This is a genomic window from Woronichinia naegeliana WA131, assembly GCA_025370055.1.
Lineage (GTDB): Bacteria > Cyanobacteriota > Cyanobacteriia > Cyanobacteriales > Microcystaceae > Woronichinia > Woronichinia naegeliana.
Window position 1 is genome coordinate 5536460 of record CP073041.1, and the last position, 56768, is coordinate 5593227.

Here is a 56768-nt window from a genome sequence, read left to right on the forward strand (position 1 = left end):
ACTTTATTTGCCTATTAACATTGTTCGTCTAGATGAGCGCACGGGAAATATCTTTTTCCTTGCAGGAGAGGAAAACATCATTGAAATCTATCCAAACGGAAACTGGAGGTACATTGCATGAGTCAACCTAAATTTCAAGAAATGAGTCAAAAAGAACTGCAAGATTATATGCTTTCTCACAGAGATGATCAGCAAGCCTTCTATGCTTATATAGACAGATTACATCAAGAAGGAAATTGGATGGAAATGCCTTCAGTAGATTCAGTTGAAGATTTAGCAAAATATCCTGAGTTTACAGCGCGTTTCCGCCAAAACTCTCAACCTTAAATATCCGTTATAAACGCGATCGCCGATCTTATACTGAGATCGGCATTTTTTTGTGGATTAAACTTTAAAATCGCGATCATTTTGGCTGTTGAAAGGGCGATCATTTTGGCTGTTGACAGTGCGATCACTGTGGCCATTGAAAGTGCGATCGCCTTGGTTGTTGAAAGTACAATCCTTGTTGATTAAACTTTGGCTGTTGAAAGTGCGATCGCCGATCTTGTAAGGTGCGTTAATAAGAGGTAACTCACCTTTTGAATTAAGAGAAACTCCTACCGCTTTCAAGTCAGCTATAATGTCGGTTAGACAATGCTCTTATGAGGCATTTAAGCATCGGATATACATTCATGAGCATATTTTTCAACCAGTAATTCGATTATTTTCTCATAAGGAATTTGCTTTCGATCAGCTTGGGCTTTAAAGAAGCTTACACTTTCTTCTGTTAATTCTAATGTTACTTGATTGGTTTTGGTTTTACCTTTAGGAACTAACTGGTCTGGAGACGGTAAAAAATCTTTAACGACTTGTCCCATTTCCATTAGTTCATTAGTATAAGTTATTTTGCTGTTCATATCGTTTACGTCCTTTTCGCCAATAACCAGCTCCAAAAATTCTAACTTTTCCGTCTCGGTAAGTAAAGCGTACTGTGATAATTCCTTCATTAACTTGCCCCATACAGTAAAATCGATTTTCTTCTTGACTGTGAGCCAGATCTTGTACGATAACTCTGTCGGGGTCAAAAAATGCGTATTGGGCTAATTCAAAAGAAACATCGTGTTTCTGTTGGTTCAAACGATTTTTATCTTCATCCCATTCAAAGCTTTCATCCATAAGCGGAGTTTATAAACCTGAACACTTTAATTGTAACCTAATTTGGGATTGCAGCAATGAGAAACTCAACCAAAATTACGTTAGTGCGATCGCCGTTATCTTGTTGATTAAACTTTAAAACTGTGATCGCTTTGACTTTTGAAAGTGCGATCGCTTTGGCTGTTGAAAGTGCGATCACCGTCATCTTGTTGATTAAACTTTAAAACTGCGATCATGTATAATCCAAAATATTATTAACTAGATAGGGTTTGCCGAATAAAGGCAGAACCTTTATCAGATAAGCTTTTCAGCCATTTTGAACACGATTAGGTGCAAGCTTATGGCATTTGAAGGCTCAAAATCCATGCACTTTGCTAGAAAATTGTGGGTTAAAATCGGAAACTGATTTCTGAAGTCACCATTTTTCGCGCCCTGTGGCATCTAGGTTCGATTTGCAGACTTATTCAGCAAGCCCTAGATACAAAATCTCGATAAAATGGAGATAGAATGGGACAATAATAAAGCTGCTTCAAACTTGATCAAACATAAAATTGATTTTGAAGACGCAAAAAATATTTTTCTAGACCCCAACCGTCTAGAAAGAGAAGATAAACGTGATTATAATGAAACTAGAATTCAAGTAATCGGTATCGTTAATCAAGTAGTTTTATTTATCGTCTATACCAAAAGAAACGGCAAAAATCGTATCATTTCAGCAAGGAGGGCCAATAAGAATGAACGACGACAATATTACCAGAGTTAAACTTGATCCCAAAAATGTTAGTCATGGCAACACAGATTGGGAAAAAGTTGAAGCAATGACGGAGGAGGACATTAATAAAGCAGCCGAAGCCGATTCGGACTGTCTCCCCCTATCTCAACAAGAATTAAATGAATTTCGTCGTATATCAATACAAGTGCCTATCTTGTAGTGCGGTCTGCTTCGCAGTGCCTTCGGCAACGCTGTTGTCTTGTTGATTAAACTTTAAAATTGCGATCATTTTTGCTTTTGAAAGTGTGATTTTTGCTTTTGAAAGTGCGATCTTGTAGGTTGGATTGACCTTCATAAAACTCAATAATTCCACACAAACAATATTCTCCTTCCTTACTTGTCCGTTGTAATTATGTTAACATCAGAGAATGTTTGAATGGGACGAACAAAAAGCAGAGCGTAATCAAGCTAAACACTCAGTTAGTTTTGAGTTCGCAACAAGGGCATTCGACGATGAAAATCGAGTAACAGTCATTGATAATCGCCGTGACTACGGGGAAACTCGCTATATTACGCTAGCCAAGATTGATAACCGCTTGTATGTAGTCGCTTTTACCTTACGCTCATCTATCATTCGTCTAATCTCAGCCCGAAAAGCCAATAATAAAGAGGCGAAACGCTATGAAAACAATTAAATATACCCCCGTGCCAAACAAGAAACCTCAACTAAGCGAAGCACAAGAAGCTCGGTTAGCCAGCTTGTCAGATGAAGATATTGATTATTCAGATATAGAGGAGCTAAATGATGAGTTTTGGGAAAAGGCGGAAATAGTGTCACCTGACTTAACTCAGCCAATTACCTTGAGAGTGCGATCGCCGTTATCTTGTTGATTAAATTTTAAAATTGCGATCGTTTTGGGAGATTCAATCTTTCGGGAATGGTGATCGTTTTTTGTGATGATGAGATTTGGAAAGGCGATCGCTATGGCCCAGCCATTTTTGTTAGAATACCTCTATCTAACTCTAACTTTTAACCGCTCAAAAACCGATGAGACAAGTCATTACCTATAAAGATGAAGATGGCTACTGGATTGCTGAATGTCCAAGCCTGAAAGGATGCGTTAGCCAAGGAAAAACCAAGGAAATAGCACTCACTAATATTAAGGAAGCCATTTCGGGCTACATTGCAGCCTTAGAAGAGGATGGTTTACCGATTCCAGAAGAAACTTTTGAAACTTTTCTGGTTCTTGTATGAGTAAACTTCCCAGTATTTCAGGTAAAAACTGTGTAAAAGCTCTACAAAAAGTTGGCTTTTATCTTAAACGAAGAGAAAGTAGTCACGTCATTTTAAGGAGAGATAACCCCTTTGCTCAGGTCGTTGTACCAGATCATCCAGAATTGGCGAAAGGAACCCTACGCGCTATCCTTCGAGAGGTTGATTTAAGTGTAGAAGAATTTATCCGATTACTATAGGGTGATCGCCTTTTATCTTTTTATTCAAGGGTAAGGGGTGATCGTGTATTTCCGTCTTCATAGTGCGATCACGGTTATCTTGTTAATTCATGTTTAAAAACGTGATCGCTTTGTTTGTTGAAAGTGTGATCACTTTGGTCTTTGAAAGTGCGATCGCTTTTTATGCAAGTGCGATCGCTTACAATGGAGAGCAGACTTTTAGAAGGCAACCTTGATTGCGATTCTTACTCATGCCAACCCTATCAAGCTTCTATGGAATAAAAATCACAATGAACTATAACGATCACAATCCGCCTCATATCCATGCCGAGTATCAAGATTGTGAAGCGGTTATAATGATTCAAACAGGTGAAGTTTATGGTCAAATGCCCAAAAGAGGACTAAATTTAATATGGGAGTGGCTTGATCTACACTAATCTGAACTATTAGAGAACTGGGAAAATGCACGTCAAAGAAAACTTCTTAACAGAATCGATCCCCTTGCCTAAAAAGGGTCTATTTCTTCATGTTATCTGTGTGGAATATCTGGATAACTATCAATTAAAGCTAACCTTTAATAATGGAATAGAAGGGATTGTAGATTTAGAACAAGAATTGTATGGAGAAATCTTTGAACCCTTGAAAGATAAAAATTTATTTCAAAAGGTATTTGTAACTAGTCGGACTATAGAATGGCCAAATGGAGCAGACTTTGCTCCTGAATTTTTATTTGAAATTGCTCTCGACAAGCAACTTGTTAGTCAGTCCGATCCCTAATCCAGTGCGGTCTGCTTCGCACTGCCTTCGGCAACGCCGTTTTCTTGTTGATTAAAGTTTAAAACTGCGATTGTTTTGGGAGAGTCAATCTTTCGGAAATGACGATCGCCAGGCTAAAATGAGAGGGCGATCGCTTCTGAATGTTGAACTTAAAGCGTGATCGCTGCTTTTAAAAATCTTAGGGTTAAGTGTTGTACAATTTGGATAATCTATTAGAATTTAGCATTAACCTTGATTTTTCCCACGTCCTATGAGCAACGAATCCACGATTAAATTGGCGATCGCTTTTAATGATCCAGACCTGGAGCCTGAAGAACGGGACGAACAGGCCCAACGATTATTGGCAGAACTGAAACAAGTAAATGAGGTTGAGTCGGTAGAGCGTATGCTTGATCCCAATCCTCCTGAAGGCAATAAGTCGTTAGGCGGTTTTTTGGTGGGAATGTTACTAGCTGAAGTTAATCCCGCTAATGGTAAAAAATTATTAGGGTTTCTGGGCGATCGCCTGGGGGGTAAACCGATAGAATTGTCGGTAGAGGCTAATGGTCGCAAGTTGACGGTCAAGGCTCACAGTAGAGAAGAACTGGAAGCAGCGATTAAAGCGGCTCAGGATTTTATTTCGGGTTAGGGAAAGTATCATGGCAAAAATTGCTTTGTTGATTGGGGTTAGTGAGTATAAACTAGGCTTAAATCCTTTACCTGCGGCGGTGAGGGATGTTGAGGCTTTGCAAAAAGTGTTATTAAATCCTGCGATCGGCGGCTTTGCGGAGTCGGATGTTGTCGTGCTTAAAAATCCTGATCGTCAAACGATGGAAGAGGCGATCGAAACGCTTTTCACGGGGCGAAGTAGGGATGATTTAGTGTTGTTATTTTTCTCTGGTCACGGTATCAAAGATGATGCGGGCAAACTTTTCTTGGCAACTTGTGGAACTCGTAAAACACCCCAAGGAGAATTAATTCGTGCAACGGCGGTTCAATCCAGTTTCATTCAAGACAGCATGAGTCGCAGTCGTTCTAAACGGCAGGTTGTGATTTTAGACAGTTGTTTTAGTGGAGCTTTTGCAAATGGATTACCAGCAAAGGATGGCGGAACAATTGATATTCGTAGCCAATTAGGGGGAGAAGGTCGGGCAGTTTTAACGTCTTCTAGTTCGACTCAATATTCCTTTGAGGATAAGGGATCGGAATTATCGCTTTATACTCGTTTTTTGATTGAAGGTCTTGAAACAGGAGCCGCCGATACAAATAAAGATGAGGCGGTTTCCGTTCATGAATTACATGAGTATGTTAGCGGTAAAGTTAAGGAAATTAAGCCAGAACTTAGACCTGAATTTTTTGTTATTCGGGAGGGCTTTACAATTCGCTTAACTAAAGTTCCAGCGATTGATCCCCAACAAAGATATCGTCGAAAAGTAACAGAATTCATTAACTATCGAGGTGAAATTTCTTCTATTAATCGTAGAAGCCTTAATATCATCAAAAATGATTTGCAATTAGATGAAATAGATACTCAAGCAATCGAGCATGAGATTTTAGAACCTATTCGACTTCAGTTCACAAACAATCTTCACGAATATGAACTGGCTTTTGGCGATGTTATTCAAAATAACGAAAATCCCAGTGATTTGGAGCGAGAAGATTTGGGAAAACTTCAGCAAACTTTAGTACTTCGTAATGAGGATACGAGAGCGATTGAGTTAAAAGTTCAAGCTCACTTACAGGCTTATCGGCAACATTTACAGGAGTATGAGGAAGTTTTTCGGCAAGCATTAAAGCTAGAATATCCTCTCAGTGATTCTAAGGGAGTTGAACTGCAACAGGTTCGGCAAAAGTTGGCGTTGAAAGAAGCTGATATTGAGTCTATTGAAGCTAAAGTTACAGCCGAAATGGAGGCTTATTATCGTCATTTAGAACAGTATAAGCAGATTTTTATTGAAGCAATACACCAAGAGTATCCGCTTAGTGATGCGAAACGCCATGAGCTTTTGCAGCAACAAGAAAATTTGGATTTATCAGATTTAGATGTTTCAAGTATTGAGGCTGAAATTACAACGGAAATTGAAACCTATCAACAAAAATTAGGGCAATATCAACAGGCTTTTTTGAGTACAACTCAAGCGAAATATTTACCAACAGGCCCAATTCGTAAACAGTTACAGCAAACCTGGCAAACGTTAGGGTTAACTGAGGCTGATGTAAAAGCGATCGAGTCTCCTATTATTGCTCAAATTAATTTATATCAGCAAAATTTAGAGCAGTATGAAAAAGAGTTTGATAGTGCTGTTCAAAAACAGTACCCTCTAAGTGAGGCAGAGCGTAATGAATTAACTCAATTAAAGTTAACGTTAAATTTGGGGGACGATGATGTTACTGCGATTGAATCTCCGATTAAAGCGGCGATCGAAAAGCATTTACATAAGTTACAACAATATGAGGAAGCATTTTTAGAAGCGTTTCAACATGAATTTCCTTTAACAGAAGAAAATAGTCAGGATTTAGAGCGATTGCAACAAGTTTTGGAAATTAGCAAAGAGGATGCTGCGAAGATTAAGGAAAGAGTGATAAATATAAATAATGTTCCTCCCGATGTTCCTCCCGATGTTCCTCCCGATGTTCCTCCCGATGTTCTGATCCGTCCAAATTCTCGATTTTCCCCTATACCCTTAAATCAAATGATTACTAAACTTCAGTTGCTATTTTCTTCTATTAATACTTTAATCTCCAGAAATCCCAAGCTAATTTTGGGGATTATTGGTATGGGAATAGCATCAATAGCAGTGGTACGCATTCTACCGATCTTACATCAGTGTCCCAAGCAAACAGGTGACTTTATTAGCGAAGGAGAAGACATTCTTGATTATTCCAAACCATCTGCCAAAATTCAAGGGGCAGAATATTTTGCACAGTGTAATTATCAAAAAGCCCTGTCAAGATTTAAGGACGCATGGCAATCAGACAAACTAGATCCAGAAACATTAATTTACTTAAATAATGCTTTACTAGAAGCGAAACAAGCAGAGTATTATACCATTGCTGTTGCCGTTAGTATTCCTCATCAGAATATCTCTGTTGATGATAGTCGAGCGAAAGAAATGTTGCGAGGGGTAGCACAATTACAAACAGAAATTAATTTGGGGCTTTTTGATGTAAAGGATCAATTCGTCAAGGACTTTCCAGGTCAAGGTGTTCTGAATGGAAAAACGATTAATGGTAAGGGATTAAAAGTTATAATTACTAATGATGAGAATGACAAATCAAAAGCTAAACAGAGAGCAGAAGCCCTTTCTAAACTTCCTGAAATTTTAGGAGTTGTTGGTCATTATCCCAGTGAAATGACTGTGGCAACGGTAGATATTTATGATCGAGAGAATTTAGTCTTGATTTCTCCTGGATCAACAACGCAAGAACTTACCGAATATCCTCGAAAAAATTTCTTGCGGACTGTTTTTTCTGTTGAACAACAATCTCCTGCCATTGCAAAATTTTTGCAAGAAAAGTCTATTAAAAAAGCAGTAAGTTTTTATAGCGAAGGAAGCCCATTCAGTGACTCTTTTTATAAAAGTTTCAGAAATTTTTTTAAACAATCTCCATTCTACGGAACTGTAGCAAAAGTAAATGAATTTAATCTGAGGAAACCTAACTTTGATGAAAAAAAAGCTATTCAAGAATTACGAAGACAAGAAGAAATAACGGCAACAGAAATAGGACTTTTACTATTTCCTGATACCATTGGCAACGCCCAAAACAATGCAATTAAACTTATAAAACTTAATGATGGTCAAAATTGGGTGATCGGATCATGGGGACTTCGTAGCCCTAATACCTTAAAACAAGTTGACAACTTACAACCTTTTCAAAAGTTTTTAATACCTGTACCTTGGGATTCTTTAACCAGTCCTAATCAGGATTTTCTTAAGGATGTTAAAAATTTATGGGGTACGGCTTCTGTGAATGCAATTACAGCCTTATCTTATGATGCGACTCTTGCTCTAACAAAAGCTCTAGAAAAAGAAAATAATCCAACACGAATTAACATTATTGAGCAATTGAAAGCTCCTAATTTTAGTGTTGATGGAGGAGCGACTGGCACAATTGAGTTCAACCCTGACAATGGCGATCGCAAAAATCCCTCTGTAGAATTTGTTCATATTGTGGAGTGTCGAAAGGAAAACTTTGATTTTGCTTTTGTTCCAATCAAGTATTCCACTGCTAAAGATGCAGGTTTAACTTGTTTAAACTCAACCAAAAAGCCTCCTAGCCCATAGCTACTTTCCATCAAAAAAAGTAGAATTCGTTGGTTGTCAGTCTAAATTTTCAGTTCCCAAATCCAGAAATATTGGACTTAGAAACTAAGCCCCTACCTTAAACAAAAATAATTTAAAATCTCTATTCTTAAATAGTTTAAATTCTAAACCATCAAAAATAAATGCCTGCCAAAGATATTTTCCATGACTGTGTAAAACACGCCTTAATCAAAGATGGCTGGATAGTTACCGATGATCCATTAAGCCTTAAAATTGGCAAAAAAGACTTGTTTATTGATCTAGCGGCTGAAAAGATGCTGATTGCCGAAAAAGGAACAGAAAGAATAGCTGTTGAAATCAAAAGCTTTGTCGGAACATCTGAGGTTGAAGACTTAAAGAATGCGCTAGGCCAATATATTCTTTATGAAAAAATTATCAAACGCCAGCTTTTAGATAGAACTCTTTATCTTGCTATTCGAGAGACTACCTATAATAACTTATTTAGTCAAGAAATTGGCCAAATACTACTTGAAGAAAAAACACTAAAACTCATTATCTTTAATCCCGAAACTGAGGTAATCACCAAATGGATAAACTAAATCATTACCGCCAAATTATTCATCAGGTTCTTTCCCCCTATAGCCAAATTATTTATAACAATGCGGACATTAAAAATCGTCTGGCTCTCGATGCCCAGAATAACCAATATCTCGTCATTTCGGAAGGTTGGCAAAATAGTCAACGTTACCATGATTGTCTAATTCATTTAGAAATTATTAATGGAAAAATTTGGGTACAATGTGACAATACAGAAGATGGCATCACCAAAGAACTTCTGGCCGCAGGTATTCCCAAAGACGATATTGTTTTAGGCTTCCATGAACCTAAAATACGTCAATATACAGGCTTTGCTGTAGCTTAACGTTCAAATATGATGGACAATTCCCTAGACCGCGATCGCTGAAAGCCTCTAAAAATTTAACCTTTTATCTAGATAGGGCTTGCTGAATAAGTATAGAACCCTTGCCAGATAATGCTTTCAAGCATTTTAAAAACGATCAGGTGCAAGGTTATGGCCTTTGGAGGCTCAAAGCCCATGCACGTCGTTGGAAAACTGGGGGTTGAAATTGGAAACAACTCTCTGAAGTCACCATTTTTCGCCTCCTGTGGCATTTAGGTTCGTTTTGTGGACTTTTTCAGCAGACCCTAAATAGATTTTAAATATCTAAAAGCCTTGTCCAGTAAGGCTTTCAAAAAAATATTTAGATCGTCGAAATACATGCGGAATATGGGTTATAGACCTGTGGATCGCATTTTTAGAAAGCAGTCCGTCCGCCCATTGCGATTAGTCTTATCCACAGATTAAGAGCAATACCTAAGCTTCTTGGGTTTTCTCCCTTGTCACCGTCAGGATTTGGGTAATCACCTCCTTAATAGTCAAATGGTCGGTCTGAATCTCGATCGCATCCTCCGCTTTTTTGAGGGGGGCCCGGTTGCGGCTACTATCGAGTTGATCCCGTTGGGCAATTTCCTGGACAAGTTCTTGTAAATCAATCTCGGTTTGGCCTTGATGGTGAAAATCCGCTAATCGTCGTCTGGCTCTTTCCAGAACAGAAGCCGTTAGAAAAATTTTAACTTCCGCATCGGGAAAGACATTGGTGCCAATATCCCGACCTTCGGCCACTAAGCCCCCTTGTTTGCCGTAGGTTTGCTGGGTTTTGACCAATACCTCTCGCACGGCTGCCTGGGCGGCGATCGCTGATACCAAAGCCGTAACTTCAGGAGTCCGAATCGCGTCACTAATGTCAAGACCATTGACTTTCACTCCCGTTAGTTGGGGAGCCGGTCGAGAAATTAATTCAATCTGAGCTTGACTAACTAATTCGGCAATAGCTGCTTCCTCTTCGGGATTAAGGCCCGCTTGTAAAACCAGCCAGGCGATCGCTCGATACATGGCTCCTGTGTCTAAATAGATGAACCCCAGGGCATCAGCAACCCGACGGGTAACGGTAGATTTTCCGGATCCCGCAGGGCCATCAATGGCGATAATAGCCTGACGATTCCGCAATAGTAAATTGTCAATCAGACGGGTTTTTCCCGCATAGACAGCGATCGCCAGCAATCCGGCTTCGGTAATCGTATCCAGGGACTGGAGACTAGTCGGATCAACTAAATCGAGATATTGCAATTGCAAATTAGGCGTTAGGGCTAACTGTTTTTGAACACTGGTTAATAAAGCATCGCGCTCTCGTTTCCCTTGCTGAAAAACCTGGTGGGCCATCTGCAAACTCCGGTAAATATTGGCCGCTTCTTCTTTTTCTGTCTGACTCAAATATTGATTACGGGAACTAAGGGCTAAACCCGATGCTTCTCTGACAATTGGGCAGCCTTGAATGACCACAGGAAAATTCAAATCGTTAACCAAACGCCGAATAATCGCTAACTGTTGAGCATCTTTTTCACCGAAATAGGCCACCGTCGGTTGTACGATCTGGAAAAGCTGGCTGACAATAGTGGCTACGCCTGGAAAATGTCCTGGACGATAAGCTCCACAAAGGCAATTGAGCAGGGAACTGGGCGGCATCACCAGACTCTTTTCGGTTAAACTTCCCATTTCCTCGGCGGTAGGTGCGAAAACGACCGTTGCTCCCCAACTAGCCGCTAACTGACAATCCTGTTCAAAGGAGCGAGGATATTGGCTGAAATCTTCCTGGGGGCCAAACTGCAAAGGATTGACAAAAATACTAACGACCACCAAATCTGTTTCTAGGGCAGCCCGTTGAATTAAGCTACCGTGGCCCCGATGCAAAGCTCCCATCGTTGGCACCAAACCAATCTTTTTCTGTTGTCCCTCTTGTTCTAAATAGCTTCGTAAATAGGTTCGTAGCCCCGCAATGGTTTTAAAACAGCGCACCTCAAATCTCCTTAATCAATATGTCTCAGTTTAGTGATAACGACCAGAGCCGCTAGAAATTAGTGTTCAACTGGGTTGACATCCTCACCGCGCTGAAGCGACGGCGATTCCCATCTACCTAAATTAAAGTCAATTGAATAGGTAATAGGCGGGTTGACACTTCATCGGAAGCAACTAGCAAGCTAGATTTACGCCGTCCTCCATGTCCGTTTTCAGTCTCGGAAAGCCCTCCCGCGACCTTGATATTCTTGGCGGCATTTACGTCTCTATCGTGGATGTCCCCACAGAAAAGACAAGTCCATTCCCTAACAGAAAGTTCTTTTTTTTCGCCAATTTGTCCACAACTTGAACAGCTTTGTGAAGTCGGTTCCCAACGAGAAATTACCCTAAAATCACGCCCATACATTTTCGACTTGGCTTCTAACATAGCCCTAAAACTACGCCAACCTAGATCGGAAATAGCACGAGACAACTTGCAATTTTTAAGCATTCCCGATGTATTCAAATCTTCTAGCACAATCGTTTGGTTTTCACGAATGAGCCGAGTAGATAGTTTATGCAAAAAGTCAGTGCGAGTGTCCTTGATTTTTGCGTGAATTTTAGCAACTTTTACTCGTGCTTTTTCACGCCGTTTACTCCCTTTTTGCTTGCGAGACAAGCTGCGTTGAGCCTTTCTTAATTTCTTAAGTCTCTTTTTAAGAGGTTTAGGAGCCTTGATTTTTTCTCCATTATCTAACGTAGCAAAATCGGTTATCCCTAGATCAATCCCTACAGACTTACCGTTATCAGATAACTTTTCAGGATTAATCTCTACAACAAAGCTAAGAAAGTACCGACCTGCCGCATCTTTAATTACAGTGACACTAGATAGTTCGGAAGGTAGGGGGCGGCTCCACACTACATCTAAGTAGCCTATTTTCGCCAAATAAACCTTTTCTCCTTTGATCGAGAAACCTGCATTAGTGAAAGTAGCAGACTGCTTTGATTTCCGACTCTTGAATCTTGGCGGATTAATCTTTTTCCCTTTCCTCTTTCCATTAATTGAGTTAAAGAAGCTCTGGTAGGCCATATTTAGATTCCTAACCGATTGCTGTAGGGGCACCGCCGATACTTCCGTTAACCAAGTCCTTTCTTCTGTCTGTTTAGATTGGGTTAGCAAACTAGAAAGTTGATTGTAAGATGGTAGTTTTTCAGAACCCTTGCAAATCGCTAAAGCATCATTCCAGACTACACGAATGCAACCAAACAGTCGGGCTAACCCTTGTTTCTGTTGGCCAGTCGGGTAGAATCTGAATTGATACCTTGCTTTCATTTACCGTGCTAGAATTGGTCTGTAAATTTATTTTAGTTGGTCTGCGTAAAAATGACAACCCAGTTACGAAGGGAACGTCACAGTATTTCTAGTCTCAAGACTCACTTGGTCTGCGTAACTAAATATCGTAGAGCCATTTTGACATCAGAAAGTCTTGCTGTTATAGAAAAATCCTTTGGAGAGGTTGCCAAGAAAATGGATTTTCAAATTCTTGAATTTAATGGAGGATCTGACCACGTTCACGCGCTTATTGAATTTCCGCCCAAACTCTCCATTTCTCAGATGGTAAATGCACTTAAAGGTGTTTCTAGTCGTCGCTACGGTCAATCTGGATTCCAAAAACCTTATGGCAAAGAGGCTCTATGGAGTCCTTCCTATTTTGTTTCAAGTGTTGGTGGTGCCCCTCTTGAGATTCTTAAGCAGTACATTCAAGACCAATAGACATCTCCATAATACTATAAAATCGACAAATATGCTATAATCATAGAAATTTAGACAGGAGTAACTATGCCTGAATACATCTATATGTGGGCTTATATTCAAAAACAGCCTCAAGAAACAAAGAGGTTGTTAGGAATAGAGTACCCAAAATTATTAGAGCTTATAACCTATGGCAAATTACTTAAAAAAGAATTTGAAGAAAGCAAAACCACACTGATTAAAGCAGGTGGTGGAAATAAACCGAAATTATCAGAGGAGGAGCAAATAGTTTTAATGCTAGTTTACTTAAGGCATTATCCGACCTTTCAGCTACTAGGAATAATGTTTGAAATAAGTGAATCGTCTGCCCATAATATATTCAATTATTGGCAGTCACTATTCGGAGAAAATTTACCAGCAAGTCTATTTGAACAACTAAAAAAGTTGCCAGAAGAAATAGAAAAAGTTAAAGAGGAGCTAATCCAACATGAACTAATAGTGGATGCGACAGAACAACCAGTAGAAAGACCTTTAGGGCAGGAGGCACAAAAACCATACTACTCAGGTAAACAAAAAAGGCATACCTCAAAAAGCCAAATAATCATTTGCCCAAAAATCAAGGAGATTGTGGATGTTGTGATAGGAGAAATAGGTTCAAAGAGCGATGTACAAATATTACGTCAAAGATTGGCTAAATTCCATCAAGAACAAGGCTTTCTAGGTGATAAAGCCTACGAGGGAGAATTCCAATTAACAACACCAAAAAAGAAACCAAAGGGGCGAGAATTAAGCAAAGAAGAAAAAGAAAGAAATAGTTGGTTATCGTCTCGACGAGTAGTGGTTGAACATATGATTCGATTGCTCAAAGTATTCAAAGTGATGCAAGAAAAATTTAGACTAAGAAAGGGAAGATATAAGTCATTAATCTCAACAGTATGTGGATTGGTGAGACTAAGGATAAATGCGCTGATATTAAGCATTATAAAATGTAGCGAATCAGGGCAGGTAATTGAGGTAAAGATGAGTCATTGTTTTTTGCCAGAATTGAATTTGGAGGTCTGAAAGCCCTGTAAACTCGTCTATGTACCAAGAAGTCTACTGAGTCTAGATTTAGCTACACTGCTTGCTAGACTAGGCTTTCCAGTTTTTGGAGATGTCTAATTAAAGCCGTCGTAGAACGACAGGGTTTTAAACCCATTTTTTTGATAACCTAATCTTAAAAGATTGTATCAAGTGTCACCAACTCCGCCCTCACGGTACGAAACTTGCCCCAACCCATTTAAGCAACATGACCATTACTCCCGAATCCATTCAACCCCTGCTTGCCTCCGAAGATTTTAGCGATCGCCTTCGAGGTCTTAATTTACTCCGACAGTTACCTCCCCATCTGGCTTTTCCCCTGCTTAAACCCCTAACCAGCGATCGCAATGTCCGCATCCGTTATGCGGCGGTCAGTCAACTGGATACCCTGGGCAATGAAAATCGGAGTGAAACCCTGGCTATTTTACGTGATTGTCTCCTAAATGATCCTGAAGTAGATGTCCAAGCCGCCGCCGCCGATATTTTAGGTGCGTTAAAATTTACCGAAGCCCTGGACGATCTCCAACTGGTCTATGAGCAAACCCCAGAATGGGTTTTAAAAATGAGCATTGTGGCAACCCTAGGAGAAATGGGGGATATTCGCGGCTTTGATTTGCTCAAACTCGCCCTTACTTCTGACAATGGACTGATCAAAACGGCTGCTCTAAGTGCCCTCGGTGATCTGGGTTTACCCGAAGTCCTACCCCTAATTTTGCCCTTCCTAGAGGATGAAGATTGGCAAGTGCGTTTTCGTTTGGCGATCGCCCTGAGTAAATTCCCCCAACCCGAAGCCCAGGCTGCCCTCAGTCAATTAGCGCAAGATCCCTTTGAACAAGTCGCTGAAACGGCAAAAAGTTTAATCCAAACCCCTTCCCTCTGACCTTAGCCGTGATTTCTGCTAAAAACCTGAGTAAAAGCTACCCCGTCACCGTTAAGTCTCCTGGACTCAAAGGAACCTTAACCCATTTTTTTCACCGTACCTATCGAGAAATCAAGGCTGTACAAAATGTCTCTTTTACCATCGAAGCAGGGGAAGTAGTCGGCTTTCTTGGCCCCAATGGCGCAGGCAAAACCACCACCCTAAAAATGTTAACGGGATTAATCCATCCCTCTGGCGGAATCGTACAGGTGGCAGGCTTTGATCCCTTTCGTCGTCAGACCCAATTTCTCGAAAAAGCCAGTTTGGTGATGGGACAGAAACAGCAATTAATTTGGGATTTACCGACAATGGATTCCCTGCGAATTAACGCGGCCATCTATCGTATTCCAGAGGCAATTTTTAAACAACGTTTGGGAGAACTCACAGAAATGCTCTCCCTCCAAAATCAACTCAAACAACCCGTTCGCAAACTATCTTTAGGGGAAAGGATGAAGGCCGAATTACTCGCTGCTTTAATTCATCATCCCCAGGTTTTATTTTTAGATGAACCCACTTTAGGATTAGATGTCAATGCCCAGGTAGCCGTGCGGGATTTTTTACGGGAATATAATCACCGTTATCAAGCAACTATTTTATTGACCAGTCATTACATGGCCGATATTACCGCTTTGTGTAAACGGGTTTTACTGATTCATCAAGGGCAATTAATGTATGATGGCGACTTAGCAGAACTGTTAGAAAAGTTTGCCCCCTGCCGACAAGTTAAAGTTGAACTAGCCCAAAGCGTTTCTAAAACTGCGTTAGAGAAATATGGTGAAATTGAAAGCATTGATGGCCAAGCAGTTCGCTTTTTTGTACAACGGGAGCAACTCACATCGGCGATCGCTCGTATTTTATCGGAGTTAGAAGTGCTAGATTTAAGTGTCACCGACCCACCGATTGAAGAAGTTATTGGTCGTCTTTTTCAGCAAGGAACGGTTAATTAGTTGATAGTTAATAGTTGATAATCAATTAGTTAATGCTTTAACTGGTATTTACCTGTATTTATTAAACGAGCAATTATGAATATTTTCTTTAAAAAAATCTTACCTACCTTAACCCCCTACCTTTTTCTCCTCCCCGCCCTGATTATTTTAGGGATTGCCGTTTTTTATCCCGCTTTTCAAGCTTTTTCTCTCAGTTTTACTCAGTATGATCTTGATCTTACCCAAGCTCCCCAGTGGGTCGGATTAAAAAATTTCCAACGCTTGGCCCAGGATCAAGTCTTTTGGCAAACTTTAACCAATAGTTTTTGTTACTTAATCGGTGTTGTTCCCGTTTTAGTAATGGCTCCTTTAGCTTTAGCAATTTTAGTCAATCAAAAATTACGGGGCATGGCCTTTTTTCGGATGGCCTACTATACGCCCGTTATTATTTCAATGGTGGTGGCGGGCATTGCCTGGAAGGCTCTCTATGCTAATGATGGAATTTTAAATCAATTACTGAAAATGATCGGTTTTTCCGAAGGTATTCCCTGGTTAACTAGTCCCCAATTAGCCCTCTGGAGTGTGATGGTGGTGACGATTTGGAAAGGTTTAGGTTATTATATGGTGATCTACTTAGCCGGTCTTCAGGGGATTCCCGCAGAATTGTACGAAGCGGCGGCGATCGATGGTTCCGATGGCTGGCAAAAACATTGGGATATTACACTACCTTTAATGCGACCCTATTTATTGTTAGTAGCAGTGATTTCTTCGATTTCGGCTATGAAGGTATTTGAAGAAGTTTATATCATGACCCAGGGCGGCCCCTTAAATCATTCTAAAACGGTGGTTTATTACGTTTATGAGAGAGCTTTTCAGGATTTGGAAATTAACTATGCCTCTGCTATTGGCTTAGTTCTCTTTATTTTCATCTTGATTTTATCCTTAATTAATCTACGCATTTCTCGCAATACGCCCACATTTTAATTAGCCTAAACCATGAGTTTCCAAGACGAGTTTGAACTGCTCCTCCGCGCTTGTTATCCTCTTCTCTATATTCCCACCACCGAAGAAGAACGGGTTGAAACGGCGATCGCCGACTGTGGCCAACGGTTAGGCAAACGGGCCATCTATATTTGGGATTTTGTGGAAGGCTATCAAGATAATCCCAATAATGAAAATATCGGCAAGCGGAATCCCCTACAGGCGTTGGAATTTGTTGAAAAATTACCGGATCAAGTGGGTGGAATTTTTATTCTGCGAGACTTTCACCGCTTTCTCGAAGACGTATCCATTGCTAGAAAATTAAGAAACCTCGCTCGTCGCCTCAAATCCCAACCCAAGAATGTGGTTATCCTCTCACCCCAACTCCAAATTCCCACCGACCTGGCAGAAGTCCTAACCGTCGTTGACTTTCCACTTCCCACTAACCCAGAAATTAAAACGGAAATTCAACGCTTATTAGCAACCACCGGGCAATCTCTGAATCCGAAACTTTTAGATGATCTCGCTCGTGCCGCCCAGGGGCTTTCTCTGGAAAGAATTCGCCGTGTCCTCACCCGTTGTTTAGCCAGCCATAGTCAAATTGAAGCCGATGACGTGGAATTAATGTTAGCGGAAAAACGTCAATCCATCCGCCAGACCCAAATCCTCGACTTTTATCCTGCCACCGAACAAATTAACGATATTGGTGGCCTCGACAACCTCAAAGATTGGCTACTCCGCCGAGGGGGAGCCTTTAGTGAACGAGCCAGATCCTACGGTTTACCCTATCCCAGAGGTCTATTACTGGTCGGCATCCAAGGCACGGGTAAATCCCTGACGGCTAAAGCCATTTCCCATCACTGGCACTTGCCCCTTTTACGTTTAGATGTGGGTCGATTATTTGGGGGCTTGGTTGGAGAATCGGAATCTCGTACCCGTCAGATGATTAGCCTCGCGGAAGCTCTTGCTCCCTGTGTATTGTGGATCGATGAAATTGATAAAGCCTTTTCTGGTGTAGATAGTCGCGGCGATGGCGGAACCAGTAGTCGGGTCTTTGGCACGTTTATCACCTGGTTAGCAGAAAAAAGTTCTCCTGTCTTTGTCGTGGCCACCGCCAATAATATTCAAACCCTTCCCCCCGAAATGTTAAGGAAAGGACGTTTCGATGAAATTTTCTTTGTGGGCTTACCGGCCCAGGTGGAACGAGAAGCTATTTTTAACGTCCATTTATCCCATCTACGGCCCCATCATCTCAAAGAGTACGATATTAAACGTCTTGCCTACGAAACCCCAGATTTTTCGGGGGCTGAAATAGAACAAACTTTAATTGAAGCCATGCACATTGGTTTTAGCCAGAATCGCGACTTCACCACAGATGATATCTTAGAAGCAGCCAGCCAGATCATTCCTTTAGCTAGGACTGCCCAGGAGCAAATCCAATTTTTGCAAGATTGGGCCGCGGCCGGTAAAGCGCGATTGGCGAATCGTGAATATCGCTTTGGCGGTTTGTAAAACCCGCTTAATTAAAACCACTAAATAAACCCCGTCTAACTCGAAACCCATAGTTTTTAATCGCTCAAGTCGATCCCCTGAAATACATTTCAAAAAATGACCGTTCCCAAAATAGACATGGTTTAATACTTTATTTCCTAACGATTACAGTATTGATAATCTTTCACCAACCCCGCCCTAAAAGGGACGGGGATTGATCTAACCAATTGGATCGACGTAAGCGGTGAATAGCCCTGATTAGCCTAACAATCTTACAGACCTCCGAATACTTCCCTAGTTCGGATTCCCTCTAAGCCTTATTGGTAAGGCGTTGTAAGACAAGACATGGTTTGTTAGGTGGGCGAAGGGACTTTAACTTTACTCTTAAGGATTATCTCCATGCCAAGAGTTCCTGTTATCTCAAAAGACGGAAAACCGTTAATGCCAACTAAACCTAGTCGGGCTAGACGGTGGCTCAAAGAAGGAAAAGCTATTGGTAGATTTAATGACTTGGATATTTTCTATGTCCAGCTAACTACCGAATCTTCTAGCGATAAAACTCAACCCATTGCCATCGGTATTGACCCAGGTAAATTATTTTCTGGCATCGGTGTTCAATCATCTCTTTTCACTCTCGGTCAAGCTCATTTAGAACTTCCCTTTAAACGAGTAAGGGAACGGATGGACAATCGGAGATTAATGCGACGAGGAAGAAGAGGACGACGGCTCGACCGTAAACTCTCCTTTGACCTACGGGCGCATCGTCAAAAACGATTCTCTAATAGAAGACAAGGAAAATTAGCTCCCTCAATAAAAGCTAATCGCCAACTTGAACTAAGAGTCGTTTCTGAATTAGCCAAAATCTATCCAATTACTGATATTTACTTTGAGTACGTTAAAGCCGATGTCGATCAAACATCGGGCAGAAAAGGAGCCAAATTAGGCAAAGGATTCTCGGCTGTTATGGTCGGTCAAAAATGGGCTATCGAGCAACTTTCTAAGATTGCTAAAGTCCACACTCGCCTTGGTTGGCAAACCTCTAATCTCAGAAAACATCTAGGTTTAGAAAAGTCCGAAAATAAGGCAGAACAAACTCCAGAAAGCCATGCTAACGATGGAATTACTCTCGCCTGTTTTCGTTTTTTAGATTATTTGCCATTCCATACCTCTAACGGGCATGGCCACGAATGGAAAGGCTCTGTTGAAGTAACAGATGCTCCTTTTGCCATCGTTAAACGTCCTCCTGTTAGTCGCCGTCAACTTCATCTAATGGTTCCTGCCAAGGGTGGCAAGCGACGCAAATATGGTGGCTCCACCACAAGACATGGGTTCCGTAAAGGAGACTTGATTTCTTCGCCTAAAGGAATCGGTTATGCCAGTGGAAATACCGAAAAACAGTTATCTGTTAGCGATGCCAATTGGAAACGATTGGGACAGATAGCTGCTAGTAAGATTCAATTGATTCGTCGTTCTAACGGGTTGATTGTTTCTCACTAACCCATATAAAGCCGCCCTCCGCTATCGCTAAGGGACGGGGTTTCTACCCAATTTTTCTGATGAAACGTTTTTCTGGCGTATTACAATTTACCCTAGGCTTTTTTCTGGGCCTCTTAATTTTCGTTGGGGGTGTTTCTCTAGTGGGTTATTTGGTCTTTTCCCGTCTAGCAGCTACACCTCCCCGTCCTGTTTTTCCTGAAGAAAATAAAACAGTGGTTAAACCAAAGCCAACGGTAAAGCCAACCACTACGGCAACGAAAGATGATCAGAAGACTGATCAGGCTCAGACAGGAGAGACGACGAAAACGGAAGAAAAACCAAAGACAGAGGAGGCAAAAGCGTCTCCTTCGCCGGAACCATCAGCAACGCCGTCTCCTGATGATAAAAAAGAAGAGTTGCCCGCCGGAGCTTACCAGGCTAAGGTAGTTTGGTCAGGGGGATTAAGTCTGCGAGCCAACCCCGATAAAACCTCTGAACGAGTGGGAGGGGTTGATTATAATGATGCTTTGGTGGTTTTAGAAAAAAGTAGTGATGGGGAATGGGTCAAGGTTAAAGTCCCTGATAGTGATCAAGTGGGCTGGGTCAGAGTGGGAAATATCAAAAAGACGGAATAGCTAGAGTCTATGATTAGGATTATGTTGACACTCCTCGTGCTGAAGCAACGAGGACTCTTGGCTCAACGAAACCACTTAACTAAAGTACCTTGCAGTGCTTTAACCAGAGGTGGGATTCTCCCCAAGCGTTAAATTCGGGTATGCCCTACCCTATTCGTATTGCTACGAGTCCTTTTTGAGTTGAAACGTATTTAGGGTCTGCTGAAAAAGTCCACAAAACGAACCTAGTAGTCAGTCAAGGTAGAACTGATGGATAAAGCCGCTTGAGTTTGATGCGAGCATCATCAGTGGTAAATTGCCAATCAATGGTACGCAATTGTTCATTTCGGTGTTTTTCCCAAGCAGCAATTTCATTGTTGAGAGTTTCCTTGTCAGGAATACGACGGGCTAAACATTGACGAGATAAAACGCTCAACTCAATCTCAGCCATGTTGAGCCAACTACCATGCTTAGTAGGGCTGATTCATTCTAACAAATCTCAATCAATCAAATCCTTATCTGGCAAGGTTTTAAGGCGATTTCTCAGAATAAATATCTGAAAATTTTTAAAAATACCTTACTTTGCTTACCCCATAAGCGATTGAAGAGAGACAAAAAAGGAATCAAACCAGAGAATGAATCAGCCCTACTACCATGCTTAGGGGTGTAATGAATATCCAGTTTGTCAAGGATACGCTTGGCTTCTTGGGGTTCAAAGGTCTCATATAAGGCATAGGAAACATGGGTATTCAGGTTGTCGTGAATAAGTGTTATCTTTTCGGCTTCTGGATGATAAATATCGACCAGAAATTTCAGTTGATAAGCATAATCTTTTTTAGTACGATGTTCGGTTACTCCTACGTGTCGCCATCCAGCTAGGGGTTCAGAAAACATAAACAAATTGCTCACCCCATTCCGTTCATATTCGTAGTCATACCTTTCTATACTTCAAACGTTCATAATCTGAGATTTATCAAAGCGTTGAAATCGTAAGGTGAGCAGAGAATCAAGCTCCTCCTTATATTTTACGTTAGCATCCTCAAGACATCCTGAAATTGCTGCAGAAAACTGCGTAAAATCTTCATAATATTTTGCGTATAAACACTTCTTCTTCACAAACTTCCACAGTCTTTCAATTAAATTCAAGTTAGGAGAATAAGGAGGTAAGTACAGTAACTCTATTCCTAATGATTCTGCCAACTCCTGTACAATTCGGCATTTTTGATAACGAGCATTGTCTAATACCAACGTAATCGGTATTAATAGTCCTAATTCTGCTATCTTTTCTAGGAGTTCACAAACCTGAGTTCCCGTAATATAAGAACTGTTCGTTACCATAATTACTTCATGGGTAATTGCATTTAATGCTCCTAACACATTAAAACGTTTTCTCCCTGATGGTGACTTAATAAAAATCCTCTTGAAGCACCATATAAAATTTACAAATGCTCCCATTACAAAATGAGAGGCATCTACAAAGAAAACTGCCCTTTTTCCTGCTTTTGCCTCTTCTAGCCTTGGTTCTAGCTCTTTTTCTCTATAGCTATCCTGAGCTTCTACATCTGCTTTTGATGCAATTGTTCCCACCTTTAGACACCTCATTCCTATTGACTTTAAAAATTTTCTGACTTGCGTCGGACTTCTTTTTATTCCTGTTAATTCTTCTATTCTTTTTACTGCTTCATTTATTGTTGCTGGTGGATTTGACTCAAAATATGCCTCAATTGTCCCTTGATGCTCTGTTAACTCGCTTTTCGGGCGATTAAATTTTATTTCTTTTAGTTTTTCTATCCCGCCCTCTTGATAATCACGGATATAGCTTGTCACCGTATTTACTGAAACTCCTGCGAATTGAGCAATTTTTTGATGAGACAATCCCTGACTTTTTAGCCATAAAACTTCCATCTTTAGCTGCACTCTAGGATCCTTTTTGTGTTTACCTGAGTAAAAGTAATCGATTAACTCAGCCTTGGCTTGGTCACTATAAGGCCTGTCAATTACCAGCAATTCTCAGTTTTAGACACAGCAAGGCTTTTAGGGATTTAAAGAACATTTCAAAGGGGGTTTTGGGGGCAATTCTACACGTACTACTGTGCCTAAAAGCCGGAAGACTCGTAAAATGAACTTGTTAATCCCGTTGAACTTTACCCCATATTACGCGAACTAAAACCTGAAACCCTTGTTACAGCGCAAATTTAGAATTGCTGGTCAATTACCGTGTCATCTACACTGAGTGTTCCGCCTTCTAGTTCAATTTGCGGAGCCACTTCATCAAATAAATCCTTGGGTGTATAGTCCTCTCGCCACAAGAACCGATTGATACTGTCATGAGATAAATTGCCCAGAATTTGAGCTAACCGAACACAGCTTACATATTTAGGGCTTGCTGAAAAAGTCAAAAAACGAAAGAAATGTGGGTTAGGGAAGTATGGACTGAAAAAGCATAGATAACTTATCCTTATAGAAACAAATCAAAATACAGATTTTGTTTAATCTATTGTTCCTTTCTGTCTAAAAAGGTCAACACAAATCACTCCTCACAAAAGAGAGGAAAATTAACACCATTTTTCACAAGAAAAACGACTCTACAACTTTTTACTTTTTGTCTTCTGAAGTAGAGTAGAAAGATTCATTACCAAAAAGTTCATCGCAATTACCGTTTCCGAGGTCTCAGGTAGTTTGGCCATCACTCGACCAAGACTAAATTTCCTCTTTCCCTGTCCGAATTTACCCTCAATGGCATTACGCACTCTTTCATCTGAGCGTGCCTCTTTCTTTTTTTCTTTGCTCACCTCTTTCGGCGGTCTTCCCAATCGGGGACCACTCATTCTTATATCCCTTTCTTTACAATAAGCTCGATTCGCTTTTGTTCGATAGATTTTATCCACATGAACCGATTCCGGATAACATCCTGTTTCCCTTTTATATTCTTCTATTCGCGCTTGTAAATCTCCCGATTCGTTGTAATTATCCCAACTTAATTTGTCTAAGAAGACAAAGCCATTCACATTACTTGCCGATATTTTAGCTCCAAACTCTACTGCTTTTCCCGCTTTTCCACGCACTATTGGACGCACGTGAGGTTGGCTTACACTCACAATTCTGTTTTCTACTTTATTTGTCTTTTTTTCATACATTTCTAACTGTTGCTCATACACTTTTCCTATCGTTACAAGCTCTTCTTGCTCTTTTTTCGTTAGTTTTTCTAACTTTGCTCCCTCTTCTATCATTTTTTCTATATGAGACAAGTTTCTTTTTATATATCCTAGTTGTTTTTTTGTTCCTTTTCTTCTTTCTTTTTTTGACACACGACGTTTTTTTGCTATGGCTAAGTACTCTTTTCTTGCCACTTCCCTATAAGTCCTCGGCTTTTCTTTCCTTTTCTCTTTTATTTCTTTTATTTCTTCATATCGCTTATCTATTATTTTTTCTGTTTTTTCTCTGGCATCATTCAATATTCCTATATCCGTTGGATATTTTATATCTGCTGGTGTACCTGACTTTTCCCGTTAAGTGCGGATTGCAAGCTGCCAGCCTTGGCAAAGGTCATGCAACTTCAACCAACCGCGCCAAAGGACTTGGATACCGAGAGGAGTTTTACGACGATGTTCAAGATAACCACCAAGAAAAGCAACAGACTCGACAGCCCAAGCAACAGTCAAAATAGGGGGAAGTTTTTGAGAGGCGGCTGCTTTTAACACCTGAAGTTGAAGAGGATTAAGAATTTCAATCGCGAGAGCATCGGGCTGGGTACGATGAAGATAAGTAACGTGTAAAAGTTCAACAGCAATGACACTTAAAAAACCCAAAAGAGTTTTCATTCCATCAGAGGCAAGTCGATAACGCTCACTCTGACAACCAGACTTAAGGACTTTATGAAATTCTTCAACCCGCCATCGGTAGGTGTACCAACGAAGAATAGTGACAGCCATCTCAATAGTCTCAACAACTTCTGTAGTCAGAAGCATCCAAGATAAAGGAGTTTCGCCTTCGGGACAATCGATTTCTGTCGCATAAACAGCATAGACATTCAACGGGTCACGATTATCAAAACGATAGGGAGTTCGTAGATTAACTGAGCAAAATCGGACGGCAAGCTTAACCTTCCGTGCTTTTCTTTTTCCTGTACTCGGAATCTCGATTTCTTGATGAAAACGAATCGGTTCTGATTCCAAATGTTGCCAAAGTCGTTCACTATTTTTGTCTAAACTACGATTATGAGACGCTCTGACCAGCACTCCTGTATGCTTGAGTTGACGCACTGAGTCAAAGACTTCTGAAACATCTCCTTCTCTGTCAAATACATGAATTACCCTCGTTGAACTTTCTACCTGTTTCTCACAGGTGTTTAGAGCCTCTACCCATTTGTAGGATTCTTTTTCCTCAAATGGTCTTTGACGAGCTGCTTTTCTTTGTTCTTTCTGTCTTTCTTTTTTCTGCTTCGCCGTTTCATCTGTTGGGGGCTTTTCTTTTACCTCCCTATTCCACAGTTTTTGCCATAATAAACCTAATACTTGTCCTTTTTCTGGCTCAATTGCTAAAGCACTATGCAGTATTAATCCATTCCCTCCTTTTCCAGTCGGCCCATACCCTTCCCTTTTTTCCTTGATATTGCGATAATCTAAGAAGGTCGTATCTCCGACTGATAGCATTATCTTATATTCTTCTACGGCGGCAGTTGTCATTTCACAGTGCGGCTCTATTATCTTGACAAAGTCTGTTTTCGGATTCCCAAAAATTCATAGGCCCTCTTTAACTCGTTTCCTCCCTTAAACACTTCTGATAAGGCTTTTCCAAACCCCTCACTTAACTTTTTCCCAATCGAGAAGGCACGATTGTTTAGCCTCTCGTCTCCCAATTCACAACTGGCAAAGTTTTTTGTCCACCATTCCAACATTTTTTGACCTGCCCTTTAAGATTTTCTCCATTTTACAGTCTCATACTCCCTTCATCCTTTGTTTTTGAAATTTGAACGATAAGCGGGATGATGGCTTCAGAATATTTTTTTCCTGTCAAGAGAATCATTACTCAAACCCTTGCCAGATAAAGCCTCTAGAAGTTTGCATTGCTGGATTTTGGACTTAACGGGAAAAGTCAGGCTGGTGTACAAGTCGCATCTAACAATAACTTTCCTTCATTTTCTTTTTTTTCTGACGCTACACCCGTCGCTTTTTTTTCTATTTCTTTATTAATTTTATTTATTAATTCCATTCCTATTTTTTTACGAAAATGAACCATCATTGACGCATTAAATGCTTCTTTGCTACTATAGCTTTCCATTCCTATAAAGTACTGTAAATAAGGGTTCTCTTTTATTTGTTCTACTGTTTCTCTGTCACTTTTTCCTGAAATTTCTTTGATAATTAATGCTCCTAATGCCATTCTAAATGATTTGGCTGGGGCTCCTTTTTTTTCTGTGAAGTTTTTTGCATATTCTTCCTCATATTCTTCCCAAAGAATCATTTTTGACATTTCTATCCAACGATTTTCTTCGTCTAACTGCCCGCCGAACAGATTTTTCAAGTTTTCTGGTGTTTCAATTGAGTACTGTTGCTTTCGGTACATCTGCTTTCTCTCTTCTTAATGCAATGGTTTTGAGGCATTCTACCCTATTTTCGTGCATTCTAGCGGTTCTTAATTCGCCTACTATTTTTCTCCGTAAAGGTTTCAGCTTTTTTCAGCAAGCCCTAAATACTCACAAACTTGCCTCACTATATGAAGCATTTGAGCCTTCCACGGCTCGTCGTCTAGTCGAACGGTTGGAAATTCACCATACCCCAAAACATGGCAGTTGGCTTAATATTGCTGAAAACGAGCTGTCCGCAATGACTCGGCAATGCCTAGCTCGTCGAATTCCAGATCGGGAAACTTTAGAGCAAGAAACAACGGCTTGGTACACTCAGCGCAATCATTCCCAAAAGTCGGTAGATTGGCAATTCACGACGGCTGAGGCTCGTATCCGTCTCAAGCGTCTTTATCCACAAATAGAAAATTGACAGACCACTAGTGATTTTTGTTTAAGTCTCCCTTTTTGGGGAGATTTTTTTTAATAGGGTTTAGTAATGGCTGGCCAGATAATTTGTTCTAATTGGCTCAAAGCTAAATTCAAGTCATCATTGATAATGCAATGATCAAACTCCTGACTCACCGCTAGCTCCTCTTTGGCTTTACTTAAACGACGGGCGATCGCGGCTTCGGAATCCAGACCCCTTTCTCTTAAACGTTTTTCTAACTCTGCTTCTGAGGGCGGCAAAATAAAAATCAGCAAAGCTTCAGGAAAACTTTCTTTAACCTGTCTTGCTCCTAGCACCTCAATTTCCAATAAAACTTTGTGACCCTGGGTAATTTTTTCGATCACAGCAGAGCAAGGTGTGCCGTAATAATTGCCTGCATATTCTGCCCATTCCAACAGTTGTTGCTGTTCAATCAAATCTTTAAACTGAGACTGGGAGAGAAAATAATAGGACTGGCCTTCAACTTCTCCTGGGCGCGGCTCACGGGTGGTGGCAGAAATAGAGACAAATAAATCTTTTTGATTTTCCAGTAACGCTTTGACGAGCGTGCCTTTGCCCACGCCACTGGGCCCTGTTACGACAATTAATTCTCCCTTAGTCATAAATAACTCTCTTGGTTTAAATGATTATCCCCATAGCTCAAAAGGCAAATTTCTCTTGCTTGCCCCCGATATTGTAGATTAATTTCTAGATAACTTTCGGGCTTGTTTAATAATCGTTCAGCCCACTCGATCGCCACTAGCCCCAAGGGATTTTCCCGTTCATCCCAATATTGCTCTAGATGAAGTCCCTTAACAGCCAGGAGATCGAGACGATAAAGATCAAGATGATAGAGGGGAATACGACCTTCATGGTATTCATTAACCAGGGTAAAGGTCGGACTCACAATCGGTTCCACAATCCCTAGCCCCAGACCGATTCCTTGTACTAGCGTTGTTTTGCCTGCCCCCAATTCTCCCTTTAGTAAGAGAACCGTTCCAGCGGGCAAAGATTGCCCCAGTTTTTGTCCAAAGTCTAGGGTTGCCGCCTGATCGACTAGGGGTAATTGAACAGTAGAAGAGGCCGTCATCGTATCAATCATCCTCTTGACTTAAGATCCTACTTACCAATTACTGTTAAAACACATCCAAATCGATCGCCTTTGAACCGCCAACCTTAAGCTGTTGCAACAAACTATCCAATTGTCGCCAGACTAAAGCCGCAATAAAAATGGTAATCGGTACAGCGATCGCATAGGAAATCCAAGCACTGCCCAGAAAAATTTCAAGCCCAGAGGACAAAAAAACGCAAATTCCCAGACAAATCCCCAGGAAAGGTAACTGGAGTTCCAAATCCTTGAGGCTACTATCGGGCGTTTTGAGCCAAACTTTAACTTTTTGCTTTAAGGTTGCTTCAAAGGCTAACCCACAGGTAACACCGATCCAAAGTCCAACAAATACGAGAAAGTACGGCGGTTCAGGCAAATAATACATGACTTACGATTTCGGGTGATGGGCTAGAAACCATGATATCAAATGCTTAACCTTTCTGGATTAGGTGCGACCTTTAGTTGATAAAAGCTGTTGTAATCAGGGTTCTACAGGGAACCCATATTGATCAAGTTTTGCCCAAAATTGACTCCATCGTTCCTTGGTCAATACCAAAGCTCGTAGGCTCAAAATAATTCCTGCTCCTTTTTCCTTCCATCGCATCCCTGAACAACATAATCGTTGTTTGACCAACGTCTTACAAGCTGCTTCCGTAACACCTGAACCAATCGGATACTTTTTCTCTAAGTATTCAGCATAATCCATTTGATGCTGATGATTCTCGTAATAAGTAATCGCCGCTTGTAGTTTCTCGGTAAGATTCTTAGAATGACTTTTTTCTTCTTTGACTTCTTTCATCAGATTTAGCAGTTCTCCTGCTTTTCCTTTTTCATGCTTGAGTTCTCGACAATTTTCAGTCAACCATTCTTTTTGTTTTGACACGGTATTCGGATGCAACGCTTCTGCCAAGGCACCTAAGTAACCAGAGGCATGATAGAAATCTAATATCTGTTCTTCCGTTTGCTTTTCTAAAAACTTCCAATTTGATTCTGCCCCGTCTGCTATCCCGACCAATGTTGCCTCTGGATAACGGTTTTTCGCTCGCTCAATTTCTCTTTCTAATCTTTCTAGAAAACTCTTTTTTCCATACTCTGGTGCCGCACCTAGATAGATTGTAGGTTGACGTTCGCCTTCACTATCGTATAGGGAAACGGTTCCCACCATTGCTTCACGGTAGCCATCCTCACACATCAGCATACAGGTTCCATCTAATCCTATTCCCACTGTTGCAATTTGGCTATCCTCCTTGGGCGGGGCATAACTCCACGCTTCTTCTTTTGCCTGTACCACACTTCCTACTGCTTCACTCAATCTTTGGATATAGGATAGCGCTACTTTTCTACCATGATTTTCTAATAAATCATTTTTCACCTCTTTGCCTGCCATCCCTGACATTTTTGAGGATACCTGTTTTGCCAATAATGGCGTTGATGTTATGATTATCCTTGCTTCTCTTTCTAAGGGGCAATACGTTTTTCCTCAAAGGTGAACGCTGATATACATGACGATTCACTATAACCTCACCATAAGGTGTTTGATATTCTTTCGGTTGCTCTCCCTTACTCTTCCAGATTTCTTCACCGATTTTTAAGGGTGAACCATCTGTATCTAAATATTTCAAGGCTTCTTTGCTGGCGATGCAACCTACTTCGTTTAAGCCTTTTTGAATATTTATTTCTGTATCCAACATTGAACGACTGAGTTCTAATGTTAGTTCTATTTTTATCTTTGAACCCTCTACATTAATTAGTTTTGCTGTCATCATTGTTTCCTCTTTGTCACTTTTCATCTCATGTTAACACTTTTCTTTTCCTTCATCAACTAAAGGTCGCACACTCTGGATTGTTACTAAAACCTAAGCTGTCGCGCCTTTAAATTGCATGGTGATCTTGTCGAAAGTTCTGTAACAAGGAGCTTAAGCCTCTTGCCTGTCTAGGTTTAAGATGATTAACAGCCGAGAGATAGAAAGGTTGGATAACTCGCACTCCTTCCAACTGTCACTCTGATTGAGCGATCGCCTTTTTTAAATTATCAACTAAAATGCGTGCGCGAAGCGTGCCTTTGGCATCGCAGATAATTCATTAAAATAGAGAAATCCAAACACAACAGAGAGAAATAAGTTATGGCAACCACCGCAGACAATGTATGGCAACTGTTAGCAGAATTAACCGCCGCTCAAAAAGAGACTGATCGCCAACTCAAAGAATTAGGCAAACAAACTGATCGCCAACTCAAAGAATTAGGCAAACAAATTGGAGGACTTGGCAGGGCAAACGCATCTAAATTCTAGACTCCTTATCTGATAAGACTTTCAGCGTTTCATAAAAAATCAATCATGATCTCGGAAACCCTTATCCAGCCTACCTTTCAAAAATAAGATGCGTTCGCCCTGGAGGACTTGGTTCAAAATTTGGTAGCTTTACCGAAGGTTTAGCTCTTCCCTCAATGGAAACGATTCTCAGACAACGTTTTGGCATGGAAGTCGTTAGTCCCAGCGTGCGAGTCAGTAAAGAAGGGCAACACATAGAAATTGATGTTCTCGCCTATACCAATGGTAATTTGAATACTGCCTATATTGTTGAGGTTAAAAGTCATGCAAGGGAAGATTCTATTACTCAATTAAAAAGTATTTGGTACTGGTATCGTGTGATCAAAGCTAGAAAAAGTTATGGTGTAAGAGTTTGAGAAAATAGAAAATAACTTACGACTGGACATATTCCCGTTTTTGTTATACTATTATTATTGTCATTATATTAAAGAAAGGGAAAACAGAAAGCAATGTCAACATTGAATAAAAGCTCAATTGACCTCCTAAGTGATATTGGCTTACCCCAAGAGAAAGAGGAAGCCTTATTTCAGAAAAACTGCCCTCATTGCTATAGTGAAAACGTAAAAATACATTCTCATTATCAAACGAAAGGTAATGGGGAACGTAAAATGTTCATTTGTCAAGAATGTAGTTCTTGTTTTGCTGAGACTTATGGTAGCGTAATCGCTGGCTTAGAAACCCCATTAAGTGAAATTGTAAAAGTATTAAAAGCCAGAATGGAAGGAATAGGATTAAATGCAGCAGCCCGAGTATTCGGCTACGCGAAAACAACAATATTGAATTGGGAAAAGAAATTATCAGGATTACAACTGGACAGTGGGAAGTTTATGGATGCCAGATAAGGTAATGACTATGCGACGAAAGTAAGCATATCAGGGCTTGGGGAAGAGGCAAGTTTAGCGGTAAGGAATTTAGGCAAAAGCAGACTGGGTGGACTTTGAGGAAAAATCATTTGGGCTTGATGTTGAAGGGCTAGTTGAGCAATCCGTTCACTAGGGTAGCCATGGGATGGTAATGTCCGAAACCATCGAGGAAAATTAGCCCAAATCCCCTGGGGTAACTCTAAGGCGAGAATTTGAAGTAGCCCTAAAGCAATGGCATTAAGGTTAACAAAACGCTCAAAGGCTTCTACCTTGTTTAAAATCTGAGTCTGAACAGCTTGTGGATAGTCACTGAGGATAAGATTGCTGGGCCAGGTAGGTAAAGTAGGAAGACTCTTAAGCCAAAAACGATAGGCAAAGCTGCCCAAAAGATGGACTAATTGACGAAAAGTGACTTCAATCTTAAATCGGAGACCGTAAGCGGCAATAATCTCAGGTCCAGTCAAACAGAGATCAGTAGAAAGCAGAATCAGTCGTCGTCCGTTAGGCAATTGGGTCAGAACAAACTTGACGAGCTGATGGGGACTATCCCAGTGGAACTCAAAGCACTGATAAGAAACCGTGACTTGTTGACCATAGAGCCAGACTTTAGCTGTCGGAAAGTCCGCCGCCAGAGCGAACAGCTTTTCTAGTTTTATCGAACTCCCCCAAATCCGTGGTCGTCCTCTCCCCGTCAGCGTCGGCACGGAACAAAAGGGGGCATAGGCGACGGTGGAGCAACGCACTCTTGTGATTAGATGCAAGGCGTTCTGGCGAAAACTTTTGAGCACTGGTTCGCAAGCAAAATAAGCATCCAAAATTACATAACTCCCTGCCTCTGCGTAAGTAGGGCTTGCTGAAAAAAGCTGAAACCTTTACGGAGAAAAATAGTAGGCGAATTAAGAACCGCTAGAATGCACGAAAATAGGGTAGAATGCCTCAAAACCATTGCATTAAGAAGAGAGAAAGCAGATGTACCGAAAGCAACAGTACTCAATTGAAACACCAGAAAACTTGAAAAATCTGTTCGGCGGGCAGTTAGACGAAGAAAATCGTTGGATAGAAATGTCAAAAATGATTCTTTGGGAAGAATATGAGGAAGAATATGCAAAAAACTTCACAGAAAAAAAAGGAGCCCCAGCCAAATCATTTAGAATGGCATTAGGAGCATTAATTATCAAAGAAATTTCAGGAAAAAGTGACAGAGAAACAGTAGAACAAATAAAAGAGAACCCTTATTTACAGTACTTTATAGGAATGGAAAGCTATAGTAGCAAAGAAGCATTTAATGCGTCAATGATGGTTCATTTTCGTAAAAAAATAGGAATGGAATTAATAAATAAAATTAATAAAGAAATAGAAAAAAAAGCGACGGGTGTAGCGTCAGAAAAAAAAGAAAATGAAGGAAAGTTATTGTTAGATGCGACTTGTACACCAGCAGATATAAAATATCCAACGGATATAGGAATATTGAATGATGCCAGAGAAAAAACAGAAAAAATAATAGATAAGCGATATGAAGAAATAAAAGAAATAAAAGAGAAAAGGAAAGAAAAGCCGAGGACTTATAGGGAAGTGGCAAGAAAAGAGTACTTAGCCATAGCAAAAAAACGTCGTGTGTCAAAAAAAGAAAGAAGAAAAGGAACAAAAAAACAACTAGGATATATAAAAAGAAACTTGTCTCATATAGAAAAAATGATAGAAGAGGGAGCAAAGTTAGAAAAACTAACGAAAAAAGAGCAAGAAGAGCTTGTAACGATAGGAAAAGTGTATGAGCAACAGTTAGAAATGTATGAAAAAAAGACAAATAAAGTAGAAAACAGAATTGTGAGTGTAAGCCAACCTCACGTGCGTCCAATAGTGCGTGGAAAAGCGGGAAAAGCAGTAGAGTTTGGAGCTAAAATATCGGCAAGTAATGTGAATGGCTTTGTCTTCTTAGACAAATTAAGTTGGGATAATTACAACGAATCGGGAGATTTACAAGCGCGAATAGAAGAATATAAAAGGGAAACAGGATGTTATCCGGAATCGGTTCATGTGGATAAAATCTATCGAACAAAAGCGAATCGAGCTTATTGTAAAGAAAGGGATATAAGAATGAGTGGTCCCCGATTGGGAAGACCGCCGAAAGAGGTGAGCAAAGAAAAAAAGAAAGAGGCACGCTCAGATGAAAGAGTGCGTAATGCCATTGAGGGTAAATTCGGACAGGGAAAGAGGAAATTTAGTCTTGGTCGAGTGATGGCCAAACTACCTGAGACCTCGGAAACGGTAATTGCGATGAACTTTTTGGTAATGAATCTTTCTACTCTACTTCAGAAGACAAAAAGTAAAAAGTTGTAGAGTCGTTTTTCTTGTGAAAAATGGTGTTAATTTTCCTCTCTTTTGTGAGGAGTGATTTGTGTTGACCTTTTTAGACAGAAAGGAACAATAGATTAAACAAAATCTGTATTTTGATTTGTTTCCATAAGGATAAGTTATCTATGCTTTTTCAGTCCATACTTCCCTAACCCACATTTCTTTCGTTTTTTGACTTTTTCAGCAAGCCCTAAGTAACACAAAGGTCAGCCATTTTTGTCACCAGGCTCGTCTTCACCTTTTTTTTGCCTTTTCCCTCCCCCTTCTCGGTTGCTTTGGACTTGATGCCATCGTCTAGCCGCAACACTAAGGGCAAGGCAAAGCAGGCTTTCCCTACTCCCACCAAAATACTCAAGGCATTGAAGTAATGACCCCTTATCCACTCTGGCTTGGACACATCTTCCGATTCTTGGTGTAGTCGTTTTACACCTGGCATCTTGCGTCCTTCTTTCCCCACTTTGATGCCATCACCCACATACACCCGTTTCCCTTTAATTCTGTATAGACTTTCATGCTGACTTAGCCACTTTGACCATTGTAAAGTTAGTCCTTCGACGCTAAACGCCTTGGAATCAAACCAATGTAGAGCCTGATTGTAGTAGCTCTCTGTTCAGCCAATGGCATTGACATAGCTAGTTATTGCGCTGGGTTGGCTGTTGAGCACTACTCCCCAGACTAACAGGATAAACCATTGGAACGTTGCTTCTCGGCTAAAGGCTGGACGGAGATTATTGAGGATTTGCTCTAGTCGCTGACATAGTTGCATAATTGATAGATAGCACTGGCTATCGATTTTCTTATATCAGCCAGTTTCGGACATAACGGCACTCTTTTGTATCGGATGTCCGATTTTCTTTTCTCCACTTACACGCCTCGAGAACTTCCCACTGTCCAGATTACAAGAGACATTATTTTTATACGCCTTAGTTAATGAATTTGTTAAATTAGTAATAGAAGGGGATGAACTATACACAAAAGTTGGAAAAAATAAAGAAGCAAGTGGGGTACATCCCGGATAAAGTAGTACATAGAATCTGGGGTAAAATGGAAAAAAACTGATGAGCGAAAAAAGTATGTTACCGATTCCCCCAGAAGAAAAAGCACTGTTAAAACAGCATCTCACCGAATCAGCCCGTATCCTGCGCAAATATACGGAACCAGAGAAACAGAAGGACTTTGGAAGCATCGAAGTAGAAGTCAGAACCCAGATGTTAGAAATTGTGGGGCCAACAATGGGGGAGTTTTTTTTTCAGAAGGGGGAAAAAAACGGTCTGGAAACAAGCGAAAAATCAAAACCCTAGTCGGAGAAGTGGAAATAAGCCAAAAACAAGCCAGAAAACTAAAGGTGTCGCCAAAAATCGTCTTAAGTCCAGGTTTAGAGAAATGCTGTCTAAGAGCCAGTGCGAAAACATCCTACCAACAAGCAGAAGAAGATATAGAGGAGTTGATGGGGATAAAAGTAGGACATAGCAGTTTACATCGCTTGGTAGAACGGACAGAACTGCCCTTAGCTCAAGCTCAGTCAGAGAGTGCGGGGGTCAGTATAGATGGGGGAAAGATTTGTCTGCGGGGCGAGGAGAAGGAAGGGGGACAGTGGCGAGATTATAAACTGGTGAGTCTTCATGGCAATGTCTGTGAAGCCTTTTTCCAAGACCCAGAGGGCTTAAAGAATTGGAGCAATGTTCAACCTTTGTCCCCAATAGTGACCTTTTTGGGAGATGGTCATCCCGGAATCTGGAATGCGGTAGAGAGTTTCGCCACTCAATCGTGGCTGATACGACGAGAGGTGTTGGATTGGTATCATCTCAAGGAGAATCTGTTCAAAGTGGGTGGCTCTCTCAAACGGCTAGAAGCAGTGGAGCATTTACTGTGGCGGGGTTTTGTGAACAAGGCAATAGATGCGTTTGATGGAGTCAAAAGCAAGAGGGCAAAGAATTTTCAAGCCTATTTGACGAAGCATTATCAGCGTATCCCTGATTACCAATACTATCAACAGCTTGGTATTGTGATTGGTTCTGGTGATGTGGAGTCTAAGATTAAACAGGTGGGAGCTAGGGTTAAATTGTCGGGAGCACGTTGGCATCTTCATAATGTTTCTCGTATTCTTCGGCTACGATGTGCTTATCTCAATCACTCTCCTCTTTTGAGTGTCAATGTATTATCTTAAGTGGGATGCACCCAGCAAGTGCCTCTGAGGGGTGGACAATCGTGCTCATGGACAGGGCTAGCCGCTTTATTTGGCATTTAAAATGTGGTCGAAAAGAGCAGAAATTATTTCTAGAAGCAATGATGACGGTAACGGAATTATTTGAAAGGAGTGCAGAATCTCTCCAGTTATTTACAGATGGAGAAAAGCGATATAGTCAACTGCTATTTAATATTTGTCACGAAGTATTGGAACTGGTATCGTCTGATCAAAGTTGGAAAAAGTTATGGTGTAAGGCTTTGAGAAAATAGAAAAATAGTTTAAGACTAGACATCGGCCCGTTTTTATTATACTATTATTATTGTCATTATATCAAAGAAAAAGGAAACAGAAAACGTAATTAGTCACAGCAATAAGTGGGGCTTAATTCTCATTAAGCCCCAAAAATACTAGAGAGGAAGAAAGTCATCAATGGAAGGAGGAGAAAGACCAGAGGAAGATAAAATAAGAGATAACTGTTCGACCGCACTTTTACCTTGAAGTCTCATGGTTTCAAGAAAACTAAACATCATGGCAACAAGTTGTCCGCCCCAATGACTTCTAGCACCGCCACTAACCTTACGATGAATAACAACAGGACGCAAGGCTCTCTCGGCATCATTGTTATCAGGTTTAACTTCAGGAAAAGTAAGAAAAGTAAACCAATCATGCCAATAACGTCGAAAGCGATTAGATAACAATTGGGAATCACTTGCCCATCCCGTGGGCGGCGGATTATCCAGAACCTCTTGAAGTTGAGCTTCAACTAGGGGTCGCTGTTGTTGTAAAGCTTCTAAGCTCAGTTTGCCTTGATGATAATCTCGATGGGATTGACGAGCTTGCTCTAGAATAGGAAAAACTCTCTGAGCAAAAAGTTTATTTTCAGAAAAGTGGGAAGTTTCCAAGGCCTTCAATTCCCGCCCAATATGAGCCAGACATTTCTGTTTATGCTGGGCATTTTGGCGATGGTAAGCCCCCCAACAGTCCGTACTGAGAAGCCCATGAAAATCTTTACCTAATAGGGAATGAACCTCATCGGAACTCCGGCTGGGAGCCAGAAACAAAACACAAACAGAGGAGGAAGTAGCCACCCACATCCAATAGTTAACCCCATTGACGCGATAGCTGGTTTCGTCCACACAACGGACTCCAGGCTCCTGTATGTAAGTCCACCACTGTTCATAACTAGGATACAAGCTTTCGCAAAACCATCGGTGCATTTTAGCTAAACTCCCTTGAGACAGAGGAATGCCAAAGACCGTTTCTACCAAGTATCGTTGTTTTAGCCAAGTCAAATTTCCCCCATATCCCAGCCATCCCACTAAGCTGGATAAGGTTGCACCGTAGCTAAAATCTTCACGACATCCCAAAGGAAGTGGGGCATAACCTTCCCAATCACATTTTGAGCATTGATACTTTTCCCTAACATATTCCCTTACCTCTACTGGTTTACTGACTAATTCAGCTATTTGATTTTTTTTGATGATAGTCTCCTTTTGCTTTTCCACTGACGCACCACATTTTGGGCATTTTTCCATCCTTAAATCTACTATTTCATCTACCCGACCAAACCCGTTTCTGGTTTTACCCACATGGTCGTACTTTGGACCTCTTTTTTTTCCTTTTTGACCGAAGGTTTTGGCGACTTTCTTTTTGTAACCGTCACTGCTTGGGGGCTGAGAGCTATTTTCACTCGTTCTTTGGTTAAGCTTTTTCAGCTTTTCTTTCAACTTTTCTATCTCTTTCTTTAACTCTACCAATTCTTTTCTCAGCTTTTCGTTCTCTTCTTTTTCTTTCTGATAATCTTCATACCAATCTTTTGCCACTTCTTTTTGCCATGGCATTTTCACTTCTTCTTGGTTTAAGTCTGGAACTGGGTCTAGTTTTTTCATAGTCTCCCTATTCTAACCTATCTCTTTAACCGCCTTTCCTTTCTTCATTATTCTTTACTTTTTTCATTTGCTTCTCATTCTCAATAATTTCCTTCTTTATTGCGGTGACTAATTACCAGAAAACAATGTCAATATTAAAGAAAAGCTCTATGAAAATCCTGAATGATGTTGGCTTGTGCCAAGAGAAAGAGGATGCCTTATTCAAGAAAAACTGTCCTCATTGCTATAGTGAAAATGTAAAAATACATTCTCATTATCAAACGAAAGGTAACGGGGAACGTAAAATGTTCATTTGTCAAGAATGTAGTTCTTGTTTTGCTGAGACTTATGGTAGCGTAATCGCTGGCTTAGAAACCCCATTAAGTGAAATTGTAAAAGTATTAAAAGCCAGAATGGAAGGAATAGGATTGAATGCAGCAGCCCGAGTATTCGGCTACGCGAAAACAACAATATTGAATTGGGAAAAGAAATTATCAGGATTACAAGAGACATTATTTTTATACGCCTTAGTGAATGAATTTGTTAAATTAGTAATAGAAGGGGATGAACTATACACAAAAGTTGTAAAAAATAAAGAAGCAAGTGCCTCTGAGGGGTGGACAATCGTGCTCATGGACAGGGCTAGCCGCTTTATTTGGCATTTAAAATGTGGTCGAAAAGAGCAGAAATTATTTCTAGAAGCAATGATGACGGTAGCGGAATTATTTGAAAGGAGTGCAGAATCTCTCCAGTTATTTACAGATGGAGAAAAGCGATATAGTCAACTGCTATTTAATATTTGTCACGAAGTATTAAGGACTGGAAAGCGAGGTCGTCCCACCAAAGTATTACCGAAGGGTCTTGTGGTAAGACTAAAAAATAAGAGTAGTAAACGTCGAGATTCTGAGGGTAAACTCAAGAAAGTAGAAACTCCGAAACCAGAACATCCAGAGACAACAGAAAAACCAGAAGAAAAGGACGTCCATGCCAACCACGTTGAGGCATTTAATAGTGCTATCCGACGCTATTTAGCCGCCTTTCGTCGTCGTACAAATACTTATGCTAAATCTGTTGTGGGATTACAGCGAGTCCTAGATATTTTCTGGATGGTTCATAACTTTGTTCGCAGCCATTTTACGACTAGAGAAGTTCCTGCTGTAGCTCTCGGTATAATTGAAAAAGGGTTAACTTGGGAGGACTTACTCCAAATTCGCCTGATTTCTTGAACCTCTCGTATTGCAACGTTTGTAGCTTCTAGCTAGACGATACCAGTGCCAAGTATTTTGCAACGTTTTCGTATCTTTTTTCCTGAACACAAAGATAAACAACTCTATGGTATTTTAGCCGCCGTTGATATGTCTTCTGACTTGCGCCAAAAAACGCTAGAAGCAGGATTCTATGTCGCTCGCATTCACGACGAAGTATTTGAACTCGATACTCCTGAAAACTTTCAACCTCAAGGCTATTAACTTTTCTTAATTTAGAGACAGAAAGCGATCGCCTTCCATTTTTAGAACTTAAACAGCGTGCGCGAAGCGGACCTTTGGCATCGCAGATAATTCATTAAAATAAGTAGTCATGCAAAATTAATTACCTATACAGACAAGTGCTATAATAGCCTAAATCAAAAGTAATGATACCATATAAAAAATCAAAAAGGAGATGGGGTGCATCCCACTTAAGATAATACATTGACACTCAAAAGAGGAGAGTGATTGAGATAAGCACATCGTAGCCGAAGAATACGAGAAACATTATGAAGATGCCAACGTGCTCCCGACAATTTAACCCTAGCTCCCACCTGTTTAATCTTAGACTCCACATCACCAGAACCAATCACAATACCAAGCTGTTGATAGTATTGGTAATCAGGGATACGCTGATAATGCTTCGTCAAATAGGCTTGAAAATTCTTTGCCCTCTTGCTTTTGACTCCATCAAACGCATCTATTGCCTTGTTCACAAAACCCCGCCACAGTAAATGCTCCACTGCTTCTAGCCGTTTGAGAGAGCCACCCACTTTGAACAGATTCTCCTTGAGATGATACCAATCCAACACCTCTCGTCGTATCAGCCACGATTGAGTGGCGAAACTCTCTACCGCATTCCAGATTCCGGGATGACCATCTCCCAAAAAGGTCACTATTGGGGACAAAGGTTGAACATTGCTCCAATTCTTTAAGCCCTCTGGGTCTTGGAAAAAGGCTTCACAGACATTGCCATGAAGACTCACCAGTTTATAATCTCGCCACTGTCCCCCTTCCTTCTCCTCGCCCCGCAGACAAATCTTTCCCCCATCTATACTGACCCCCGCACTCTCTGACTGAGCTTGAGCTAAGGGCAGTTCTGTCCGTTCTACCAAGCGATGTAAACTGCTATGTCCTACTTTTATCCCCATCAACTCCTCTATATCTTCTTCTGCTTGTTGGTAGGATGTTTTCGCACTGGCTCTTAGACAGCATTTCTCTAAACCTGGACTTAAGACGATTTTTGGCGACACCTTTAGTTTTCTGGCTTGTTTTTGGCTTATTTCCACTTCTCCGACTAGGGTTTTGATTTTTCGCTTGTTTCCAGACCGTTTTTTTCCCCCTTCTGAAAAAAAAACTCCCCCATTGTTGGCCCCACAATTTCTAACATCTGGGTTCTGACTTCTACTTCGATGCTTCCAAAGTCCTTCTGTTTCTCTGGTTCCGTATATTTGCGCAGGATACGGGCTGATTCGGTGAGATGCTGTTTTAACAGTGCTTTTTCTTCTGGGGGAATCGGTAACATACTTTTTTCGCTCATCAGTTTTTTTCCATTTTACCCCAGATTCTATGTACTACTTTATCCGGGATGTACCCAAGGAGATGACTATGAAGTTTATTTATGATTTAAGTTGGGACACAAAGAAAATACTAGAACGCATTTACAAGCAAAGTAAGCATCATCAAACAAGACAACGTGCAAAGTGCCTTCTATTGAGCTTAAAAGGAACGCCAATAAAAGAGCTAATGAAAATATTTGAAGTAACAAGAAAGACAATTTACAATTGGTTTAGTTCTTGGGAAGAAAATAAATTGTTAGGGCGGTATGAGCGTGCGGGTCGAGGCAGAAAGCCAAAGTTAACAAAAGAACAAGAAAAACAAGTAAAAGAGTGGGTAAAAGAGGATCCTAAAAATCTAAAGAATGTCCAAATTAAAATAGAGAAAGAATGGGACTATAAAATCAGTAAAGATACAATTAAAAGAACTATAAAAAAGTTTGATATGAGATGGAAAAGAATGAAGAGGGGTCTGAGCAAAAGTGCTGCGGCATGGGAGTTAGAGGTGAAATTACCTAAAATAAAAGAGCTAAAAGAACAAGATGAAAAAGGAGAAATTGATCTGAGATACTTTGATGAAGCAGGCTGGGGAATGAGAGCCTGTATTCCTTATGGGTGGCAAGAAAAAGATGAGCCAGTAATATTAAAAGATGTAGAAGAAAAAAGAATTAATGTAATAGGTGTAATGAACGTAAGAAATGAGTTATATTATGAGCAGCATGAAAAAAATATTAACAGTGAAATGATAATTAGGGCTTGCTGAAAAAAGCTGAAACCTTTACGGAGAAAAATAGTAGGCGAATTAAGAACCGCTAGAATGCACGAAAATAGGGTAGAATGCCTCAAAACCATTGCATTAAGAAGAGAGAAAGCAGATGTACCGAAAGCAACAGTACTCAATTGAAACACCAGAAAACTTGAAAAATCTGTTCGGCGGGCAGTTAGACGAAGAAAATCGTTGGATAGAAATGTCAAAAATGATTCTTTGGGAAGAATATGAGGAAGAATATGCAAAAAACTTCACAGAAAAAAAAGGAGCCCCAGCCAAATCATTTAGAATGGCATTAGGAGCATTAATTATCAAAGAAATTTCAGGAAAAAGTGACAGAGAAACAGTAGAACAAATAAAAGAGAACCCTTATTTACAGTACTTTATAGGAATGGAAAGCTATAGTAGCAAAGAAGCATTTAATGCGTCAATGATGGTTCATTTTCGTAAAAAAATAGGAATGGAATTAATAAATAAAATTAATAAAGAAATAGAAAAAAAAGCGACGGGTGTAGCGTCAGAAAAAAAAAGAAAATGAAGGAAAGTTATTGTTAGATGCGACTTGTACACCAGCAGATATAAAATATCCAACGGATATAGGAATATTGAATGATGCCAGAGAAAAAACAGAAAAAATAATAGATAAGCTGTATGAAGAAATAAAAGAGAAAAGGAAAGAAAAGCCGAGGACTTATAGGGAAGTGGCAAGAAAAGAGTACTTAGCCATAGCAAAAAAACGTCGTGTGTCAAAAAAAGAAAGAAGGTAATTAGTCACCGCAATAAAGAAGGAAATTATTGAGAATGAGAAGCAAATGAAAAAAGTAAAGAATAATGAAGAAAGGAAAGGCGGTTAAAGAGATAGGTTAGAATAGGGAGACTATGAAAAAACTAGACCCAGTTCCAGACTTAAACCAAGAAGAAGTGAAAATGCCATGGCAAAAAGAAGTGGCAAAAGATTGGTATGAAGATTATCAGAAAGAAAAAGAAGAGAACGAAAAGCTGAGAAAAGAATTGGTAGAGTTAAAGAAAGAGATAGAAAAGTTGAAAGAAAAGCTGAAAAAGCTTAACCAAAGAACGAGTGAAAATAGCTCTCAGCCCCCAAGCAGTGACGGTTACAAAAAGAAAGTCGCCAAAACCTTCGGTCAAAAAGGAAAAAAAAGAGGTCCAAAGTACGACCATGTGGGTAAAACCAGAAACGGGTTTGGTCGGGTAGATGAAATAGTAGATTTAAGGATGGAAAAATGCCCAAAATGTGGTGCGTCAGTGGAAAAGCAAAAGGAGACTATCATCAAAAAAAATCAAATAGCTGAATTAGTCAGTAAACCAGTAGAGGTAAGGGAATATGTTAGGGAAAAGTATCAATGCTCAAAATGTGATTGGGAAGGTTATGCCCCACTTCCTTTGGGATGTCGTGAAGATTTTAGCTACGGTGCAACCTTATCCAGCTTAGTGGGATGGCTGGGATATGGGGGAAATTTGACTTGGCTAAAACAACGATACTTGGTAGAAACGGTCTTTGGCATTCCTCTGTCTCAAGGGAGTTTAGCTAAAATGCACCGATGGTTTTGCGAAAGCTTGTATCCTAGTTATGAACAGTGGTGGACTTACATACAGGAGCCTGGAGTCCGTTGTGTGGACGAAACCAGCTATCGCGTCAATGGGGTTAACTATTGGATGTGGGTGGCTACTTCCTCCTCTGTTTGTGTTTTGTTTCTGGCTCCCAGCCGGAGTTCCGATGAGGTTCATTCCCTATTAGGTAAAGATTTTCATGGGCTTCTCAGTACGGACTGTTGGGGGGCTTACCATCGCCAAAATGCCCAGCATAAACAGAAATGTCTGGCTCATATTGGGCGGGAATTGAAGGCCTTGGAAACTTCCCACTTTTCTGAAAATAAACTTTTTGCTCAGAGAGTTTTTCCTATTCTAGAGCAAGCTCGTCAATCCCATCGAGATTATCATCAAGGCAAACTGAGCTTAGAAGCTTTACAACAACAGCGACCCCTAGTTGAAGCTCAACTTCAAGAGGTTCTGGATAATCCGCCGCCCACGGGATGGGCAAGTGATTCCCAATTGTTATCTAATCGCTTTCGACGTTATTGGCATGATTGGTTTACTTTTCTTACTTTTCCTGAAGTTAAACCTGATAACAATGATGCCGAGAGAGCCTTGCGTCCTGTTGTTATTCATCGTAAGGTTAGTGGCGGTGCTAGAAGTCATTGGGGCGGACAACTTGTTGCCATGATGTTTAGTTTTCTTGAAACCATGAGACTTCAAGGTAAAAGTGCGGTCGAACAGTTATCTCTTATTTTATCTTCCTCTGGTCTTTCTCCTCCTTCCATTGATGACTTTCTTCCTCTCTAGTATTTTTGGGGCTTAATGAGAATTAAGCCCCACTTATTGCTGTGACTAATTACAACAAATTGGTCATCGTCTTAAAATTACTGGTGCGAGTTGGAATTCTGACAATGTACCACAAGTCCTTCGTCATCGCTGTTCCTATTTAGGGCTTGCTGAAAAAAGCTGAAACCTTTACGGAGAAAAATAGTAGGCGAATTAAGAACCGCTAGAATGCACGAAAATAGGGTAGAATGCCTCAAAACCATTGCATTAAGAAGAGAGAAAGCAGATGTACCGAAAGCAACAGTACTCAATTGAAACACCAGAAAACTTGAAAAATCTGTTCGGCGGGCAGTTAGACGAAGAAAATCGTTGGATAGAAATGTCAAAAATGATTCTTTGGGAAGAATATGAGGAAGAATATGCAAAAAACTTCACAGAAAAAAAAGGAGCCCCAGCCAAATCATTTAGAATGGCATTAGGAGCATTAATTATCAAAGAAATTTCAGGAAAAAGTGACAGAGAAACAGTAGAACAAATAAAAGAGAACCCTTATTTACAGTACTTTATAGGAATGGAAAGCTATAGTAGCAAAGAAGCATTTAATGCGTCAATGATGGTTCATTTTCGTAAAAAAATAGGAATGGAATTAATAAATAAAATTAATAAAGAAATAGAAAAAAAAGCGACGGGTGTAGCGTCAGAAAAAAAAGAAAATGAAGGAAAGTTATTGTTAGATGCGACTTGTACACCAGCAGATATAAAATATCCAACGGATATAGGAATATTGAATGATGCCAGAGAAAAAACAGAAAAAATAATAGATAAGCTGTATGAAGAAATAAAAGAGAAAAGGAAAGAAAAGCCGAGGACTTATAGGGAAGTGGCAAGAAAAGAGTACTTAGCCATAGCAAAAAAACGTCGTGTGTCAAAAAAAGAAAGAAGAAAAGGAACAAAAAAACAACTAGGATATATAAAAAGAAACTTGTCTCATATAGAAAAAATGATAGAAGAGGGAGCAAAGTTAGAAAAACTAACGAAAAAAGAGCAAGAAGAGCTTGTAACGATAGGAAAAGTGTATGAGCAACAGTTAGAAATGTATGAAAAAAAGACAAATAAAGTAGAAAACAGAATTGTGAGTGTAAGCCAACCTCACGTGCGTCCAATAGTGCGTGGAAAAGCGGGAAAAGCAGTAGAGTTTGGAGCTAAAATATCGGCAAGTAATGTGAATGGCTTTGTCTTCTTAGACAAATTAAGTTGGGATAATTACAACGAATCGGGAGATTTACAAGCGCGAATAGAAGAATATAAAAGGGAAACAGGATGTTATCCGGAATCGGTTCATGTGGATAAAATCTATCGAACAAAAGCGAATCGAGCTTATTGTAAAGAAAGGGATATAAGAATGAGTGGTCCCCGATTGGGAAGACCGCCGAAAGAGGTGAGCAAAGAAAAAAAGAAAGAGGCACGCTCAGATGAAAGAGTGCGTAATGCCATTGAGGGTAAATTCGGACAGGGAAAGAGGAAATTTAGTCTTGGTCGAGTGATGGCCAAACTACCTGAGACCTCGGAAACGGTAATTGCGATGAACTTTTTGGTAATGAATCTTTCTACTCTACTTCAGAAGACAAAAAGTAAAAAGTTGTAGAGTCGTTTTTCTTGTGAAAAATGGTGTTAATTTTCCTCTCTTTTGTGAGGAGTGATTTGTGTTGACCTTTTTAGACAGAAAGGAACAATAGATTAAACAAAATCTGTATTTTGATTTGTTTCCATAAGGATAAGTTATCTATGCTTTTTCAGTCCATACTTCCCTAACCCACATTTCTTTCGTTTTTTGACTTTTTCAGCAAGCCCTATTTACGAAAGAAGAAAAGGAACAAAAAAACAACTAGGATATATAAAAAGAAACTTGTCTCATATAGAAAAAATGATAGAAGAGGGAGCAAAGTTAGAAAAACTAACGAAAAAAGAGCAAGAAGAGCTTGTAACGATAGGAAAAGTGTATGAGCAACAGTTAGAAATGTATGAAAAAAAGACAAATAAAGTAGAAAACAGAATTGTGAGTGTAAGCCAACCTCACGTGCGTCCAATAGTGCGTGGAAAAGCGGGAAAAGCAGTAGAGTTTGGAGCTAAAATATCGGCAAGTAATGTGAATGGCTTTGTCTTCTTAGACAAATTAAGTTGGGATAATTACAACGAATCGGGAGATTTACAAGCGCGAATAGAAGAATATAAAAGGGAAACAGGATGTTATCCGGAATCGGTTCATGTGGATAAAATCTATCGAACAAAAGCGAATCGAGCTTATTGTAAAGAAAGGGATATAAGAATGAGTGGTCCCCGATTGGGAAGACCGCCGAAAGAGGTGAGCAAAGAAAAAAAGAAAGAGGCACGCTCAGATGAAAGAGTGCGTAATGCCATTGAGGGTAAATTCGGACAGGGAAAGAGGAAATTTAGTCTTGGTCGAGTGATGGCCAAACTACCTGAGACCTCGGAAACGGTAATTGCGATGAACTTTTTGGTAATGAATCTTTCTACTCTACTTCAGAAGACAAAAAAGAAAACAAAAAGTAAAAAGTTGTAGAGTCGTTTTTCTTGTGAAAAATGGTGTTAATTTTCCTCTCTTTTGTGAGGAGTGATTTGTGTTGACCTTTTTAGACAGAAAGGAACAATAGATTAAACAAAATCTGTATTTTGATTTGTTTCCATAAGGATAAGTTATCTATGCTTTTTCAGTCCATACTTCCCTAACCCACATTTCTTTCGTTTTTTGACTTTTTCAGCAAGCCCTAATTAGTTTTATTGATAAATTTAGTGAAAAGATAGAGAAGAAAACAGTATTGTTGATGGATCAAGCAACAATACTCACAAGTGACAAAATAATGGAAAAAATAGAAGAGTGGAAAAAGAAAAATCTAGAAATATTTTGGTTGCCAGCTTATTCACCAAAGTTAAATTTAATTGAAATACTATGGAAATTCATAAAATATGAATGGGTAGAAGTAAGTGCGTATGAAAGCAAAAAGAGTTTACGCAATTACCTCACAAAAGTGCTTGAAGGCTTCGGGACTGAGTATGTAATTAATTTTGCATGATCACTTAACGCCCTCATTAATCTGGAAACCTTAGAAATTATTGAAGGAGACTTGCCTAACAGAGCCACAAAAATGGTTGTAAAATGGGCGAAAATCTATCAATCAGAATTATTGAAAATGTAGAATACTCAAGAATTTAAAAAATTACCACCTTTGAAATAAAACAATGCTTTACCCTAAAATAACATCAGCTAGAATTATTGAAAATTGTACTTTATTGGTGCATTTTTCCAATCATCAATCTAGAAAATATGACTGTAAAAAGCTACTGGAAAAAACGATGTTTTCTCCCCTTAAAAACTATGCTTTCTTTAAAAACTTTCAACTCGATTCATCAGGTAGCGGAATTATTTGGAATGATGAAGTTGATATAAGTGAGTATGAAATTTGGGTCAATGGGATTGAAATATGATCGCGTCTCTTCATAGTCAGATCGCAGTTATCTTCTTGATTAAGCTTTAAAACCGTTATTGCTTGGGATGGGAAAGTAGAGGGCGATCTCGTTTCATCAAAGAAAACAATCCAGCAAAAATAAATTCAGAACGATTTTGCGTCGTTTCAGCGATTCACCAAATTGTCAAGAATTGTAAAGTCCTCTTGGTGTAAGGTTTTCAGAGCTATCAAGTTTTGAATTTGGAATTGCTGAAAACAATCCAGGGCAAACGCATCTAAATTCTAGACTCCTTATCTGATAAGACTTTCAGCGTTTCATAAAAAATCAATCATGATCTCGGAAACCCTTATCCAGCCTACCTTTCAAAAATAAGATGCGTTCGCCATGGAAAACAATCGCCGTAACTTGACAATTAGCCAAAAACACAGTTATCATACCCCTAAAAAATCAGCGACCGCAGATTCAGACGGATCAACAGTTTCCCAGTGTCGGTAGTCAGACTAAGGGGCTTTTGGTTAATGCCGATGGTTCTGTGGATATCTATTTCGGGCCGAAACCGCCTGCTGGCAAGGAGAATAATTGGGTACAGACGATTCCTGAAACGGGTTGGAACACGATTCTTCGGCTTTATGGCCCGCTTGAGCCTTGGTTTGACAAGACTTGGCGACCAGGGGAAATCGAGTTATTGAAATAGTCCTATCCAGAATTTTTCTTGATCGCCGATCTGTAGATTGGATTAATGATTGTAGTAACTCGACAATGAGGTTATCATTTCTCATAGTTGCTTTGCGTTCCTTAACCCAACCCAAAAGATCGGCGATCTCACTGATCTAATAGAATATAAATTACTTAATGTTATTGCACTGACAATTTTTGTTATTTTTCTTTAACTTAATAACGTTCTAATACTTACTCCAGTTACAAAAATAGATACCCAAAATCACTATTATTCCACCTATTATCATCGGCAAAGTTATAGGTTCTTTCAAGAGTAACATTCCTAAAATAATGCCAAATACAGGTACTAAAGCAATATAAACACCTGCTTGAGTTGCACCAATTTTCTCTATTCCTTTGTAGTACCAAACATAAGCTAAGGCAGAACCAAATACTCCAAGAAATAAAAGACTAAACCATTGAGAATAGCTCAGTTCTAAAATATTAACAAGATTTGCTTGATTTGTACTTAACGCAGTCACGCCCAACAAAATAGTACCTACTACTAAAGAATAAAATACTGAATGAATAGTTCCGATTTCTGAGATTACACGCTTAGAAGCCACGCTATAAGTTACCCAGCACGCAACGCATCCCAGAAGAAATAAGTCTCCTTTCCATGTATTTACATCCATACTTAATGCTGTCGGATCTTTGCTGATGACTATAATAAAGACACCGATCAAAGAAAGCATAATTCCTAGCCATTTAATTGGTCTTATTTGTTCGTGTAAAAAGATAAAAGAGACTAAACCAATTCCAGCAGGATTAAGTGCTACAATTAGAGAACCTCTTGATGCAGAAATAAATTGAAAGCCATAAAAAAAACAGATATTATAAAAAAATATTCCCGTTAAACCCAGAAAAAATATTCTTATTTTAGTATTTTTATTTAATAAACTTTTATTTTGTTTGTTTGGTAGAAAAAAAGATAACGTTACACTGGCAATTAAAAATCTAATAGAAGCTGATAATAGAGGTGGTGTATTAACAGATAAATGACGCCCAGCAATAAAAGTTCCTCCCCAAATAAAAGCAACACCCACTAACATCAGTGAAGTGAGAAGGGCAGACTCTTTCATGGATTTTTTATTTTTAAAATTTATCATTGATTTCGATTTATTGCATCTTGTAATGTGACATAAAGAATTTCCCTCTGTGCATGACTTCCACCAATACAAGCCCATCTATTTTTAGTCTTATTCAATTTAGAAGCACAGTTATCATATTGCCCTATACTATAGTCATAAATAGCCTCAAGGATTGGGATACCAACTTCATGGCTATCATAAGGGTTTCCAGTACCATCTCTACACACAATCATTTTTTTAATCAGAAACGATTTTTTCGTAGCGGCAAAACATAGGAACTGGTATCGTCTGATCAAAGTTGGAAAAAGTTATGGTGTAAGGCTTTGAGAAAATAGAAAAATAGTTTAAGACTAGACATCGGCCCGTTTTTATTATACTATTATTATTGTCATTATATCAAAGAAAAAGGAAACAGAAAACAATGTCAATATTAAAGAAAAGCTCTATGAAAATCCTGAATGATGTTGGCTTGTGCCAAGAAAAAGAGGATGCCTTATTCAAGAAAAACTGTCCTCATTGCTATAGTGAAAACGTAAAAATACATTCTCATTATCAAACGAAAGGTAACGGGGAACGTAAAATGTTCATTTGTCAAGAATGTAGTTCTTGTTTTGCTGAGACTTATGGTAGCGTAATCGCTGGCTTAGAAACCCCATTAAGTGAAATTGTAAAAGTATTAAAAGCCAGAATGGAAGGAATAGGATTAAATGCAGCAGCTCGAGCATTCGGCTACGCGAAAACAACAATATTGAATTGGGAAAAGAAATTATCAGGATTACAAGAGACATTATTTTTATACGCCTTAGTGAATGAATTTGTTAAATTAGTAATAGAAGGGGATGAACTATACACAAAAGTTGGAAAAAATAAAGAAGCAAGTGCCTCTAAGGGGTGGACAATCGTGCTCATGGACAGGGCTAGCCGCTTTATTTGGCATTTAAAATGTGGTCGAAAAGAGCAGAAATTATTTCTAGAAGCAATGATGACGGTAGCGGAATTATTTGAAAGGAGTGCAGAATCTCTCCAGTTATTTACAGATGGAGAAAAGCGATATAGTCAACTGCTATTTGATATTTGTCACGAAGTATTAAGGACTGGAAAGCGAGGTCGTCCCACCAAAGTATTACCGAAGGGTCTTGTGCTAAGACTAAAAAATAAGAGTAGTAAACGTCGAGATTCTGAGGGTAAACTAAAGAAAGTAGAAACTCCGAAACCAGAACATCCAGAGACAACAGAAAAACCAGAAGAAAAGGACGTCCATGCCAACCACGTTGAGGCATTTAATAGTGCTATCCGACGCTATTTAGCCGCCTTTCGTCGTCGTACAAATACTTATGCTAAATCTGTTGTGGGATTACAGCGAGTCCTAGATATTTTCTGGATGGTTCATAACTTTGTTCGCAGCCATTTTACGACGAAAAAAGTTCCTGCTGTAGCTCTCGGTATAATTGAAAAAGGGTTAACTTGGGAGGACTTACTCCAAATTCGCCTGATTTCTTGAACCTCTCGTATTGCAACGTTTGTAGCTTCTAGCTAGACGATACCAGTGCCAAAACATAAAGCGGCATGTAAATCATGAAAATAAGATATAGATGAACCTATACAACCGATCCAATTTTCCGATAATTGATTCCAAAGTTTCTCATAACGATCATCTTCAGGCTTAGACAAGCGATAACGCCAAAGGAATCCAACGGCATCTAAATCTTGTTCTGCAATAGAGGATAACTTCATTGAAAAAAATTTGCTGAATGACTGATTTGCTTTTTCAAAAGATGATAACCCCAGTTCCGCCACCCCTATATGCCAATAGATGTGCATTTTCATTCCAAAATTATCAATCCAGTTGTCTTTCGTTTTATATAAAAAATCAATAGTTTTTTGGTATTCAGCCATTTCATGATAAGCATGAGCTACGGCATGAATGGTATACACATTATTTTGCAATATGTTATATCCTTTTAAACCTATTTCTAATGATTCCCGATACTTCCCACTTTCACATAAAACAAAAGATTTTATCCCTAGATAATATCCATAAAGGGGATTATCTTCTGATAGTTACTTATCAGTTTCTTGAATTTTGTCTTGTAATTTACAGGTCTTACCACAACAAAAATCCAGCATATGCCTCATAAATAAAACTACAACATCACAGGGATATTGAGCAAGGAATTGATCAAAGCCAGCTTCAGCTTTTTCATAATCACAATTAGACCAATGTAATAGGGGTTCAAATAGAGCATTAATTAGCGGTAAAACCTTTAAATAATCATAGTTGTATTTCAAAAAAAAAGACACCCTTAAGTTGTTTCTGAGATTACAAGTGGTTAGCAGATCAAAGTTAATAAACAGATGACGAATCAATCTTTGTTCTGGTGTCTCATATTCCAAGGCAATGGAAAGATCATTAAGCGACAGAAAAGAACAACAAAGTTCAGGGGCTAGATTAAAAATACTTGATGGATTGTTTTTTGGCGAAAAATTAGCTTTTGACATAAAAAAACAAAACATAAGGTTAATCTCAATCGTAGCAGTAATTCCAAATTCGGAATGTATTCAAAAGCACAAAAAGCCAAAAGGATTTACTGGCAAGGGTTTTGCCATGAAAATTTCTAATTAAGTGCGATCGCTTTGGCTTTTGAAAGTGCGATCCTTGGGTTTTTGAGGGTGATTGCCAAAAAAGGGCACTGGTATCGTCTAGCTAGAAGCTACAAACGTTGCAATACGGGAGGTTCAAGAAATCAGGCGAATTTGGAGTAAGTCCTCCCAAGTAAACCCTTTTTCAATTATACCGAGAGCTACAGCAGGAACTTTTCTCGTAGTAAAATGGCTGCGAACAAAGTTATGAACCATCCAGAAAATATCTAGGACTCGCTGTAATCCCACAACAGATTTAGCGTAAGTATTTGTACGACGACGAAAGGCAGATAAATAGCGTCGGATAGCACTATTAAATGCCTCAACGTGGTTGGCATGGACGTCCTTTTCTTCTGGTTTTTCTGTTGCCTCTGGATGTTCTGGTTTCGGAGTTTCTACTTTCTTTAGTTTACCTTCAGAATCTCGACGTTTACTACTCTTATTTTTTAATCTTACTACCATTCCCTTCGGTAATACTTTGACGGGACGACCACGTTTTCCAGTCTTCAATACTTCGTGACAAATATTAAATAGCAGTTGACTATATCGCTTTTCTCCATCTGTAAATAACTGGAGAGATTCTGCACTCCTTTCAAATAATTCCGCTACCGTCATCATTGCTTCTAGAAATAATTTCTGCTCTTTTCGACCACATTTTAAATGCCAAATAAAGCGGCTAGCCCTGTCCATGAGAACGATTGTCCAACCCTCAGAGGCACTTGCTTCTTTATTTTTTCCAACTTTTGTGTATAGTTCATCCCCTTCTATTACTAGTTTAACAAATTCATTCACTAAGGCGTATAAAAACAATGTCTCTTGTAATCCTGATAATTTCTTTTCCCAATTCAATATTGTTGTTTTCGCGTAGCCGAATACTCGGACTGCGGCATTTAATCCTATTCCTTCCATTCTAGCTTTTAATACTTTTACAATTTCACTTAATGGGGTTTCTAAGCCAGCGATTACGCTACCATAAGTCTCAGCAAAACAAGAACTACATTCTTGACAAATGAACATTTTACGTTCCCCGTTACCTTTCGTTTGGTAATGAGAATGTATTTTTACTTTTTCACTATAGCAATGAGGGCAGTTTTTCTGAAATAAGGCTTCCTCTTTCTCTTGGGGTAAGCCAATATCACTTAGGAGGTCAATTGAGCTTTTATTCAATGTTGACAGGGCGTGACCTTTAGTTGATGAAGGAAAAGAAAAGTGTTAACATGAGATGAAAAGTGACAAAGAGGAAACAATGATGACAGCAAAACTAATTAATGTAGAGGGTTCAAAGATAAAAATAGAACTAACATTAGAACTCAGTCGTTCAATGTTGGATACAGAAATAAATATTCAAAAAGGCTTAAACGAAGTAGGTTGCATCGCCAGCAAAGAAGCCTTGAAATATTTAGATACAGATGGTTCACCCTTAAAAATCGGTGAAGAAATCTGGAAGAGTAAGGGAGAGCAACCGAAAGAATATCAAACACCTTATGGTGAGGTTATAGTGAATCGTCATGTATATCAGCGTTCACCTTTGAGGAAAAACGTATTGCCCCTTAGAAAGAGAAGCAAGGATAATCATAACATCAACGCCATTATTGGCAAAACAGGTATCCTCAAAAATGTCAGGGATGGCAGGCAAAGAGGTGAAAAATGATTTATTAGAAAATCATGGTAGAAAAGTAGCGCTATCCTATATCCAAAGATTGAGTGAAGCAGTAGGAAGTGTGGTACAGGCAAAAGAAGAAGCGTGGAGTTATGCCCCGCCCAAGGAGGATAGCCAAATTGCAACAGTGGGAATAGGATTAGATGGAACCTGTATGCTGATGTGTGAGGATGGCTACCGTGAAGCAATGGTGGGAACCGTTTCCCTATACGATAGTGAGGGAGAACGTCAACCTACAATCTATCTAGGTGCGGCACCAGAGTATGGAAAAAAGAGTTTTCTAGAAAGATTGGAAAGAGAAATTGAGCGAGCGAAAAACCGTTATCCAGAGGCAACATTGGTCGGGATAGCAGACGAGGCAGAATCAAATTGGAAGTTTTTAGAAAAGCAAACGGAAGAACAGATATTAGATTTCTATCATGCCTCTGGTTACTTAGGGCTTGCTGAAAAAGTCAAAAAACGAAAGAAATGTGGGTTAGGGAAGTATGGACTGAAAAAGCATAGATAACTTATCCTTATGGAAACAAATCAAAATACAGATTTTGTTTAATCTATTGTTCCTTTCTGTCTAAAAAGGTCAACACAAATCACTCCTCACAAAAGAGAGGAAAATTAACACCATTTTTCACAAGAAAAACGACTCTACAACTTTTTACTTTTTGTCTTCTGAAGTAGAGTAGAAAGATTCATTACCAAAAAGTTCATCGCAATTACCGTTTCCGAGGTCTCAGGTAGTTTGGCCATCACTCGACCAAGACTAAATTTCCTCTTTCCCTGTCCGAATTTACCCTCAATGGCATTACGCACTCTTTCATCTGAGCGTGCCTCTTTCTTTTTTTCTTTGCTCACCTCTTTCGGCGGTCTTCCCAATCGGGGACCACTCATTCTTATATCCCTTTCTTTACAATAAGCTCGATTCGCTTTTGTTCGATAGATTTTATCCACATGAACCGATTCCGGATAACATCCTGTTTCCCTTTTATATTCTTCTATTCGCGCTTGTAAATCTCCCGATTCGTTGTAATTATCCCAACTTAATTTGTCTAAGAAGACAAAGCCATTCACATTACTTGCCGATATTTTAGCTCCAAACTCTACTGCTTTTCCCGCTTTTCCACGCACTATTGGACGCACGTGAGGTTGGCTTACACTCACAATTCTGTTTTCTACTTTATTTGTCTTTTTTTCATACATTTCTAACTGTTGCTCATACACTTTTCCTATCGTTACAAGCTCTTCTTGCTCTTTTTTCGTTAGTTTTTCTAACTTTGCTCCCTCTTCTATCATTTTTTCTATATCAGACAAGTTTCTTTTTATATATCCTAGTTGTTTTTTTGTTCCTTTTCTTCTTTCTTTTTTTGACACACGACGTTTTTTTGCTATGGCTAAGTACTCTTTTCTTGCCACTTCCCTATAAGTCCTCGGCTTTTCTTTCCTTTTCTCTTTTATTTCTTCATACAGCTTATCTATTATTTTTTCTGTTTTTTCTCTGGCATCATTCAATATTCCTATATCCGTTGGATATTTTATATCTGCTGGTGTACAAGTCGCATCTAACAATAACTTTCCTTCATTTTCTTTTTTTTCTGACGCTACACCCGTCGCTTTTTTTTCTATTTCTTTATTAATTTTATTTATTAATTCCATTCCTATTTTTTTACGAAAATGAACCATCATTGACGCATTAAATGCTTCTTTGCTACTATAGCTTTCCATTCCTATAAAGTACTGTAAATAAGGGTTCTCTTTTATTTGTTCTACTGTTTCTCTGTCACTTTTTCCTGAAATTTCTTTGATAATTAATGCTCCTAATGCCATTCTAAATGATTTGGCTGGGGCTCCTTTTTTTTCTGTGAAGTTTTTTGCATATTCTTCCTCATATTCTTCCCAGGGAATCATTTTTGACATTTCTATCCAACGATTTTCTTCGTCTAACTGCCCGCCGAACAGATTTTTCAAGTTTTCTGGTGTTTCAATTGAGTACTGTTGCTTTCGGTACATCTGCTTTCTCTCTTCTTAATGCAATGGTTTTGAGGCATTCTACCCTATTTTCGTGCATTCTAGCGGTTCTTAATTCGCCTACTATTTTTCTCCGTAAAGGTTTCAGCTTTTTTCAGCAAGCCCTACTTAGGTGCCTTGGCAGAAGCGTTGCATCCGAATACCGTGTCAAAACAAAAAGAATGGTTGACTGAAAATTGTCGAGAACTCAAGCATGAAAAAGGAAAAGCAGGAGAACTGCTAAATCTGATGAAAGAAGTCAAAGAAGAAAAAAGTCATTCTAAGAATCTTACCGAGAAACTACAAGCGGCGATTACTTATTACGAGAATCATCAGCATCAAATGGATTATGCTGAATACTTAGAGAAAAAGTATCCGATTGGTTCAGGTGTTACGGAAGCAGCTTGTAAGACGTTGGTCAAACAACGATTATGTTGTTCAGGGATGCGATGGAAGGAAAAAGGAGCAGGAATTATTTTGAGCCTACGAGCTTTGGTATTGACCAAGGAACGATGGAGTCAATTTTGGGCAAAACTTGATCAATATGGGTTCCCTGTAGAACCCTGATTACAACAGCTTTTATCAACTAAAGGTCGCACCCTTTTTGAGGATACCTGTTTTGCCAATAATGGCGTTGATGTTATGATTATCCTTGCTTCTCTTTCTAAGGGGCAATACGTTTTTCCTCCTACTGAACGCTGATATACATGACGATTCACTATAACCTCACCATAAGGTGTTTGATATTCTTTCGGTTGCTCTCCCTTACTCTTCCAGATTTCTTCACCGATTTTTAAGGGTGAACCATCTGTATCTAAATATTTCAAGGCTTCTTTGCTGGCGATGCAACCTACTTCGTTTAAGCCTTTTTGAATATTTATTTCTGTATCCAACATTGAACGACTGAGTTCTAATGTTAGTTCTATTTTTATCTTTGAACCCTCTACATTAATCTGACTTTTCCCGTTAAGTGCGGATTGCAAGCTGCCAGCCTTGGCAAAGGTCATGCAACTTCAACCAACCGCGCCAAAGGACTTGGATACCGAGAGGAGTTTTACGACGATGTTCAAGATAACCACCAAGAAAAGCAACAGACTCGACAGCCCAAGCAACAGTCAAAATAGGGGGAAGTTTTTGAGAGGCGGCTGCTTTTAACACCTGAAGTTGAAGAGGATTAAGAATTTCAATCGCGAGAGCATCGGGCTGGGTACGATGAAGATAAGTAACGTGTAAAAGTTCAACAGCAATGACACTTAAAAAACCCAAAAGAGTTTTCATTCCATCAGAGGCAAGTCGATAACGCTCACTCTGACAACCAGACTTAAGGACTTTATGAAATTCTTCAACCCGCCATCGGTAGGTGTACCAACGAAGAATAGTGACAGCCATCTCAATAGTCTCAACAACTTCTGTAGTCAGAAGCATCCAAGATAAAGGAGTTTCGCCTTCGGGACAATCGATTTCTGTCGCATAAACAGCATAGACATTCAACGGGTCACGATTATCAAAACGATAGGGAGTTCGTAGATTAACTGAGCAAAATCGGACGGCAAGCTTAACCTTCCGTGCTTTTCTTTTTCCTGTACTCGGAATCTCGATTTCTTGATGAAAACGAATCGGTTCTGATTCCAAATGTTGCCAAAGTCGTTCACTATTTTTGTCTAAACTACGATTATGAGACGCTCTGACCAGCACTCCTGTATGCTTGAGTTGACGCACTGAGTCAAAGACTTCTGAAACATCTCCTTCTCTGTCAAATACATGAATTACCCTCGTTGAACTTTCTACCTGTTTCTCACAGGTGTTTAGAGCCTCTACCCATTTGTAGGATTCTTTTTCCTCAAATGGTCTTTGACGAGCTGCTTTTCTTTGTTCTTTCTGTCTTTCTTTTTTCTGCTTCGCCGTTTCATCTGTTGGGGGCTTTTCTTTTACCTCCCTATTCCACAGTTTTTGCCATAATAAACCTAATACTTGTCCTTTTTCTGGCTCAATTGCTAAAGCACTATGCAGTATTAATCCATTCCCTCCTTTTCCAGTCGGCCCATACCCTTCCCTTTTTTCCTTGATATTGCGATAATCTAAGAAGGTCGTATCTCCGACTGATAGCATT

The 56768-nt window shown here is 39.6% G+C and carries 56 protein-coding genes and 16 pseudogenes (1 of these 72 cut by a window edge); 41 read left to right on the plus strand and 31 right to left on the minus strand.

Annotation, left to right across the window (positions count from 1 at the left end; translation table 11 throughout):
- Positions 1 to 117 precede the first annotated feature (117 nt).
- The gene (locus KA717_27895) at positions 118 to 327 is read left to right on the plus strand and encodes a hypothetical protein (GenBank protein ID UXE59575.1); all 210 of its coding nucleotides are present in this window, start codon (positions 118 to 120) and stop codon (positions 325 to 327) included.
- Positions 328 to 650: 323 nt separating this feature from the next.
- Here the strand turns inward: KA717_27895 and KA717_27900 are convergent, their stop codons facing one another.
- The 3 genes from KA717_27900 to KA717_27910 are packed head-to-tail and all read right to left on the minus strand — an operon-like array spanning position 651 to position 1339.
- Positions 651 to 863, minus strand: a complete 213-nt coding sequence (locus KA717_27900; GenBank protein ID UXE59576.1) for a hypothetical protein — start codon at positions 861 to 863, stop codon at positions 651 to 653.
- Between the two features lie 7 nt (positions 864 to 870).
- Positions 871 to 1155: a BrnT family toxin gene (locus tag KA717_27905; protein ID UXE59577.1), complete on the minus strand. Its 285-nt coding sequence runs from the start codon at positions 1153 to 1155 to the stop codon at positions 871 to 873.
- Between the two features lie 37 nt (positions 1156 to 1192).
- On the minus strand, positions 1193 to 1339 hold the full coding sequence (locus KA717_27910) for a hypothetical protein (GenBank protein ID UXE59578.1): 147 nt from the start codon (positions 1337 to 1339) through the stop codon (positions 1193 to 1195).
- Between the two features lie 291 nt (positions 1340 to 1630).
- On the opposite strand from KA717_27910, the gene KA717_27915 reads away from it, so the two are divergent.
- Complete coding sequence (locus KA717_27915; protein UXE59579.1) at positions 1631 to 1897, plus strand: BrnT family toxin; 267 nt, start codon at positions 1631 to 1633, stop codon at positions 1895 to 1897.
- Between the two features lie 145 nt (positions 1898 to 2042).
- Here the strand turns inward: KA717_27915 and KA717_27920 are convergent, their stop codons facing one another.
- On the minus strand, positions 2043 to 2219 hold the full coding sequence (locus KA717_27920; GenBank protein ID UXE59580.1) for a hypothetical protein: 177 nt from the start codon (positions 2217 to 2219) through the stop codon (positions 2043 to 2045).
- A gap of 55 nt (positions 2220 to 2274) precedes the next feature.
- On the opposite strand from KA717_27920, the gene KA717_27925 reads away from it, so the two are divergent.
- The 8 genes from KA717_27925 to KA717_27960 all read left to right on the plus strand — a co-directional run bounded on the left by KA717_27925 (position 2275) and on the right by KA717_27960 (position 9241).
- Complete coding sequence (locus KA717_27925) at positions 2275 to 2541, plus strand: BrnT family toxin (GenBank protein UXE59581.1); 267 nt, start codon at positions 2275 to 2277, stop codon at positions 2539 to 2541.
- Positions 2542 to 2894: 353 nt separating this feature from the next.
- Positions 2895 to 3101 carry a type II toxin-antitoxin system HicB family antitoxin gene (locus KA717_27930; GenBank protein ID UXE59582.1) on the plus strand — a complete coding sequence of 69 codons (207 nt, stop codon included), beginning with the start codon at positions 2895 to 2897 and terminating at the stop codon, positions 3099 to 3101.
- The gene (locus tag KA717_27935; protein UXE59583.1) at positions 3098 to 3319 is read left to right on the plus strand and encodes a type II toxin-antitoxin system HicA family toxin; all 222 of its coding nucleotides are present in this window, start codon (positions 3098 to 3100) and stop codon (positions 3317 to 3319) included. Before KA717_27930 ends, KA717_27935 begins: the two co-directional genes overlap by 4 nt.
- A 441-nt stretch (positions 3320 to 3760) precedes the next feature.
- On the plus strand, positions 3761 to 4075 hold the full coding sequence (locus KA717_27940; protein ID UXE59584.1) for a DUF2442 domain-containing protein: 315 nt from the start codon (positions 3761 to 3763) through the stop codon (positions 4073 to 4075).
- Between the two features lie 250 nt (positions 4076 to 4325).
- Positions 4326 to 4703 carry a hypothetical protein gene (locus KA717_27945; GenBank protein UXE59585.1) on the plus strand — a complete coding sequence of 126 codons (378 nt, stop codon included), beginning with the start codon at positions 4326 to 4328 and terminating at the stop codon, positions 4701 to 4703.
- A 10-nt stretch (positions 4704 to 4713) separates the two neighbouring features.
- Positions 4714 to 8340 (plus strand): caspase family protein, encoded by a 3627-nt coding sequence (locus tag KA717_27950; GenBank protein UXE59586.1) that lies wholly within the window; start codon positions 4714 to 4716, stop codon positions 8338 to 8340.
- Between the two features lie 161 nt (positions 8341 to 8501).
- Positions 8502 to 8918, plus strand: a complete 417-nt coding sequence (locus tag KA717_27955; GenBank protein UXE59587.1) for a XisH family protein — start codon at positions 8502 to 8504, stop codon at positions 8916 to 8918.
- Entirely contained in the window at positions 8906 to 9241 is a 336-nt protein-coding gene (locus KA717_27960; GenBank protein UXE59588.1) for a XisI protein, read from the plus strand. The genes KA717_27955 and KA717_27960 overlap by 13 nt, the downstream gene beginning before the upstream one ends.
- Positions 9242 to 9694: 453 nt before the next feature.
- On the opposite strand, the gene KA717_27965 is transcribed toward KA717_27960, so the two are convergent.
- Together KA717_27965 and KA717_27970 are read right to left on the minus strand one after the other, a co-directional pair.
- A complete protein-coding gene (locus tag KA717_27965; GenBank protein ID UXE59589.1) occupies positions 9695 to 11233 on the minus strand; it encodes a bifunctional pantoate--beta-alanine ligase/(d)CMP kinase in 1539 nt (512 codons plus the stop codon).
- Positions 11234 to 11351: 118 nt separating this feature from the next.
- Positions 11352 to 12545 carry a transposase gene (locus KA717_27970; GenBank protein ID UXE59590.1) on the minus strand — a complete coding sequence of 398 codons (1194 nt, stop codon included), beginning with the start codon at positions 12543 to 12545 and terminating at the stop codon, positions 11352 to 11354.
- A gap of 51 nt (positions 12546 to 12596) precedes the next feature.
- Here KA717_27970 and tnpA point away from each other — a divergent pair, with 51 nt between their 5' ends.
- The 8 genes from tnpA to KA717_28010 all read left to right on the plus strand — a co-directional run bounded on the left by tnpA (position 12597) and on the right by KA717_28010 (position 20473).
- On the plus strand, positions 12597 to 12986 hold the full coding sequence (gene tnpA / locus KA717_27975; GenBank protein UXE59591.1) for an IS200/IS605 family transposase: 390 nt from the start codon (positions 12597 to 12599) through the stop codon (positions 12984 to 12986).
- Positions 12987 to 13070: 84 nt separating this feature from the next.
- Complete coding sequence (locus tag KA717_27980) at positions 13071 to 14027, plus strand: transposase (protein ID UXE59592.1); 957 nt, start codon at positions 13071 to 13073, stop codon at positions 14025 to 14027.
- A gap of 226 nt (positions 14028 to 14253) precedes the next feature.
- On the plus strand, positions 14254 to 14925 hold the full coding sequence (locus KA717_27985) for a HEAT repeat domain-containing protein (GenBank protein UXE59593.1): 672 nt from the start codon (positions 14254 to 14256) through the stop codon (positions 14923 to 14925).
- An 8-nt stretch (positions 14926 to 14933) separates the two neighbouring features.
- Entirely contained in the window at positions 14934 to 15911 is a 978-nt protein-coding gene (locus tag KA717_27990) for an ATP-binding cassette domain-containing protein (protein ID UXE59594.1), read from the plus strand.
- A gap of 75 nt (positions 15912 to 15986) precedes the next feature.
- Positions 15987 to 16874 carry a sugar ABC transporter permease gene (locus KA717_27995; protein UXE59595.1) on the plus strand — a complete coding sequence of 296 codons (888 nt, stop codon included), beginning with the start codon at positions 15987 to 15989 and terminating at the stop codon, positions 16872 to 16874.
- A 12-nt stretch (positions 16875 to 16886) separates the two neighbouring features.
- On the plus strand, positions 16887 to 18383 hold the full coding sequence (locus tag KA717_28000; protein UXE59596.1) for an AAA family ATPase: 1497 nt from the start codon (positions 16887 to 16889) through the stop codon (positions 18381 to 18383).
- Between the two features lie 420 nt (positions 18384 to 18803).
- Positions 18804 to 19859: an RRXRR domain-containing protein gene (locus KA717_28005; protein ID UXE59597.1), complete on the plus strand. Its 1056-nt coding sequence runs from the start codon at positions 18804 to 18806 to the stop codon at positions 19857 to 19859.
- Between the two features lie 140 nt (positions 19860 to 19999).
- Positions 20000 to 20473: an SH3 domain-containing protein gene (locus KA717_28010; protein ID UXE59598.1), complete on the plus strand. Its 474-nt coding sequence runs from the start codon at positions 20000 to 20002 to the stop codon at positions 20471 to 20473.
- Between the two features lie 235 nt (positions 20474 to 20708).
- On the opposite strand, the pseudogene KA717_28015 reads toward KA717_28010, so the two are convergent.
- The 8 genes and pseudogenes from KA717_28015 to KA717_28050 form a co-directional block, all read right to left on the minus strand.
- Positions 20709 to 20924 (minus strand): annotated as a pseudogene (locus tag KA717_28015) (IS630 family transposase).
- A 176-nt stretch (positions 20925 to 21100) separates the two neighbouring features.
- Positions 21101 to 21394, minus strand: a pseudogene (locus KA717_28020) (transposase).
- A 6-nt stretch (positions 21395 to 21400) separates the two neighbouring features.
- Positions 21401 to 22375 (minus strand): annotated as a pseudogene (locus KA717_28025) (IS630 family transposase).
- Between the two features lie 275 nt (positions 22376 to 22650).
- Positions 22651 to 22851 (minus strand): annotated as a pseudogene (locus KA717_28030) (IS701 family transposase).
- A gap of 186 nt (positions 22852 to 23037) precedes the next feature.
- Positions 23038 to 23943: pseudogene (locus tag KA717_28035) on the minus strand (IS5 family transposase).
- Positions 23944 to 23961: 18 nt separating this feature from the next.
- Complete coding sequence (locus KA717_28040) at positions 23962 to 25137, minus strand: IS4 family transposase (protein UXE59599.1); 1176 nt, start codon at positions 25135 to 25137, stop codon at positions 23962 to 23964.
- Between the two features lie 17 nt (positions 25138 to 25154).
- A complete protein-coding gene (locus tag KA717_28045) occupies positions 25155 to 25349 on the minus strand; it encodes a transposase (GenBank protein UXE59600.1) in 195 nt (64 codons plus the stop codon).
- Between the two features lie 200 nt (positions 25350 to 25549).
- A pseudogene (locus KA717_28050) lies at positions 25550 to 26017 on the minus strand (transposase).
- Positions 26018 to 26139: 122 nt separating this feature from the next.
- Between KA717_28050 and KA717_28055 the strand changes: the two are divergent.
- Positions 26140 to 26448 (plus strand): annotated as a pseudogene (locus KA717_28055) (transposase).
- A gap of 50 nt (positions 26449 to 26498) precedes the next feature.
- Here KA717_28055 and gmk read toward each other — a convergent pair.
- The 4 genes and pseudogenes from gmk to KA717_28075 form a co-directional block, all read right to left on the minus strand.
- A complete protein-coding gene (gene gmk, locus KA717_28060) occupies positions 26499 to 27068 on the minus strand; it encodes a guanylate kinase (GenBank protein UXE59601.1) in 570 nt (189 codons plus the stop codon).
- Positions 27065 to 27547, minus strand: a complete 483-nt coding sequence (gene tsaE, locus KA717_28065; GenBank protein ID UXE59602.1) for a tRNA (adenosine(37)-N6)-threonylcarbamoyltransferase complex ATPase subunit type 1 TsaE — start codon at positions 27545 to 27547, stop codon at positions 27065 to 27067. Before tsaE ends, gmk begins: the two co-directional genes overlap by 4 nt.
- Before the next feature lie 34 nt (positions 27548 to 27581).
- The gene (locus KA717_28070; protein ID UXE59603.1) at positions 27582 to 27938 is read right to left on the minus strand and encodes a hypothetical protein; all 357 of its coding nucleotides are present in this window, start codon (positions 27936 to 27938) and stop codon (positions 27582 to 27584) included.
- Between the two features lie 96 nt (positions 27939 to 28034).
- Positions 28035 to 29316: pseudogene (locus KA717_28075) on the minus strand (ISKra4 family transposase).
- 360 nt (positions 29317 to 29676) lie between these two features.
- Here KA717_28075 and KA717_28080 point away from each other — a divergent pair.
- From KA717_28080 to KA717_28090, 3 genes are all read left to right on the plus strand, one after another.
- On the plus strand, positions 29677 to 29844 hold the full coding sequence (locus KA717_28080) for a hypothetical protein (GenBank protein UXE59604.1): 168 nt from the start codon (positions 29677 to 29679) through the stop codon (positions 29842 to 29844).
- Between the two features lie 155 nt (positions 29845 to 29999).
- Positions 30000 to 30239, plus strand: coding sequence for a hypothetical protein (locus tag KA717_28085; protein UXE59605.1), 240 nt, complete (start codon positions 30000 to 30002; stop codon positions 30237 to 30239).
- A gap of 93 nt (positions 30240 to 30332) precedes the next feature.
- Positions 30333 to 30725 (plus strand): hypothetical protein, encoded by a 393-nt coding sequence (locus KA717_28090; GenBank protein ID UXE59606.1) that lies wholly within the window; start codon positions 30333 to 30335, stop codon positions 30723 to 30725.
- Between the two features lie 8 nt (positions 30726 to 30733).
- Here KA717_28090 and KA717_28095 read toward each other — a convergent pair whose 3' ends face one another.
- The gene (locus KA717_28095; GenBank protein UXE59607.1) at positions 30734 to 31561 is read right to left on the minus strand and encodes a hypothetical protein; all 828 of its coding nucleotides are present in this window, start codon (positions 31559 to 31561) and stop codon (positions 30734 to 30736) included.
- Positions 31562 to 31715: 154 nt separating this feature from the next.
- On the opposite strand from KA717_28095, the pseudogene KA717_28100 reads away from it, so the two are divergent.
- Positions 31716 to 33062: pseudogene (locus KA717_28100) on the plus strand (IS5 family transposase).
- Between the two features lie 226 nt (positions 33063 to 33288).
- Here the strand turns inward: KA717_28100 and KA717_28105 are convergent.
- Together KA717_28105 and KA717_28110 are read right to left on the minus strand one after the other, a co-directional pair.
- The gene (locus tag KA717_28105) at positions 33289 to 33579 is read right to left on the minus strand and encodes a hypothetical protein (GenBank protein UXE59608.1); all 291 of its coding nucleotides are present in this window, start codon (positions 33577 to 33579) and stop codon (positions 33289 to 33291) included.
- Between the two features lie 129 nt (positions 33580 to 33708).
- A complete protein-coding gene (locus KA717_28110; protein ID UXE59609.1) occupies positions 33709 to 33864 on the minus strand; it encodes a hypothetical protein in 156 nt (51 codons plus the stop codon).
- Between the two features lie 292 nt (positions 33865 to 34156).
- Between KA717_28110 and KA717_28115 the strand changes: the two genes are divergently transcribed.
- Genes KA717_28115 through KA717_28125 form a run of 3 tightly spaced genes read left to right on the plus strand, consistent with a single transcriptional unit; the run spans position 34157 to position 35555 of the window.
- Positions 34157 to 34399, plus strand: a complete 243-nt coding sequence (locus KA717_28115) for a hypothetical protein (GenBank protein ID UXE59610.1) — start codon at positions 34157 to 34159, stop codon at positions 34397 to 34399.
- Entirely contained in the window at positions 34387 to 35265 is an 879-nt protein-coding gene (locus KA717_28120; GenBank protein ID UXE64797.1) for an ISKra4 family transposase, read from the plus strand. The genes KA717_28115 and KA717_28120 overlap by 13 nt, the downstream gene beginning before the upstream one ends.
- 5 nt (positions 35266 to 35270) lie before the next feature.
- Positions 35271 to 35555 carry a hypothetical protein gene (locus KA717_28125; GenBank protein UXE59611.1) on the plus strand — a complete coding sequence of 95 codons (285 nt, stop codon included), beginning with the start codon at positions 35271 to 35273 and terminating at the stop codon, positions 35553 to 35555.
- A gap of 138 nt (positions 35556 to 35693) precedes the next feature.
- On the opposite strand, the pseudogene KA717_28130 reads toward KA717_28125, so the two are convergent.
- A pseudogene (locus KA717_28130) lies at positions 35694 to 37097 on the minus strand (IS66 family transposase).
- A gap of 203 nt (positions 37098 to 37300) precedes the next feature.
- Between KA717_28130 and KA717_28135 the strand changes: the two are divergent.
- Together KA717_28135 and KA717_28140 are read left to right on the plus strand one after the other, a co-directional pair.
- Entirely contained in the window at positions 37301 to 38380 is a 1080-nt protein-coding gene (locus tag KA717_28135; GenBank protein UXE59612.1) for an IS1 family transposase, read from the plus strand.
- 45 nt (positions 38381 to 38425) lie between these two features.
- Positions 38426 to 38623: a hypothetical protein gene (locus KA717_28140; GenBank protein UXE59613.1), complete on the plus strand. Its 198-nt coding sequence runs from the start codon at positions 38426 to 38428 to the stop codon at positions 38621 to 38623.
- 209 nt (positions 38624 to 38832) lie between these two features.
- Here the strand turns inward: KA717_28140 and KA717_28145 are convergent, their stop codons facing one another.
- Positions 38833 to 39711: an ISKra4 family transposase gene (locus KA717_28145; protein ID UXE64798.1), complete on the minus strand. Its 879-nt coding sequence runs from the start codon at positions 39709 to 39711 to the stop codon at positions 38833 to 38835.
- A complete protein-coding gene (locus KA717_28150) occupies positions 39699 to 39941 on the minus strand; it encodes a hypothetical protein (GenBank protein UXE59614.1) in 243 nt (80 codons plus the stop codon). The genes KA717_28145 and KA717_28150 overlap by 13 nt, the downstream gene beginning before the upstream one ends.
- A 62-nt stretch (positions 39942 to 40003) precedes the next feature.
- On the opposite strand from KA717_28150, the gene KA717_28155 reads away from it, so the two are divergent.
- The 9 genes and pseudogenes from KA717_28155 to KA717_28195 all read left to right on the plus strand — a co-directional run bounded on the left by KA717_28155 (position 40004) and on the right by KA717_28195 (position 47246).
- Positions 40004 to 40720, plus strand: coding sequence for an IS630 family transposase (locus KA717_28155; GenBank protein UXE59615.1), 717 nt, complete (start codon positions 40004 to 40006; stop codon positions 40718 to 40720).
- 112 nt (positions 40721 to 40832) lie between these two features.
- A pseudogene (locus tag KA717_28160) lies at positions 40833 to 41490 on the plus strand (transposase).
- Positions 41491 to 41683: 193 nt separating this feature from the next.
- Positions 41684 to 43087: pseudogene (locus tag KA717_28165) on the plus strand (IS66 family transposase).
- A 265-nt stretch (positions 43088 to 43352) separates the two neighbouring features.
- Positions 43353 to 44690: pseudogene (locus KA717_28170) on the plus strand (IS5 family transposase).
- 234 nt (positions 44691 to 44924) lie between these two features.
- A pseudogene (locus KA717_28175) lies at positions 44925 to 45647 on the plus strand (transposase).
- Between the two features lie 205 nt (positions 45648 to 45852).
- Positions 45853 to 46158 (plus strand): annotated as a pseudogene (locus tag KA717_28180) (transposase).
- Positions 46159 to 46209: 51 nt separating this feature from the next.
- Entirely contained in the window at positions 46210 to 46281 is a 72-nt protein-coding gene (locus KA717_28185) for a DUF4160 domain-containing protein (GenBank protein UXE64799.1), read from the plus strand.
- 43 nt (positions 46282 to 46324) lie between these two features.
- Positions 46325 to 46570 (plus strand): DUF2442 domain-containing protein, encoded by a 246-nt coding sequence (locus tag KA717_28190; protein UXE59616.1) that lies wholly within the window; start codon positions 46325 to 46327, stop codon positions 46568 to 46570.
- Positions 46571 to 47012: 442 nt separating this feature from the next.
- Positions 47013 to 47246: a DUF1214 domain-containing protein gene (locus KA717_28195; GenBank protein UXE64800.1), complete on the plus strand. Its 234-nt coding sequence runs from the start codon at positions 47013 to 47015 to the stop codon at positions 47244 to 47246.
- A 208-nt stretch (positions 47247 to 47454) separates the two neighbouring features.
- Here KA717_28195 and KA717_28200 read toward each other — a convergent pair whose 3' ends face one another.
- Positions 47455 to 48351 carry a DMT family transporter gene (locus KA717_28200; GenBank protein UXE59617.1) on the minus strand — a complete coding sequence of 299 codons (897 nt, stop codon included), beginning with the start codon at positions 48349 to 48351 and terminating at the stop codon, positions 47455 to 47457.
- Between the two features lie 430 nt (positions 48352 to 48781).
- Between KA717_28200 and KA717_28205 the strand changes: the two genes are divergently transcribed.
- Positions 48782 to 49861, plus strand: coding sequence for an IS1 family transposase (locus KA717_28205; protein ID UXE59618.1), 1080 nt, complete (start codon positions 48782 to 48784; stop codon positions 49859 to 49861).
- Between the two features lie 32 nt (positions 49862 to 49893).
- Here KA717_28205 and KA717_28210 read toward each other — a convergent pair whose 3' ends face one another.
- The 3 genes from KA717_28210 to KA717_28220 all read right to left on the minus strand — a co-directional run bounded on the left by KA717_28210 (position 49894) and on the right by KA717_28220 (position 52167).
- Positions 49894 to 50307: a hypothetical protein gene (locus KA717_28210; protein UXE59619.1), complete on the minus strand. Its 414-nt coding sequence runs from the start codon at positions 50305 to 50307 to the stop codon at positions 49894 to 49896.
- A gap of 114 nt (positions 50308 to 50421) precedes the next feature.
- Positions 50422 to 50859 carry a hypothetical protein gene (locus tag KA717_28215; GenBank protein UXE59620.1) on the minus strand — a complete coding sequence of 146 codons (438 nt, stop codon included), beginning with the start codon at positions 50857 to 50859 and terminating at the stop codon, positions 50422 to 50424.
- Positions 50860 to 51096: 237 nt separating this feature from the next.
- On the minus strand, positions 51097 to 52167 hold the full coding sequence (locus KA717_28220; protein UXE59621.1) for an IS1 family transposase: 1071 nt from the start codon (positions 52165 to 52167) through the stop codon (positions 51097 to 51099).
- 55 nt (positions 52168 to 52222) lie between these two features.
- On the opposite strand from KA717_28220, the gene KA717_28225 reads away from it, so the two are divergent.
- Together KA717_28225 and KA717_28230 are read left to right on the plus strand one after the other, a co-directional pair.
- Positions 52223 to 52651, plus strand: a complete 429-nt coding sequence (locus KA717_28225; GenBank protein UXE59622.1) for a hypothetical protein — start codon at positions 52223 to 52225, stop codon at positions 52649 to 52651.
- The gene (locus KA717_28230; GenBank protein UXE59623.1) at positions 52617 to 53168 is read left to right on the plus strand and encodes a hypothetical protein; all 552 of its coding nucleotides are present in this window, start codon (positions 52617 to 52619) and stop codon (positions 53166 to 53168) included. Before KA717_28225 ends, KA717_28230 begins: the two co-directional genes overlap by 35 nt.
- Before the next feature lie 155 nt (positions 53169 to 53323).
- On the opposite strand, the pseudogene KA717_28235 reads toward KA717_28230, so the two are convergent.
- Positions 53324 to 54661, minus strand: a pseudogene (locus tag KA717_28235) (IS5 family transposase).
- 135 nt (positions 54662 to 54796) lie between these two features.
- Between KA717_28235 and KA717_28240 the strand changes: the two are divergent.
- The gene (locus KA717_28240) at positions 54797 to 55225 is read left to right on the plus strand and encodes a hypothetical protein (GenBank protein ID UXE59624.1); all 429 of its coding nucleotides are present in this window, start codon (positions 54797 to 54799) and stop codon (positions 55223 to 55225) included.
- On the opposite strand, the gene KA717_28245 is transcribed toward KA717_28240, so the two are convergent.
- Together KA717_28245 and KA717_28250 are read right to left on the minus strand one after the other, a co-directional pair.
- On the minus strand, positions 55198 to 55665 hold the full coding sequence (locus KA717_28245) for a hypothetical protein (protein ID UXE59625.1): 468 nt from the start codon (positions 55663 to 55665) through the stop codon (positions 55198 to 55200). The genes KA717_28240 and KA717_28245 overlap by 28 nt on opposite strands.
- Positions 55625 to 56768, minus strand: the 3' portion of a protein-coding gene (locus KA717_28250; protein ID UXE59626.1) for an IS4 family transposase. It continues 32 nt past the right edge of the window; the window shows 1144 of its 1176 coding nt (coding positions 33–1176); its start codon lies beyond the right edge, outside the window; its stop codon occupies positions 55625 to 55627. Before KA717_28250 ends, KA717_28245 begins: the two co-directional genes overlap by 41 nt.

Excerpts from the sequence above, each read along its gene's own strand:
- KA717_27940 (UXE59584.1), top strand. The coding sequence starts at position 3,761 with ATGCACGTCAAAGAAAACTTCTTAACAGAATCGATCCCCTTGCCTAAA.
- KA717_28070 (UXE59603.1), bottom strand. The coding sequence starts at position 27,938 with ATGTATTATTTGCCTGAACCGCCGTACTTTCTCGTATTTGTTGGACTT.
- KA717_28215 (UXE59620.1), bottom strand. The coding sequence starts at position 50,859 with ATGTCAAAAGCTAATTTTTCGCCAAAAAACAATCCATCAAGTATTTTT.
- KA717_27910 (UXE59578.1), bottom strand. The coding sequence starts at position 1,339 with ATGACGGTGATCGCACTTTCAACAGCCAAAGCGATCGCACTTTCAAAA.
- KA717_27995 (UXE59595.1), top strand. The coding sequence starts at position 15,987 with ATGAATATTTTCTTTAAAAAAATCTTACCTACCTTAACCCCCTACCTT.
- KA717_27985 (UXE59593.1), top strand. The coding sequence starts at position 14,254 with ATGACCATTACTCCCGAATCCATTCAACCCCTGCTTGCCTCCGAAGAT.
- tnpA (UXE59591.1), top strand. The coding sequence starts at position 12,597 with ATGACAACCCAGTTACGAAGGGAACGTCACAGTATTTCTAGTCTCAAG.
- KA717_28040 (UXE59599.1), bottom strand. The coding sequence starts at position 25,137 with ATGACAACTGCCGCCGTAGAAGAATATAAGATAATGCTATCAGTCGGA.
- gmk (UXE59601.1), bottom strand. The coding sequence starts at position 27,068 with ATGACTAAGGGAGAATTAATTGTCGTAACAGGGCCCAGTGGCGTGGGC.
- KA717_27945 (UXE59585.1), top strand. The coding sequence starts at position 4,326 with ATGAGCAACGAATCCACGATTAAATTGGCGATCGCTTTTAATGATCCA.
- KA717_27970 (UXE59590.1), bottom strand. The coding sequence starts at position 12,545 with ATGAAAGCAAGGTATCAATTCAGATTCTACCCGACTGGCCAACAGAAA.
- KA717_27915 (UXE59579.1), top strand. The coding sequence starts at position 1,631 with ATGGAGATAGAATGGGACAATAATAAAGCTGCTTCAAACTTGATCAAA.
- KA717_28110 (UXE59609.1), bottom strand. The coding sequence starts at position 33,864 with ATGCAACTATGTCAGCGACTAGAGCAAATCCTCAATAATCTCCGTCCA.
- KA717_27960 (UXE59588.1), top strand. The coding sequence starts at position 8,906 with ATGGATAAACTAAATCATTACCGCCAAATTATTCATCAGGTTCTTTCC.
- KA717_28045 (UXE59600.1), bottom strand. The coding sequence starts at position 25,349 with ATGTTGGAATGGTGGACAAAAAACTTTGCCAGTTGTGAATTGGGAGAC.
- KA717_28225 (UXE59622.1), top strand. The coding sequence starts at position 52,223 with ATGAAAAGTGACAAAGAGGAAACAATGATGACAGCAAAACTAATTAAT.
- KA717_28085 (UXE59605.1), top strand. The coding sequence starts at position 30,000 with ATGGAAACGATTCTCAGACAACGTTTTGGCATGGAAGTCGTTAGTCCC.
- KA717_28230 (UXE59623.1), top strand. The coding sequence starts at position 52,617 with ATGTCAGGGATGGCAGGCAAAGAGGTGAAAAATGATTTATTAGAAAAT.
- KA717_27905 (UXE59577.1), bottom strand. The coding sequence starts at position 1,155 with ATGGATGAAAGCTTTGAATGGGATGAAGATAAAAATCGTTTGAACCAA.
- KA717_28245 (UXE59625.1), bottom strand. The coding sequence starts at position 55,665 with ATGACCTTTGCCAAGGCTGGCAGCTTGCAATCCGCACTTAACGGGAAA.
- KA717_28080 (UXE59604.1), top strand. The coding sequence starts at position 29,677 with ATGGCAACCACCGCAGACAATGTATGGCAACTGTTAGCAGAATTAACC.
- KA717_28090 (UXE59606.1), top strand. The coding sequence starts at position 30,333 with ATGTCAACATTGAATAAAAGCTCAATTGACCTCCTAAGTGATATTGGC.
- KA717_27930 (UXE59582.1), top strand. The coding sequence starts at position 2,895 with ATGAGACAAGTCATTACCTATAAAGATGAAGATGGCTACTGGATTGCT.
- KA717_27950 (UXE59586.1), top strand. The coding sequence starts at position 4,714 with ATGGCAAAAATTGCTTTGTTGATTGGGGTTAGTGAGTATAAACTAGGC.
- KA717_28000 (UXE59596.1), top strand. The coding sequence starts at position 16,887 with ATGAGTTTCCAAGACGAGTTTGAACTGCTCCTCCGCGCTTGTTATCCT.
- KA717_27955 (UXE59587.1), top strand. The coding sequence starts at position 8,502 with ATGCCTGCCAAAGATATTTTCCATGACTGTGTAAAACACGCCTTAATC.
- KA717_28150 (UXE59614.1), bottom strand. The coding sequence starts at position 39,941 with ATGAGCGAAAAAAGTATGTTACCGATTCCCCCAGAAGAAAAAGCACTG.
- KA717_28205 (UXE59618.1), top strand. The coding sequence starts at position 48,782 with ATGTCAATATTAAAGAAAAGCTCTATGAAAATCCTGAATGATGTTGGC.
- KA717_28005 (UXE59597.1), top strand. The coding sequence starts at position 18,804 with ATGCCAACTAAACCTAGTCGGGCTAGACGGTGGCTCAAAGAAGGAAAA.
- KA717_27925 (UXE59581.1), top strand. The coding sequence starts at position 2,275 with ATGTTTGAATGGGACGAACAAAAAGCAGAGCGTAATCAAGCTAAACAC.
- KA717_27900 (UXE59576.1), bottom strand. The coding sequence starts at position 863 with ATGGAAATGGGACAAGTCGTTAAAGATTTTTTACCGTCTCCAGACCAG.
- tsaE (UXE59602.1), bottom strand. The coding sequence starts at position 27,547 with ATGATTGATACGATGACGGCCTCTTCTACTGTTCAATTACCCCTAGTC.
- KA717_28200 (UXE59617.1), bottom strand. The coding sequence starts at position 48,351 with ATGAAAGAGTCTGCCCTTCTCACTTCACTGATGTTAGTGGGTGTTGCT.
- KA717_27980 (UXE59592.1), top strand. The coding sequence starts at position 13,071 with ATGTGGGCTTATATTCAAAAACAGCCTCAAGAAACAAAGAGGTTGTTA.
- KA717_28155 (UXE59615.1), top strand. The coding sequence starts at position 40,004 with ATGACTATGAAGTTTATTTATGATTTAAGTTGGGACACAAAGAAAATA.
- KA717_27895 (UXE59575.1), top strand. The coding sequence starts at position 118 with ATGAGTCAACCTAAATTTCAAGAAATGAGTCAAAAAGAACTGCAAGAT.
- KA717_28190 (UXE59616.1), top strand. The coding sequence starts at position 46,325 with ATGCTTTACCCTAAAATAACATCAGCTAGAATTATTGAAAATTGTACT.
- KA717_28115 (UXE59610.1), top strand. The coding sequence starts at position 34,157 with ATGAGCGAAAAAAGTATGTTACCGATTCCCCCAGAAGAAAAAGCACTG.
- KA717_28125 (UXE59611.1), top strand. The coding sequence starts at position 35,271 with ATGCACCCAGCAAGTGCCTCTGAGGGGTGGACAATCGTGCTCATGGAC.
- KA717_28135 (UXE59612.1), top strand. The coding sequence starts at position 37,301 with ATGTCAATATTAAAGAAAAGCTCTATGAAAATCCTGAATGATGTTGGC.
- KA717_27935 (UXE59583.1), top strand. The coding sequence starts at position 3,098 with ATGAGTAAACTTCCCAGTATTTCAGGTAAAAACTGTGTAAAAGCTCTA.